This is a genomic window from Microbacterium arborescens, from assembly GCF_049707515.1.
Classification (GTDB): Bacteria; Actinomycetota; Actinomycetes; order Actinomycetales; family Microbacteriaceae; genus Microbacterium; species Microbacterium arborescens_B.
Genome location: NZ_JBNAFI010000003.1, coordinates 369,290 through 426,960, shown reverse-complemented (window position 1 = coordinate 426,960; position 57,671 = coordinate 369,290). Strand labels below are relative to the sequence as shown.

The 57,671-nt window shown below is 71.3% G+C and carries 49 protein-coding genes (2 of these 49 running past the window's edge); 19 read left to right on the top strand and 30 right to left on the bottom strand.

Annotation, left to right across the window (positions count from 1 at the left end):
• From fusA to ACPYN5_RS08970, 7 genes are all read right to left on the bottom strand, one after another.
• Positions 1-1,628, bottom strand: partial view of an elongation factor G gene (gene fusA, locus ACPYN5_RS09000; RefSeq protein ID WP_424448641.1) — the 5' portion only. It extends 487 nt beyond the left edge of the window; 1,628 of the gene's 2,115 nt are visible here — the first part of the coding sequence; its start codon is at positions 1,626-1,628; the stop codon falls past the left edge of the window.
• A gap of 69 nt (positions 1,629-1,697) precedes the next feature.
• A complete protein-coding gene (gene rpsG / locus ACPYN5_RS08995; protein WP_023954027.1) occupies positions 1,698-2,168 on the bottom strand; it encodes a 30S ribosomal protein S7 in 471 nt (156 codons plus the stop codon).
• Between the two features lie 5 nt (positions 2,169-2,173).
• Positions 2,174-2,542, bottom strand: a complete 369-nt coding sequence (gene rpsL / locus ACPYN5_RS08990) for a 30S ribosomal protein S12 (protein WP_013584051.1) — start codon at positions 2,540-2,542, stop codon at positions 2,174-2,176.
• Positions 2,543-2,799: 257 nt separating this feature from the next.
• Positions 2,800-4,506, bottom strand: a complete 1,707-nt coding sequence (locus tag ACPYN5_RS08985) for a DUF5684 domain-containing protein (protein WP_424448640.1) — start codon at positions 4,504-4,506, stop codon at positions 2,800-2,802.
• Positions 4,507-4,546: 40 nt separating this feature from the next.
• Complete coding sequence (locus ACPYN5_RS08980; protein ID WP_424448639.1) at positions 4,547-5,209, bottom strand: spermidine/putrescine ABC transporter substrate-binding protein; 663 nt, start codon at positions 5,207-5,209, stop codon at positions 4,547-4,549.
• Between the two features lie 45 nt (positions 5,210-5,254).
• The gene (locus tag ACPYN5_RS08975; protein WP_424448638.1) at positions 5,255-5,728 is read right to left on the bottom strand and encodes a hypothetical protein; all 474 of its coding nucleotides are present in this window, start codon (positions 5,726-5,728) and stop codon (positions 5,255-5,257) included.
• A complete protein-coding gene (locus tag ACPYN5_RS08970; protein WP_424448637.1) occupies positions 5,728-6,855 on the bottom strand; it encodes an ABC transporter in 1,128 nt (375 codons plus the stop codon). Before ACPYN5_RS08970 ends, ACPYN5_RS08975 begins: the two co-directional genes overlap by 1 nt.
• 129 nt (positions 6,856-6,984) lie before the next feature.
• Here ACPYN5_RS08970 and ACPYN5_RS08965 point away from each other — a divergent pair, with 129 nt between their 5' ends.
• Complete coding sequence (locus tag ACPYN5_RS08965) at positions 6,985-7,629, top strand: hypothetical protein (protein ID WP_424448636.1); 645 nt, start codon at positions 6,985-6,987, stop codon at positions 7,627-7,629.
• A gap of 21 nt (positions 7,630-7,650) precedes the next feature.
• Here the strand turns inward: ACPYN5_RS08965 and ACPYN5_RS08960 are convergent, their stop codons facing one another.
• The 7 genes from ACPYN5_RS08960 to pxpA form a co-directional block, all read right to left on the bottom strand.
• Positions 7,651-8,232, bottom strand: coding sequence for an SH3 domain-containing protein (locus ACPYN5_RS08960; RefSeq protein WP_424448635.1), 582 nt, complete (start codon positions 8,230-8,232; stop codon positions 7,651-7,653).
• Between the two features lie 95 nt (positions 8,233-8,327).
• The gene (gene rpoC, locus ACPYN5_RS08955; protein ID WP_424448634.1) at positions 8,328-12,200 is read right to left on the bottom strand and encodes a DNA-directed RNA polymerase subunit beta'; all 3,873 of its coding nucleotides are present in this window, start codon (positions 12,198-12,200) and stop codon (positions 8,328-8,330) included.
• 41 nt (positions 12,201-12,241) lie between these two features.
• On the bottom strand, positions 12,242-15,736 hold the full coding sequence (rpoB, locus tag ACPYN5_RS08950) for a DNA-directed RNA polymerase subunit beta (protein WP_424448633.1): 3,495 nt from the start codon (positions 15,734-15,736) through the stop codon (positions 12,242-12,244).
• A gap of 247 nt (positions 15,737-15,983) precedes the next feature.
• Positions 15,984-16,610 carry a hypothetical protein gene (locus tag ACPYN5_RS08945; protein ID WP_424448632.1) on the bottom strand — a complete coding sequence of 209 codons (627 nt, stop codon included), beginning with the start codon at positions 16,608-16,610 and terminating at the stop codon, positions 15,984-15,986.
• A 101-nt stretch (positions 16,611-16,711) separates the two neighbouring features.
• A complete protein-coding gene (locus tag ACPYN5_RS08940) occupies positions 16,712-17,350 on the bottom strand; it encodes a hypothetical protein (RefSeq protein WP_424448631.1) in 639 nt (212 codons plus the stop codon).
• A gap of 70 nt (positions 17,351-17,420) precedes the next feature.
• Entirely contained in the window at positions 17,421-19,007 is a 1,587-nt protein-coding gene (locus ACPYN5_RS08935) for a carboxyltransferase domain-containing protein (RefSeq protein ID WP_424448630.1), read from the bottom strand.
• A gap of 34 nt (positions 19,008-19,041) precedes the next feature.
• Complete coding sequence (gene pxpA, locus ACPYN5_RS08930; RefSeq protein ID WP_424448629.1) at positions 19,042-19,788, bottom strand: 5-oxoprolinase subunit PxpA; 747 nt, start codon at positions 19,786-19,788, stop codon at positions 19,042-19,044.
• Positions 19,789-19,931: 143 nt separating this feature from the next.
• On the opposite strand from pxpA, the gene ACPYN5_RS08925 reads away from it, so the two are divergent.
• Positions 19,932-21,644: an ABC transporter ATP-binding protein gene (locus tag ACPYN5_RS08925; RefSeq protein ID WP_424448628.1), complete on the top strand. Its 1,713-nt coding sequence runs from the start codon at positions 19,932-19,934 to the stop codon at positions 21,642-21,644.
• A 149-nt stretch (positions 21,645-21,793) separates the two neighbouring features.
• Here the strand turns inward: ACPYN5_RS08925 and ACPYN5_RS08920 are convergent, their stop codons facing one another.
• From ACPYN5_RS08920 to ACPYN5_RS08910, 3 genes are all read right to left on the bottom strand, one after another.
• Positions 21,794-22,747 (bottom strand): ABC transporter permease, encoded by a 954-nt coding sequence (locus ACPYN5_RS08920; RefSeq protein WP_424448627.1) that lies wholly within the window; start codon positions 22,745-22,747, stop codon positions 21,794-21,796.
• Positions 22,744-23,748, bottom strand: coding sequence for an ABC transporter permease (locus ACPYN5_RS08915; RefSeq protein WP_424448626.1), 1,005 nt, complete (start codon positions 23,746-23,748; stop codon positions 22,744-22,746). Before ACPYN5_RS08915 ends, ACPYN5_RS08920 begins: the two co-directional genes overlap by 4 nt.
• A gap of 82 nt (positions 23,749-23,830) precedes the next feature.
• Positions 23,831-25,504 carry an ABC transporter substrate-binding protein gene (locus ACPYN5_RS08910; RefSeq protein WP_424448625.1) on the bottom strand — a complete coding sequence of 558 codons (1,674 nt, stop codon included), beginning with the start codon at positions 25,502-25,504 and terminating at the stop codon, positions 23,831-23,833.
• A 162-nt stretch (positions 25,505-25,666) separates the two neighbouring features.
• Between ACPYN5_RS08910 and ACPYN5_RS08905 the strand changes: the two genes are divergently transcribed.
• From ACPYN5_RS08905 to ACPYN5_RS08895, 3 genes are all read left to right on the top strand, one after another.
• The gene (locus ACPYN5_RS08905) at positions 25,667-26,530 is read left to right on the top strand and encodes a spermidine synthase (protein WP_424448624.1); all 864 of its coding nucleotides are present in this window, start codon (positions 25,667-25,669) and stop codon (positions 26,528-26,530) included.
• A gap of 79 nt (positions 26,531-26,609) precedes the next feature.
• Positions 26,610-27,137: a hypothetical protein gene (locus ACPYN5_RS08900; protein ID WP_424448696.1), complete on the top strand. Its 528-nt coding sequence runs from the start codon at positions 26,610-26,612 to the stop codon at positions 27,135-27,137.
• A gap of 43 nt (positions 27,138-27,180) precedes the next feature.
• Complete coding sequence (locus tag ACPYN5_RS08895; protein WP_424448623.1) at positions 27,181-27,669, top strand: SprT-like domain-containing protein; 489 nt, start codon at positions 27,181-27,183, stop codon at positions 27,667-27,669.
• A 111-nt stretch (positions 27,670-27,780) separates the two neighbouring features.
• On the opposite strand, the gene ACPYN5_RS08890 is transcribed toward ACPYN5_RS08895, so the two are convergent.
• Positions 27,781-28,470, bottom strand: coding sequence for a 2-phosphosulfolactate phosphatase (locus tag ACPYN5_RS08890; protein ID WP_424448622.1), 690 nt, complete (start codon positions 28,468-28,470; stop codon positions 27,781-27,783).
• 32 nt (positions 28,471-28,502) lie between these two features.
• Here ACPYN5_RS08890 and ACPYN5_RS08885 point away from each other — a divergent pair, with 32 nt between their 5' ends.
• Together ACPYN5_RS08885 and ACPYN5_RS08880 are read left to right on the top strand one after the other, a co-directional pair.
• Positions 28,503-29,027, top strand: coding sequence for a hypothetical protein (locus tag ACPYN5_RS08885; RefSeq protein ID WP_424448621.1), 525 nt, complete (start codon positions 28,503-28,505; stop codon positions 29,025-29,027).
• The gene (locus tag ACPYN5_RS08880; RefSeq protein ID WP_424448620.1) at positions 29,024-29,584 is read left to right on the top strand and encodes a GNAT family N-acetyltransferase; all 561 of its coding nucleotides are present in this window, start codon (positions 29,024-29,026) and stop codon (positions 29,582-29,584) included. The genes ACPYN5_RS08885 and ACPYN5_RS08880 overlap by 4 nt, the downstream gene beginning before the upstream one ends.
• A 35-nt stretch (positions 29,585-29,619) precedes the next feature.
• On the opposite strand, the gene ACPYN5_RS08875 is transcribed toward ACPYN5_RS08880, so the two are convergent.
• The 5 genes from ACPYN5_RS08875 to ACPYN5_RS08855 all read right to left on the bottom strand — a co-directional run bounded on the left by ACPYN5_RS08875 (position 29,620) and on the right by ACPYN5_RS08855 (position 34,963).
• On the bottom strand, positions 29,620-31,107 hold the full coding sequence (locus ACPYN5_RS08875; protein WP_424448619.1) for an ABC transporter permease: 1,488 nt from the start codon (positions 31,105-31,107) through the stop codon (positions 29,620-29,622).
• Positions 31,104-31,865 carry an ABC transporter ATP-binding protein gene (locus ACPYN5_RS08870; RefSeq protein WP_424448618.1) on the bottom strand — a complete coding sequence of 254 codons (762 nt, stop codon included), beginning with the start codon at positions 31,863-31,865 and terminating at the stop codon, positions 31,104-31,106. Before ACPYN5_RS08870 ends, ACPYN5_RS08875 begins: the two co-directional genes overlap by 4 nt.
• Positions 31,866-32,043: 178 nt before the next feature.
• Positions 32,044-32,700 carry a response regulator gene (locus ACPYN5_RS08865; protein WP_424448617.1) on the bottom strand — a complete coding sequence of 219 codons (657 nt, stop codon included), beginning with the start codon at positions 32,698-32,700 and terminating at the stop codon, positions 32,044-32,046.
• Entirely contained in the window at positions 32,697-33,896 is a 1,200-nt protein-coding gene (locus ACPYN5_RS08860) for a sensor histidine kinase (protein ID WP_424448616.1), read from the bottom strand. The genes ACPYN5_RS08865 and ACPYN5_RS08860 overlap by 4 nt, the downstream gene beginning before the upstream one ends.
• Positions 33,897-33,970: 74 nt before the next feature.
• Positions 33,971-34,963, bottom strand: coding sequence for a diacylglycerol/lipid kinase family protein (locus ACPYN5_RS08855; protein WP_424448615.1), 993 nt, complete (start codon positions 34,961-34,963; stop codon positions 33,971-33,973).
• A 261-nt stretch (positions 34,964-35,224) separates the two neighbouring features.
• Between ACPYN5_RS08855 and ACPYN5_RS08850 the strand changes: the two genes are divergently transcribed.
• Both ACPYN5_RS08850 and ACPYN5_RS08845 read left to right on the top strand, forming a co-directional pair.
• Positions 35,225-36,751: a DUF6421 family protein gene (locus ACPYN5_RS08850; protein WP_424448614.1), complete on the top strand. Its 1,527-nt coding sequence runs from the start codon at positions 35,225-35,227 to the stop codon at positions 36,749-36,751.
• A 71-nt stretch (positions 36,752-36,822) separates the two neighbouring features.
• Positions 36,823-37,890 (top strand): threonine aldolase family protein, encoded by a 1,068-nt coding sequence (locus tag ACPYN5_RS08845; RefSeq protein ID WP_424448613.1) that lies wholly within the window; start codon positions 36,823-36,825, stop codon positions 37,888-37,890.
• Positions 37,891-38,052: 162 nt separating this feature from the next.
• Here the strand turns inward: ACPYN5_RS08845 and ACPYN5_RS08840 are convergent, their stop codons facing one another.
• Positions 38,053-38,508: a VOC family protein gene (locus ACPYN5_RS08840; RefSeq protein WP_424448612.1), complete on the bottom strand. Its 456-nt coding sequence runs from the start codon at positions 38,506-38,508 to the stop codon at positions 38,053-38,055.
• A gap of 100 nt (positions 38,509-38,608) precedes the next feature.
• Between ACPYN5_RS08840 and ACPYN5_RS08835 the strand changes: the two genes are divergently transcribed.
• A complete protein-coding gene (locus tag ACPYN5_RS08835) occupies positions 38,609-39,661 on the top strand; it encodes a helix-turn-helix transcriptional regulator (protein ID WP_424448611.1) in 1,053 nt (350 codons plus the stop codon).
• A gap of 15 nt (positions 39,662-39,676) precedes the next feature.
• Here ACPYN5_RS08835 and ACPYN5_RS08830 read toward each other — a convergent pair whose 3' ends face one another.
• Both ACPYN5_RS08830 and ACPYN5_RS08825 read right to left on the bottom strand, forming a co-directional pair.
• Entirely contained in the window at positions 39,677-41,596 is a 1,920-nt protein-coding gene (locus ACPYN5_RS08830; protein WP_424448610.1) for a M3 family metallopeptidase, read from the bottom strand.
• 134 nt (positions 41,597-41,730) lie between these two features.
• Complete coding sequence (locus ACPYN5_RS08825; protein ID WP_424448609.1) at positions 41,731-42,342, bottom strand: NUDIX hydrolase family protein; 612 nt, start codon at positions 42,340-42,342, stop codon at positions 41,731-41,733.
• A 98-nt stretch (positions 42,343-42,440) separates the two neighbouring features.
• Here ACPYN5_RS08825 and ACPYN5_RS08820 point away from each other — a divergent pair, with 98 nt between their 5' ends.
• The 4 genes from ACPYN5_RS08820 to ACPYN5_RS08805 all read left to right on the top strand — a co-directional run bounded on the left by ACPYN5_RS08820 (position 42,441) and on the right by ACPYN5_RS08805 (position 50,874).
• A complete protein-coding gene (locus ACPYN5_RS08820) occupies positions 42,441-43,094 on the top strand; it encodes an alpha/beta hydrolase (protein ID WP_424448608.1) in 654 nt (217 codons plus the stop codon).
• 213 nt (positions 43,095-43,307) lie between these two features.
• Complete coding sequence (locus ACPYN5_RS08815; protein ID WP_424448607.1) at positions 43,308-44,975, top strand: ABC-F family ATP-binding cassette domain-containing protein; 1,668 nt, start codon at positions 43,308-43,310, stop codon at positions 44,973-44,975.
• A gap of 285 nt (positions 44,976-45,260) precedes the next feature.
• Positions 45,261-50,108 (top strand): Lhr family ATP-dependent helicase, encoded by a 4,848-nt coding sequence (locus tag ACPYN5_RS08810; RefSeq protein WP_424448606.1) that lies wholly within the window; start codon positions 45,261-45,263, stop codon positions 50,106-50,108.
• Positions 50,101-50,874, top strand: coding sequence for a DNA-formamidopyrimidine glycosylase family protein (locus tag ACPYN5_RS08805; RefSeq protein ID WP_424448605.1), 774 nt, complete (start codon positions 50,101-50,103; stop codon positions 50,872-50,874). Before ACPYN5_RS08810 ends, ACPYN5_RS08805 begins: the two co-directional genes overlap by 8 nt.
• Before the next feature lie 103 nt (positions 50,875-50,977).
• Here the strand turns inward: ACPYN5_RS08805 and ACPYN5_RS08800 are convergent, their stop codons facing one another.
• A complete protein-coding gene (locus ACPYN5_RS08800) occupies positions 50,978-51,625 on the bottom strand; it encodes a YitT family protein (RefSeq protein ID WP_424448604.1) in 648 nt (215 codons plus the stop codon).
• Between the two features lie 230 nt (positions 51,626-51,855).
• Between ACPYN5_RS08800 and ACPYN5_RS08795 the strand changes: the two genes are divergently transcribed.
• Complete coding sequence (locus ACPYN5_RS08795) at positions 51,856-52,263, top strand: transferase (RefSeq protein WP_091500819.1); 408 nt, start codon at positions 51,856-51,858, stop codon at positions 52,261-52,263.
• A 233-nt stretch (positions 52,264-52,496) separates the two neighbouring features.
• Positions 52,497-53,096: a LysR family substrate-binding domain-containing protein gene (locus tag ACPYN5_RS08790; protein ID WP_424448695.1), complete on the top strand. Its 600-nt coding sequence runs from the start codon at positions 52,497-52,499 to the stop codon at positions 53,094-53,096.
• A gap of 283 nt (positions 53,097-53,379) precedes the next feature.
• On the opposite strand, the gene ACPYN5_RS08785 is transcribed toward ACPYN5_RS08790, so the two are convergent.
• A complete protein-coding gene (locus tag ACPYN5_RS08785; RefSeq protein ID WP_424448603.1) occupies positions 53,380-53,790 on the bottom strand; it encodes a RidA family protein in 411 nt (136 codons plus the stop codon).
• Positions 53,791-53,864: 74 nt separating this feature from the next.
• Between ACPYN5_RS08785 and ACPYN5_RS08780 the strand changes: the two genes are divergently transcribed.
• A complete protein-coding gene (locus tag ACPYN5_RS08780; protein ID WP_424448602.1) occupies positions 53,865-54,233 on the top strand; it encodes a winged helix-turn-helix transcriptional regulator in 369 nt (122 codons plus the stop codon).
• A gap of 145 nt (positions 54,234-54,378) precedes the next feature.
• On the opposite strand, the gene ACPYN5_RS08775 is transcribed toward ACPYN5_RS08780, so the two are convergent.
• Complete coding sequence (locus ACPYN5_RS08775) at positions 54,379-54,678, bottom strand: hypothetical protein (RefSeq protein WP_424448601.1); 300 nt, start codon at positions 54,676-54,678, stop codon at positions 54,379-54,381.
• A 72-nt stretch (positions 54,679-54,750) separates the two neighbouring features.
• Between ACPYN5_RS08775 and ACPYN5_RS08770 the strand changes: the two genes are divergently transcribed.
• Entirely contained in the window at positions 54,751-55,476 is a 726-nt protein-coding gene (locus ACPYN5_RS08770; protein ID WP_424448600.1) for a glutamine amidotransferase-related protein, read from the top strand.
• Between the two features lie 63 nt (positions 55,477-55,539).
• On the opposite strand, the gene ACPYN5_RS08765 is transcribed toward ACPYN5_RS08770, so the two are convergent.
• Positions 55,540-56,541 (bottom strand): LacI family DNA-binding transcriptional regulator, encoded by a 1,002-nt coding sequence (locus tag ACPYN5_RS08765; protein ID WP_424448599.1) that lies wholly within the window; start codon positions 56,539-56,541, stop codon positions 55,540-55,542.
• 209 nt (positions 56,542-56,750) lie between these two features.
• Between ACPYN5_RS08765 and ACPYN5_RS08760 the strand changes: the two genes are divergently transcribed.
• Positions 56,751-57,671, top strand: partial view of a sugar ABC transporter substrate-binding protein gene (locus tag ACPYN5_RS08760; RefSeq protein WP_424448598.1) — the 5' portion only. The gene runs 336 nt beyond the window's last position; the window shows 921 of its 1,257 coding nt (coding positions 1-921); the start codon lies at positions 56,751-56,753; the stop codon falls past the right edge of the window.

The following is a 57,671-nucleotide window of genomic DNA, read 5'->3' as shown; positions in this document are numbered from 1 at the left end:
CGGCCACCGGTGACCTTGTTCTCGAACTCGTACGTCTTGTCGGCCGTGACCTCGAGCGGCTCGATCGCGAACTGGATCTTCGCGAACTGACCCGAACCACCGGTCTGCTTCTTGTGGGTGTAGTCGTGACGCTCGACGGCCTTCTTGATCGTCTCGCGGTACGCGACCTGCGGCTTGCCGACGTTCGCCTCGACGCGGAACTCGCGCTTCATGCGGTCGACGAGGATGTCGAGGTGCAGCTCGCCCATGCCCTTGATGACGGTCTGACCCGTCTCGGGGTTGAGCTCGGTGCGGAACGTCGGGTCCTCTTCGGCGAGCTTCTGGATGGCGACACCCAGCTTCTCCTGGTCGGCCTTGGTCTTCGGCTCGATCGCGACCTCGATGACGGGCTCGGGGAACGTCATCGACTCGAGGACGACGGGCTCGGCCGGGTCGGCGAGGGTGTCACCGGTGGTGGTGTCCTTCAGGCCGATGACGGCGTAGATGTTGCCCGCGGTGAGCGAGTCGACCGGGTTCTCCTTGTTGGCGTGCATCTGGAAGATCTTTCCGATGCGCTCCTTCTTGCCCTTGGTCGAGTTGACGACCTGCGCGCCCGAGTCGAGGTGACCCGAGTACACGCGGACATAGGTGAGGCGACCGAAGAACGGGTGCACGGCGACCTTGAACGCCAGAGCGGCGAACGGGTCGTTGGCGTCGGGGTGACGCTCGATGATCTTCTCTTCGTCCTTCGGGTCGTGCGCCTCGATGGCGGGCACGTCGAGGGGCGAGGGGAGGAAGTCGACGACCGCGTCGAGCATCGGCTGCACACCGCGGTTCTTGAAAGCCGAGCCGCAGAGCACGGGGTACAGCTCGCCGGCGACGGTGAGCTTGCGGATCGCGCCCTTGATCTCGGCGACGGTGAGGTCTTCGCCACCGAAGAACTTCTCGAGCAGCGCGTCGTCGGACTCGGCGACGGCCTCGAGCAGGCGCTGGCGGTACTCGGCAGCCTTGTCGGCGAGGTCGGCCGGGATCTCCTGGATCTCGTACTTCGCGCCCATGGTCACGTCACCCTTGGCGTCGCCGGGCCAGACCAGCGCGCGCATCTCGACGAGGTCGATGACGCCCACGAAGTCGTTCTCGGCGCCGATCGGAAGCTGCAGCACGAGCGGCTTGGCACCCAGGCGGCTGACGATGGTGTCGACGGTGAAGTAGAAGTCGGCGCCCAGCTTGTCCATCTTGTTGACGAAGCAGATGCGCGGGACGTCGTACTTGTCGGCCTGACGCCAGACGGTCTCGGACTGGGGCTCGACGCCCTCCTTGCCGTCGAAGACCGCAACGGCGCCGTCGAGGACGCGGAGCGAGCGCTCGACCTCGACCGTGAAGTCGACGTGACCCGGGGTGTCGATGATGTTGATCTGGTTCTTGTTCCAGAAGCAGGTCACGGCGGCAGACGTGATCGTGATGCCGCGCTCCTTCTCCTGCTCCATCCAGTCGGTGGTCGAGGCGCCGTCGTGCGTCTCGCCGAGCTTGTGGTTGACGCCCGTGTAGAACAGGATGCGCTCGGTCGTCGTCGTCTTGCCGGCATCGATGTGCGCCATGATGCCGATGTTGCGGACCTTGTTGAGGTCGGTGAGCACTTCTTGTGCCACGGGCTGTTCCTTACGTTCGGTGGGGAGCGCCGGCCGGGAGGGTTCCCCCGGCCGGCGCCGAGAAGCTGTTTACCAGCGGTAGTGCGCGAAGGCGCGGTTCGACTCGGCCATCTTGTGGGTGTCTTCGCGGCGCTTGACCGCGGCACCCAGGCCGTTCGAGGCGTCGAGGATCTCGTTCTGCAGACGCTCGGTCATCGTCTTCTCACGACGGCCCTTCGCGTAGGAGACGAGCCAGCGCAGCGCGAGGGTGTTCGCGCGGTGCGGCTTGACCTCGACGGGCACCTGGTAGGTCGAGCCACCGACGCGGCGGCTCTTGACCTCGAGGGTCGGGCGGACGTTGTCGAGCGCCTTCTTCAGCGTCGCGACGGCATCCTGGCCGTTCTTGGCCTCGACACCCTTGAGAGCGGTGTAGACGATCGACTCGGCGATCGACTTCTTGCCGTCGACGAGGATCTTGTTGACGAGCTGCGTGACGATCGGAGCACCGTAGACCGGGTCGTTGACGACGACGCGGCGGGGTGCGGGTCCCTTACGAGGCATCTAACTCAACCCTTCTTTGCGCCGTAGCGGCTGCGAGCCTGCTTACGGTTCTTGACGGCCTGGGTGTCGAGCGCACCGCGGACGATCTTGTAGCGGACACCGGGGAGGTCCTTCACACGACCGCCGCGGACGAGCACGAGCGAGTGCTCCTGCAGGTTGTGGCCCTCGCCGGGGATGTAGGCGGTGACCTCGGTGCCGTTGCGGAGCTTGACACGTGCGACCTTGCGCATGGCCGAGTTCGGCTTCTTGGGCGTCGTGGTGTACACGCGGGTGCAGACACCCGCCTGCTGGGGGTTCGACTTCAGGGCGGGGGCCTTGGTCTTGGAGACCTTCGGCGAGCGACCCTTGCGAACCAACTGCTGAATGGTTGGCACGTTCTCTCCTTGTTGTGCTGCACGGTGACAGCGTCGTGGTTTCACCACAGATCCACCGGCGCGTCACGAATGCCGCGTTTTCGAGGGGTGGATATGCCGTGGGGGCGTCCTGTTCGCAGAACGATCCCGATTCGCGTGCTCCGTCTCGACCTGATCGACCGAGGCACGACGCAGGGCGCGCACGAGCGCACACCCGACCAATGATACGCCCCCACGGCGAGGCGGGCAAACGCCGATCGATACCGGTGGTATCGGCGTCAGGCGCCGGGGCGTTCGATGCGCAGTTCGGCGTCGCCGAGCAGGAACCGCTCGCCCGCAGGCGCGTCCGATCCCGGCTCCAGCTCGATCTCGGTTCCGAGGAAGTTGGTCAGCACGACGCCGTTGGTGGAGTGGAGGTCGGTGATGTGCCACAGGCCCGACCTCAGCTCGAGCCGGGCGTGCGTCTTGGAGACGGTGCGGGTGCGGTCCTCGATCGCGACGAGCTGCGCGCGGGGATAAGCGGCATCCGGCGCGGGCTGGCGTCCAACGATCGCGACGTCGCTCGTGAGGGGTGCGATCTCGCCGTCGGGCAGGACCAGCTGCCAGTACACCCGGCGCCGAGCCACCACGACGGTGTGGTCGACCTCGGCGTCGTCGGCCGTCTCTGCGCGGCGGAGCTGGGCCGGCACCGCCGCCTCCGCGGTGCGCGGAGCTCCAGCCGCCGGCGCGCCGATCACCGCCGAGACCTCGTCGGAGAGCTCGGGGAACTCCTCGGGCGTGCGCGCGAACGCCCGGCGGGCGATCGGTGTGGCCGGCACGGCATCCCACGTGCGGCGTCCGGCCCCGAACTCCGCCGCCGCGTCGGGGTCGGCGAACGAGGGGACGACTCCGGGGCGGTCGGACGCGGCCCGAGACGGGAAGGGCGACGGCGAGATGGCCGACACGTCGTCGATCTCGGAGGGCCAACGGGCGTCGTCGGAACCGTCGTCGTCGGTGTCGTCACCGTCGGCGGCATCGGCCACGTCGGGCGCGGGGCTATCGCCCGGACGGCTCGCTGCCGCTGCCGGCTCGCGCAGGATGGGGGCCGCCGTATCGCGGGGCGCCGGTTGCGAGAAGGCGGGGCGAGCATCCGGCTGCGGAGCGACCGGTTCGACAGCGGCGGAGGATGCGGCGGCGGATGCGTCTGCGGACGGGGCGGCGGCGGATGCGTCTGAGGGCGAGGCGTCGGCGCGACCCGCGGCGTCCAGCGTGACGGATGCCGGGGCGGGGGCGGGAGCGGCGGCGGGTTCAGCCGGGACGACGCGCTCAGCCGGCACAGCCGGTTCAGCCGGAACGTCGACGGCGGGGGCGAACGGCGGCGGCGGCGCCCAGGGTGAGGGCTGCAGGTCGGCGGGCGTCTGCTCGCGCTCGGGCGCGGACTCGTCCGACTCTCCGCTGGCGGCCAGCGGCGCGGGCGAGAAATGGCGCACCGAGAGGGTCGGGCTCGCCAGCGTCGGCGGAGCGACCGGCTCCGCGCGACGTGCGGCGGACCCTCGGTCGTCCTCGGCCTCATCGGCCTCGGAAAGGGGCGGCGTGAAGACCCACGGGGGCGGCGCGACCTCGGCTCGCTCCCCCCGCCAGCGGGCGGGGCCGAGGCCGAGGATGCTGGCCCAGACGACGAACAGCAGGGCGGCGAGCACCGTCATCCCGGCCCCGGCGCCGAATCCGCGGCCGATGCGGTGCGCGGACACGACGATCAGCACGTACAGCGCGACCCACCCGATCACGGGCACCAACCCGACCAGCACGAGCCACGGACTCAGACCCGCGATGCGCAGCACGACGGCGATGTTCAGCAGCGGCACCCAGCCCTGCCATGCGTCCTCGCCGGTCTTGCGGAACAGGCCGGCCAGCGCCAGCGCCGTCCAGACGTAGAGGACCGCACCCAGCACCGTCGAGAGCACGACGAGGAGGATGAGGAGCGATTCGTTGCCGGTGGAGGTCATCGCATCCCACGATAGGGCCCGCGCTGCGCACCCACCGCTCTCACGACTCGCGCCCCCGGTCGGCGCCCGGTTCGAACGGCGCGTCCAACGACCGGGTGAGTTCGGCGAGCATCGCCTCGATCTGCGGTTCGACGTGTTGCGCGATCGCCGCCTGGACGCGGAGGCGATGGTGCAGCAGCACGGCGCACACCTCCCGCCCGATCATGTTGGCGTAGTCGTCGGCCAGTCCGACCTCCTGACGCAAGGCGGCTTTGGCTTCGCCGCTGAGCGGGGGAAGCTCGGGCACGGCCTCGTCGGATTCCTCCGCCAGGCCGGAGATCGTGAAGAGGAAAGGCGCCCCCGCCACCGGTTCCGGGTCGAGCGGAAGCCCCTCGAACTCGGGTTCGAGGCCCTCCGACGGCCGATAGCTGCGTGCCCGGTTGCGCGCGGCCTGCTGGTCGAGCTCGGCCTGCAGCATCGGGAGGTTCCGCGCGGTGTACTCGGCGACGGCGGCGTCGATGATCGTCTTCATCCGGGTGGACAGGCCGTGCTGCACACCGTGCGGCACGTCCGCCCCGAGACCGACCGCCGAGAGCACCGGCGAGCCGAAGCACCGCCGGCACGGAGCCACGCGGCCGCGATGCGTCGCAGGCTGCCAGCGCGGCAGCCAGCGCAGCCAGGCATCCACCGCCTGGCTGACCTGGGTCTCGAGCGACCGCTCCACGGGGCTATTGTCGCTGATCCGGGCCGGTGGCGACGGGATTTCGCGTCATTCTTCCTCGTCGCGTTCCCACGCCCACCGCGGCGGGTGCGCATGCGTGCGCACGAGCGCCACCGCGATCCACCCGGAAGCGGCGGCGGAGACGACGAGGATGACGGCGAACCACGACACCGCGAATCCCCCCGCCGCGGCCACCGCACGAGCCGGATCGACGCCGACGGCCAGAGCGGTCACGACGAGCCCGGCGAGGTAGGCGAGCAGGGCGACGACGCCCGTCAGCGCGGAGATGGCGTACGACGGATGCGGCCCGCGCAGTGCGGTCGCGAGGACCGCGGCCAACGCGACGACCGCAGCCCCGAACCCGAGGGCGCCGGGGAGCGCCCCGAGCCCGCGGACGGCGATGACGTCCTCACCCGTCACCAGGCTCAGCACACCGAGGCCGCAGATGGCGAGCGCCCCGAAGCCCACGACCGCGAAAGCGGTGGCGAGCCCGGGGCGCATTCCGCCGGATGCGGTCGACATCAGTAGCGGTGCAGCTGGGGCCCCGCCTCGAGGGTGCGCTCGTACTCGCGCTGCGCCTCGGCGTTGAGCTCGGTGACCCGGCGGCCGCGGGCGGCGACCCACGCACCGAACCAGATGGTCAGTTCGCGGCCCGCGACGAGGGCCACGAGAGCGAGCGGCGCGAACGCCTGCTCGCCGACGATCGTCAACGCCTGGCTGGGAGCGATGGACCAGAACGGGGCCTGGAACAACTGGCCGAGGATGTGGCCCGCGTAGGAGGCGAAGCCCACGAGGAGCCCGAGGAGCACCCACAGGCCCCAGCGGCCGCGGTTGATGAAGGCGCCGAGGATCCAGAACGCGACGAAGAAGACCGCGACCGGCACCCAGAGCCACCAGGAGGTCGCTGCAGCGAGGGCCTGCTCGCCGATGTTGGCCGTGGTGACCTCGCCCCGGAGCGCGTCGATGCCCAGAGCGGCACCGAGGTAGATCAGGGCGAAGGCGATGGCGGCCAGCAGCCCGATCGCACCGGCGGCGCCGCGGTTGCCGCGCGGGGTGGGGGCCTCGGGAGCCTGTACGAAGATCGGCTGGGGAGCCGGCGTGGATGCCGCGGTGGTGTCTCGGACCGGCTCGCTCGCGCTCACACCGCTCGTACGGTCGGCGTGGTCGTCGGCGCTGTAGGCGCGCGTGGCCGTGTCGCTCGCGGCGGCTCCGCTCGCGGTGGTGGCAGCAGCGGCGCCGCCGGCTGCCGTGGCGGTACCGGCGGTGCCGTTCGCCGCGCCGCGGTCGCCGGATGCCGCCGCTCCGTCCGCGTCCCGCGGGGTGTCCCACTCGCTCGGGGTGTTCCACGCGTCGGAGGTCGCGGTCTGGCCCACGGTCTCGGTGCGCTCGTCGCGGGACGACGCCGCATCGATCCGCGCCGCATCGGCGTCGGAGGTCGCGTCATCGGTGACGGGTCGGTCGGAGGAGGACTCGACGCTCGCGGAGCGCTCGGGCAGGGCGCCGGAGCCGGAGTACGCGGCATCCCAGTCGTCGGCCGAGACCGCATCGCGCGACGCCTCGGCGTCGGCGAGCCCGGCGCGCGCGCTGCCGACAACGTCGTCCACCGGCTTCGGCTCTTCGACCGGCTCGCCGTACTTGGGGTCGCTCATGCGATGTGCTCCTCACGCGGTGGCCGATGCCGCCGCAGAGGCGAGGATATCCCGGCGATGCGAGCGGGCCGCGCAGGCGTGCCGACGTGTCTGCGCACCGGACTCCGCGGGCGCACGTATCGTCGTGCCATGACCTCGCGCGCCCTCCCCCGCCTCGCGCCCGCGGCCCTGCTCCTCGCGGCCGTGCTGCTCGCGGGCTGCGCCCCCGAGCCCGGCACCGCCGCGCCCGCGCCCGCCGCGACCACGGCGACCGGAACCGCCGCCCCGAGCCCCGCCGCGACGACCTCGGCCGAAGCGGGCGGCCCGCCCCCGGCGGCATCCGGGTCCGTCGTCTCGACGACCGTGCTCCCCCGCGACTGCGCCGGCATCCTCGGCGCTCCCGCGCGCGCAGCCCTGACCTCGGTGCCCCTGAACGACCCCGCATTCGGTGAGAGCGGAGTCCTTCCGGACGGGTCGCTGCGCTGCGTCTGGGCGGATCCCGGTGCCGACACGGCCAAGATCGTGACGACGATCTCCTACGGGTCGCAGAATCCCGTCGTCGACTTCCTCAACGAGCTCACCGGCATCGGGTTCACCTGCTACGAGCCCGCCGGCGGCGTGCGCTGCGAGAAGACCTGGCAGAACGCTCGCTATCCCGTCACCGACGGTCGCACGCTGTTCTTCCGCGACGGCGTGCTGATCGACACGCAGTTCTCGCACCTCGCGCCCGAGGGATACACGACGGGGATCATCGCGTCGCTCTGGCCCGTCGCCCCCGCCACGCCCACCCCCTGACGAGCGCTCGGACCCGTCCGCTCAGCGGGGCGCGAAGACCGCGTTCCCGACGCGGCTGGCGTACTGCTCGGGGAACCACCCGGTCTGCGACGTCGACACCCAGAGCCCGTTCGCGGCCTCGATGGTCTCGATGAGATCGCCCTCCGATCGCGAGCACAGCGTTCGCGCCTCCCGTTCGGAGCACGAGAAGCCTTGAGCGGGCAGAGCGGATGCCGCGATCGAGCCGGCATCCGTTCCCACCGCGGCCACGGTCGTCGAGATCGACCCGGCGTCGGCGGTCCAGACGCACGTGAATCGCACCTCGGGCGCGAGGGCCTCCACGAGCGCGGACGCCGTGGAGACGGGCGCGTCGTCGGTCTGGGCGAGCTCCGCACCCGGCGTGTACTGCATCGACACCCAGAGGGCCTCCGGGTACAGGTCGCGGCACTGCTGCGGGCCATCGTCGGCGGCGGCCTGACCACCTGCGGCGGCGCCACCCCCGATGAGGCCCATGCCGGTCGTGACGAGCGGCACCGTCAGGACCAGGAGCGCGCCGATGACGCCGGCGCAGATCACGCCGACGATCCAGGCGAAGACGACGTTCCGACCCCCGATGCGTGCCACGCCTCCACGGTAATCGGGCCGCTCCGCCTGCCGCCGACCGACACGACGAAGGGCCCCGGGACATGCCCGGGGCCCTTCGCAGGATCAGCGATCGATCAGTTGTAGCTGGTGAAGTCGCCGTCGGTGGAGAAGCTGTCGAAGTCGACGTAGCTCAGGTCGGCGTCGCTGTACGCGCCGTCCGACGCGAAGATGCGGTTGGGGTACCGCTCGCTCTTCGCCTCCTCCGTCGCCTCGACGGCCACATTGCGGTACTTCGCAAGGCCCGTTCCGGCGGGGATGAGCTTTCCGATGATGACGTTCTCCTTGAGGCCGACGAGCGGGTCGCTCTTGCCCTCCATGGCCGCCTGCGTCAGGACGCGGGTGGTCTCCTGGAACGATGCCGCCGACAGCCACGACTCGGTCGCGAGCGACGCCTTCGTGATACCCATCAGCTCGGGACGACCCGACGCGGGGCGCTTGCCCTCGGCCACGGCCTCGCGGTTGATCTGCTGGTACTTCTTGAAGTCCACCAGCTCACCCGGAAGCAGCGTCGTGTCGGCGTGGTCGACCACGGTGACCTTCCGCAGCATCTGCCGGACGATGACCTCGATGTGCTTGTCGTGGATCGGCACACCCTGCGAACGGTAGACGCCCTGCACGCCGCCGACGAGGTACTTCTGCACCTCGCGGGCACCCTGCACGCGCATGATGTCCTTCGGGTCCAGCGTGCCGACCTGCAGCGGGTCGCCGACCTCGACGTGCTGCCCGTCCTCGACGAGGAGGGTCGCACGCTTGAGCACGGGGTAGACCACGGGCTCGTCGCCGTTGTCGGGCGTGATGATGATCTTCTTCGACTTCTCGGTCTCGTCGATCGTCACGCGGCCGGTGACCTCGGAGATCGGGGACGCACCCTTGGGGGTGCGGGCCTCGAAGAGCTCCTGCACGCGGGGCAGACCCTGCGTGATGTCGTCGGCCGATGCCGAACCACCGGTGTGGAAGGTACGCATCGTCAGCTGGGTACCGGGCTCACCGATCGACTGGGCGGCGATGATGCCGACCGCCTCGCCGATGTCGACGATCTTGCCGGTGGCGAGCGAACGGCCGTAGCACTTCGCGCAGACACCGACGGCCGAGTCGCAGGTCAGGACCGAGCGGACCTTGATGGAGGTCACCCCGCCCTCGACGAGCTTGTTGATGAGCACGTCGCCCACGTCGTCGCCGGCCTCGGCCAGCACCTCGCCCGAGGGCGAGACGGCGTCGGCGGCGAGCGTACGGGCGAACACCGAGTTCTCGACGTTGGCGTCCTTGATGAGGACACCATCGGCGCCGGCTGCGGCGATCGGGAGCTCGAGGCCCTTCGACGTGCCGCAGTCCTCTTCGCGGATGATGACGTCCTGCGAGACGTCCACCAGACGACGGGTCAGGTAACCCGAGTCGGCGGTACGCAGCGCGGTGTCGGCCAGACCCTTACGGGCACCGTGCGTCGCGGTGAAGTACTCCGCCACCGACAGCCCCTCGCGGTACGAGGAGATGATCGGACGCGGCATGATCTCACCCTTGGTGTTGTTAACCAGGCCTCGGATACCGGCGATGTTACGGATCTGCAGCCAGTTACCACGGGCGCCCGACGAGACCATGCGGTTGATGGTGTTCTCGGCGGGGAAGTTCGCCTTCATGGCGGCCTGCACCTCGTCGGTGGCCTCGGTCCAGATCTTGATCTGCTCCTGACGACGCTCGGCGTCGGTCACGAGACCCTTCTCGAACTGGCCCTGGACCTTCGACGCGAGCTTCTCGTACTTCGAGATGATCTCGGCCTTGTTCGGCGGCGTCAGGACGTCGCTGAGCGCCACGGTGACGCCCGAACGGGTCGCCCAGTGGAAGCCGGCGTCCTTGATCCGGTCGAGGGATGCCGCGACCTCGGTCTTGGGGTACTCCTCGGCCAGCTTGTTGACGATCTGCGACAGCTTGCCCTTGTCGGCCTGCTCGCGGACGAACGGGTACCCCTTGGGCAGGGTGTCGTTGAAGATCGCCTGTCCGAGCGAGGCGTCGACCAGACCGTGGCGCTCGTAGCCCTCGGGGGCGTCGCCCTCGAGGAACGCGAGACCCGGGATGCGGATGCGGACCTTGGCCTGCAGGTCGAGGGTGCCCTCGTCCTTGGCCAGGATCGCCTCGCCGACCGAGCCGAACACGCGCCCCTCGCCCGCGGCACCCTCGATGACCGTGGTCAGGTGGTGCAGACCGATGATCATGTCCTGCGAGGGCAGGGTGACCGGACGGCCGTCCGAGGGCTTGAGGATGTTGTTCGACGCGAGCATCAGGATGCGGGCCTCGGCCTGCGCCTCGACCGAGAGCGGCAGGTGGACGGCCATCTGGTCACCGTCGAAGTCGGCGTTGAACGCCGCGCAGACGAGCGGGTGCAGCTGGATCGCCTTGCCCTCGACGAGCTGGGGCTCGAAGGCCTGGATGCCCAGGCGGTGCAGGGTGGGTGCACGGTTGAGCAGCACGGGCCGCTCGCGGATGATCTCCTCGAGCACGTCCCAGACCTCGGGACGCGTGCGCTCGACGGCGCGCTTGGCCGCCTTGATGTTCTGCGAGTGACCGAGGTCGATCAGGCGCTTGATGACGAACGGCTTGAACAGCTCGAGCGCCATCTGCTTGGGCAGACCGCACTGGTGCAGCTTCAGCTGGGGTCCGACGATGATGACCGAACGACCCGAGTAGTCGACGCGCTTTCCGAGCAGGTTCTGACGGAAACGTCCCTGCTTGCCCTTGAGCATGTCGGACAGCGACTTCAGCGCACGGTTGCCGGTGCCGGTGACCGGACGACCGCGACGACCGTTGTCGAACAGCGCGTCGACGGCCTCCTGCAGCATCCGCTTCTCGTTGTTGACGATGATCTCGGGAGCCCCGAGGTCGATCAGACGACGCAGACGGTTGTTGCGGTTGATCACACGACGGTAGAGGTCGTTGAGGTCGGAGGTCGCGAAGCGGCCACCGTCGAGCTGGACCATCGGACGCAGCTCCGGCGGGATCACCGGGACGACGTCGAGCACCATCGCGGCCGGCGACATGCCGGTCTGCAGGAACGAGTTGACGACCTTCAGGCGCTTGATCGCACGGATCTTGCGCTGGCCCTTGCCCTCGGAGATCTGCAGGTGCAGCGAGTCGGCCTCGGCTGCCAGGTCGAACGCGGCCAGGCGGCGCTGGATGCCTTCGGCGCCCATGTAGGCCTCGAAGTACTGACCGAACCGGTCCTGCAGCTCGTGGAAGACGTCGTCCTCCTGCTTGAGCTGGCCGACCTCGAGGGAGCGGAACTCCTCCCACACCCGCTCGAGGCGCGAGATCTGCTCGTCGAAGTTCTTGCGAACCGTCGACATGTCCTTCTCGGCGGAGTCCTTGGCCTTCTTCTTCTGGTCGGCCTTGGCACCGTCGGCCTCGAGGGTCGCGAGCTCCTCCTCCAGCTTGGCCAGACGCGTCGCCACGCGGGCGTCGCGGCGGTCGCCGAGGTTCTTGATCTCGAGGCGCAGGTTGTTCTCGTGCGTGGGGAGGTCGCGGTGACGCGCATCCTCATCGACCGAGATCACCATGTACGCGGCGAAGTAGATGACCTTCTCGAGGTCCTTCGGCGCCATGTCGAGCAGGTACCCGAGGCGCGAGGGCACGCCCTTGAAGTACCAGATGTGGGTCACGGGAGCGGCGAGCTCGATGTGGCCCATGCGCTCGCGACGGACCGAGGACTTGGTGACCTCGACGCCGCAGCGCTCGCAGACGATGCCCTTGAAGCGGACGCGCTTGTACTTTCCGCAGGCGCACTCCCAGTCGCGGGAGGGGCCGAAGATCTGCTCGCCGAAGAGGCCGTCCTTCTCGGGCTTGAGCGTGCGGTAGTTGATGGTTTCGGGCTTCTTGACCTCGCCGAAGGACCAACGACGGATGTCGTCAGCAGTGGCCAGGCCGATGCGAAGCTGATCGAAGGTGTGTGACTCGAGCACTGATTCTCCTGTGTCGGAATTCTGTTCGTTGCCTGGCCGGATCAGATCTCGTCGATCGACGAGGACTCGAAGCGGCTGGAGATGTTGATGCCGAGCTCTTCCGCCGCGCGGAAGGCCTCATCGTCGGTGTCGCGGAGGTTGACCTCGGTGCCGTCGGCCGAGAGGACCTCGACGTTCAGGCAGAGCGACTGCATCTCCTTCATGAGCACCTTGAACGACTCGGGGATGCCGGGCTCCTGGATGTTCTCGCCCTTGACGATGGCCTCGTAGACCTTCACGCGGCCGACGATGTCGTCGGACTTGATCGTCAGGAGCTCCTGGAGCGCGTACGCGGCGCCGTAGGCCTCGAGGGCCCACACCTCCATCTCACCGAAGCGCTGGCCACCGAACTGCGCCTTACCACCGAGCGGCTGCTGGGTGATCATCGAGTACGGGCCCGTCGAGCGCGCGTGGATCTTGTCGTCGACGAGGTGGTGCAGCTTCAGGATGTACATGTAGCCGACCGAGATCGGAGCCGGGAACGGCTCGCCGGAGCGGCCGTCGAACAGCTTCGTCTTGCCCGAGGAGTCGATGAGACGCTCGCCGTCGCGGGTGAGGTTCGTCGAGTCGAGGAGCCCGGCGATCTCGGACTCGAACGCGCCGTCGAACACGGGCGTCGCGACCTTGGTGCCGGGAGCGGCCTCGCGCGCGACCTCGGGCAGGCGGTCAGCCCACTCGGGGGTTCCCTCGACCTTCCAGCCCTGCGCCGCGATCCATCCGAGGTGCAGCTCGAGCACCTGGCCGAAGTTCATTCGACCGGGGATGCCGAGCGGGTTCAGCACGACGTCGACGGGCGTGCCGTCGGCGAGGAAGGGCATGTCCTCGACGGGGAGGATCTTCGCGATGACACCCTTGTTGCCGTGGCGGCCGGCGAGCTTGTCGCCCTCGGTGATCTTGCGCTTCTGGGCGATGTAGACCACGACGCGGCGGTTGACGCCCGAGCCGAGCTCGTCGTCGCCGTCCTCGGCGTTGAACTCCTTGACCGCGATGATGGTTCCCTGCTCACCGTGGGGCACCTTCAGCGACGTGTCGCGCACCTCGCGGCTCTTCTCGTTGAAGATCGCGCGGAGCAGACGCTCCTCGGCCGACAGCTCGGTCTCACCCTTGGGCGTGACCTTGCCGACGAGGATGTCGCCGGGGCGGACCTCGGCGCCGATGCGGATGATGCCACGCTCGTCGAGGTCCTTCAGCAGGTCGGGCGCGACGTTGGGGAGGTCACGGGTGATCTCCTCCTTGCCGAGCTTGGTGTCGCGGGCGTCGACCTCGTACTCCTCGATGTGGATCGAGGAGAGCGTGTCGTTCTTCACGAGCTCCTGGCTGAGGATGATCGCGTCCTCGAAGTTGTGACCCTCCCACGTCATGAAGGCGACGAGGAGGTTCTTGCCGAGCGCGAGCTCGCCGTTCTCGGTCGCGGGACCGTCGGCGATGACCTCGCCGACCTCGACGCGCTCACCGGCCGAGACCACGACGCGCTGGTTGTACGACGTGCCCTGGTTCGAGCGGTCGAACTTGCGGAGGAAGTAGTCCTGCGTGCCGCCCTCGTCGAGCTGCACGGTGACGACGTCGGCCGAGACCTCGGAGACGACACCGGCCTTCTGAGCGGTGATGACGTCGCCGGCGTCGATCGCGGCGTAGCCCTCCATACCGGTTCCGACCAGCGGCGAGTCGCTGCGCAGCAGCGGCACGGCCTGACGCTGCATGTTCGCACCCATGAGGGCGCGGTTCGCGTCGTCGTGCTCGAGGAACGGGATGAGCGAGGTGGCCACCGACACCATCTGGCGCGGCGAGACGTCCATGTAGCCGATCTCATCGTTGGGGAAGAGGTCGACCTCGCCGCCCTTGCCGCGACGGGCGAGAACGCGGTCGGCCACGAACGAGCCGTCCTTGTTCAGCTCCACACCGGCCTGCGCGACGACGTAGTCGTTCTCCTCGCTGGCGGTGAGGTAGTCGATCTCATCGGTGACCTTGCCGTCGACGACGCGGCGGTACGGGGTCTCGATGAAGCCGAAGGCGTTGATGCGGGCGAACGACGCGAGCGAGCCGATCAGACCGATGTTCGGGCCTTCGGGGGTCTCGATCGGGCACATGCGGCCGTAGTGCGAGGGGTGGACGTCGCGGACCTCGACGCCGGCGCGCTCACGCGACAGACCGCCGGGGCCGAGCGCCGACAGGCGGCGCTTGTGGGTCAGACCCGCGAGCGGGTTGTTCTGGTCCATGAACTGCGACAGCTGCGAGGTTCCGAAGAACTCCTTGATCGCGGCGACGACGGGGCGCACGTTGATCAGGGTCTGCGGCGTGATCGCCTCGATGTCCTGCGTGGTCATGCGCTCGCGGACGACGCGCTCCATGCGCGACAGACCGGTGCGGACCTGGTTCTGGATGAGCTCGCCGACGGCGCGGATACGACGGTTGCCGAAGTTGTCGATGTCGTCGGTGTCGAGGCGGATCTCGGCGGGCTTGCCGTCGCGGATGCCGTCGAACGTCGCGTCGCCGCGGTGCAGACGAACCAGGTACTTGATGGTCGCGACGATGTCGGCGACGGTGAGCACCGACTCCTCGATCGGGGTGTCGAGACCCAGCTTCTGGTTGATCTTGTAGCGGCCGACCTTGGCGAGGTCGTAGCGCTTGGCGTTGAAGTAGAAGTTGTCCAGCAGCGCACGGGCGGCCTCGGCGGCGACCTGCTCGCCCGGACGCAGCTTGCGGTAGATGTCGCGGAGCGCGTCCTCCTTGGTGAGGATCGTGTCCTTCGCGAGGGTCTCCTCGATCGAGTCGTACCCGGCGAACTCGGCCATGATGTCTTCGCTGGTCAGGCCGAGGGCCTTGAGGAAGACGGTGACCGACTGCTTGCGCTTGCGGTCGATGCGGACGCCGACCTGGTCGCGCTTGTCGATCTCGAACTCGAGCCACGCACCGCGCGAGGGGATGACGCGGGCCGAGACGATGTCCTTGTCGGAGGTCTTGTCGGGCGTCTTGTCGAAGTAGACACCGGGCGAGCGCACGAGCTGCGACACGACGACGCGCTCGGTGCCGTTGATGATGAAGGTGCCCTTGCCGGTCTGGAGCGGGAAGTCGCCCATGAAGACCGTCTGGGTCTTGATCTCACCGGTGAGGTGGTTCATGAACTCGGCCTCGACGTAGAGCGGGGCCGCGTAGGTCTTGCCGCGCTCCTTGCACTCCTCGATGGAGTACTTCTCGGGCTCGAGGTAGGGGTTGGTGAACGACAGCTGCATCGTCTCGCCGAGGTCCTCGATGGGCGAGATCTCCTCGAAGATCTCCTCGAGGCCGCTCTGCAGGGCGATGTCGGTGCGGCCGGCGGCCTGCGCCTCGGCGAGGCGCGTCTTCCACGCCTCGTTGCCGACGAGCCAGTCGAAGGACTCCGTCTGCAGCGCGAGCAGGTCGGGGACCGTGAGCTTGTCGGAGATCTTCGCGAACGAGAGACGGGAAGCGCCTCGGCCGTTCTTGGGGGTGGTGGTGGATGCGTTGCTCGCAGCAGCCAAGGGGATTACCTCCGTGGCCCGGGTGGGGCCGGTTCCTTGTCGTCAGGTGGAGTGCTCCCGATCCGAGCTCTCGCGTCTCACGCCGTCGAACAGGCGGAATCGCGCAGAGCACAAGCCGACCACCATATGAGGGCAAGGGGAAGGGAGCGCAAATAACAACTATAGGCGGCGCGACGCGCCATGTCCAGCGGGATCCTTGACGACCCCCGGATGCTGCGGTATAAAAGCGCGCTCGCGGCTCGGAAGGTCAGCTCCAGGTCCAGCTCGAGAGCACGGTGTCGGCCAGCATACGGCGATCCGTTTCCGCCGTCTCGGCCGGCGAGGCGAAGGTGATGACGAAGGTCCGCTCGTCGCGCGTCGCGTAGTACTGGTCGATCAGCGTCTCCACGCCGTCCTGCGCGATGGTCGCCACGAGGTGGGCCGATTCGCTGCCGGCGATGTCGACGCGATCCTCCAGCGCGACGTCGGTGGCTCCGACGGCCTCGAGGCTCGCGGCGCCGTCGGCCTCGACGTCCTCGGGGGTGATGACGCCGGGTGAGACGACGACGCTGATGTACCGGCTCTGCGCATCCGAGGACTCGGTGACGAACAGGTCGACCTGGCCGCCGGTGGGATCCTGCTCGGGAACGGTCCATCCGGCGGGGACGGTGAAGCTGTAGCCGGTCCCCGTCACCGTCTCGGTTCCCGCGATCGTCTCACCGGGCTCCGCTTCGGCCGAGGGGCTGCCGGTGGGCGCGGTGGGGCTCGCGGACGGCGCGGTGCTGCCGGCCGGCTCGTCCGACGCGCCGCCACCCGGCCGGGCATCGCACGCGGCGAGCAGCAGCGCCGCCGAGACGAGGACGGCGGCGATCGGAGTGGCTCGGGAGCGCGTCATGGGTCACACGCTAGGTGAATCCCACGCCCGGGCACTCCCCTTGACAGCGACGAACGCGCCGCCCGCTGCGAGAGCGGGCGGCGCGTCGGCGGAAGAGAAGGTCAGGCCCAGGCCCACGAGGCCAGGACGGCGTCGTAGACCGCGGCACGGTCGGCATCCGTCACCTCGGGGCTGAACGAGAAGGTCACCACGTAGGTCTGGTCGTCGTTCGAGGGGTAGAACTGGTCGACGTTGTACGTCACTCCCTGCTGCGTGACGGCGGCGGTGATGTGGGCGGACTCGGCGCCGGCGATGGAGGTGCGCTCCTGCACGGCGACGTCCGTCGCACCGCCCTGCTCCTCGAGTTCGGCAACACCGAACTCCTCGATGTCGTCGGCCGAGATGGCCTGCGGCGCGGGCGAGAGCACCACGTTGACGTTGTCGGCGAACCCGTCGGCCGAGGCGTCGGTCAGGTTGGCGACGAAGACGTCGACCTGGTCCATCCCGGGCAGCTCCTGGTCGGGGATCGCCCACCCCTCGGGCACCGAGAAGGTGTAGCCGGTTCCGGTGATCGACTCACCCGACGCGGGTTCGACATCGGGTGCGTCCGCGGCGGGCGCGGATGCGGAGGGCGAGGACGAGGACGACGAGCCGGCGTCCCCCGACGCGGCGGTATCGTCCGACTGCCCGCCGCAGCCGGCGAGAAGGAGAGCCGCGGAGACGAGCAGCGCGGCGGACGTGGTGGTCTTGGTGCGAGTCATGGTGTCGACGCTAGGGGAACCGGGCCGGACGAACGCGGTCTTGACAGGGGGAGTTCTCCCCCTTGACGGATCATCGATCGTCGGCGGTGCGGGCTCCACCCGGGATGGGCCGAAGCCGCACCCGTGCACCCGGGAGGGCCTGGGCCAGCCGACTCCGACCGGTCGCCGACACCACCCCCACGACGGGGTACCCGCCCGTGACGGGCGCGTCCACCCCGAAGACGACGGGCTGTCCGGAAGGCGGCACCTGGATCGCACCCGGCACCATGCCCTCGCTCGCGAGCTCATCGAGGCGCGCGCGCTCGAGGTGCGGGCCGTCGAGACGGATGCCGACGCGGTCCGCCGCCGCCGAGACGGCCCAGGTCTCCTCGGCGAGGAGGCGGCGAGACGACGCCGACAGCCAGTCGTCCCGCGGCCCCGGCACGAAGGGGATCTCGAGGGGCGCGGCTTCCGTTCCCAGCTGCGGCGGCCCCCAGGGGTGCAGCGGCAGCGCGGGGACCGGAGCCTCGACGTCGTCACCGACCGGCACGACGTCTCCCGCCTGCAACGGAGCGGGACCGAGCCCGGAGAGCGTGTCGGTGGAACGCGAGCCGAGGACCGGGGCGAGGTCCCAGCCGCCGCGGACGGCGAGGTAGGCACGCGCGCCGCCGAGGAATCCGTCGAGCCGCAGCTCCGTGCCCGCGGGCCATGCATGGACCACATAGGGGTCGCTCGCCCGCCCGCCGATCACGACCGGGGCCCACGCCCCCGTCACCACGACCGACAGGTCGCGCTCGGCCACGGCCCGGAAGCCGCCGACGGCGACCTCGATCGCCGCGGCGCCGCGGCCGTTGCCGAGCAGCCGATTCCCCAGGGCCCACGCCGCGGGGTCGGCGGCACCCGCGACACCGATGCCCGCGGCGGCGCGCCCCGGGCGGCCGCCGTCCTGGAGCGTCGCCTGCACCCCCGGGGAGGCGATGCGGATGCCTCGGAGCGCGGGCACCCGCGCCGGTGCTGGCGCCGGCGCGGGCCGTGCAGCGTCGCGCCGAGCCGCGACGGAGCGGGGACGCAGGGGCTCGAAGCGGACGGGCGCGCCGGGGACGAGGAGCGCCGGCTGCGCGGCATCCGGGTCGAACAGCGCCGCATCCGTCGTCCCGACGAGCTGCCACCCGCCGGGCGTCTCTCGGGGATACGCCCCCGAGAAGACGCCCGCCAGGGCGACCGAGCCCGGCGGCACGCGGGTCCGTGGCGACCGGCGACGCGGGACGTCGAGATCCCACCCCGCCCCGATGAGATAGCCGAACCCCGGGGCGAAGCCCGTGAAGGCGACCGTCCAGTCGGTGGCGGCATGCCGGGCCGCGAGCGCCTCGCGGCTCGAGCCGAACATGGCGGCGAGATCGTCGAGGTCGGCGCCGTCGTAGCGGATCGGCAGCGACACGCGGACCGGCGGCGCCGGTGGGGCACCCGTGCCCGTGACGGACGCGGCGACCCACGCACGCACCGCGTCGAGCGTCACGACCGCACGGTCGACCCGGACGAGCACCGTCGCCGCGGCGGGGACGACGTCGATGACCCCGGGCGGCGACGACGCGGCCAGCCGTGCGTGCAGGGCCATCGCCTCGGCGAGGCCGCCGACCTCCACCAGCACGGCGTCCAGCCCCATCGACAGCATCCTCATGCCGCACCGCCCGGCCCGAGCCGCGCACCGGCCGTCACCACGGCGCGCGCACCTCGATGCCGGCTGCGTCGAGGGCCGACCGCACCGCACGTGCCATCGCCACCGCTCCCGGCGAATCGCCGTGCACGCACAGCGAGACGGCGTCGCTTCGCACCGGCTCGCCCGAGACGGCGAGCACCGTGCCCTCGGTCGCGAGCCTGATCGCCCGCTCGGCGACGACGTCGGGGTCATCGAGCAGTGCGCCGGGGATGCCGCGCGGCACGAGCGAGCCGTCGGCCTCGTACCCGCGGTCGAGGAAGGCCTCGAGACGGAAAGGCAGCCCCGCCTCCGCCGCCGCCTGCGCGATCGCACCGCCGAGTCCCAGTACCGGCAGCGCGCGCCCGAGCTCCGACGAGAGGTCGGCGACGGCGGCTGCGACGGCGCGGGCGGTCGGCTCGTCCTCGCTCGCCGCATGATAGAGCGCGCCGTGCGGCTTGACGTAGCGCACGTCGGCCCCGGCCTCGGCGAGCGCGCGCAGCTGATCGCGCACCTGGCGCCGCAGATCGACCGGGTCGACGGCGATCCGCACCCGGCCGAAGCCGACGCGGTCGAGGTACGAGGGATGCGCCCCGACCGCGACGCCGGCGGCAGCGGCACCCGCGACGGCCGCGCGCATCGAGCCCGGGTCGCCGGCATGGCCGCCGCAGGCGATCGACGCGCTCGTCACGAGCGCGAACATCGCGGCATCATCGGCGGTCGGCGCACCGTCGACGGTCTCACCCAGGTCGGCATTGAGATCCATGCGGCAACGCTAGTCCGCAGCGGGTGGGACCGTGCCGGGTCTGCCGCGCCGGGTCCGCCGCGACAGGGCGGCGAGCGTTACGTCGATGTAACGGGTGGCGTCGACACCGTGCGCTCGGGGCTCGCGCCGGGCAGGATGGGCCAATGGCAGACTTTTCCCCTCCCCTCCTGCGCGTGAGCGACATGGCCGTCGACTTCCGCACTCTCGAGGGCCCGGTGCACGCCGTCGAGGGCGTCGACCTCGAGATCTCCGCCGGCGAGACGGTCGCGATCGTCGGCGAGTCGGGCTCGGGCAAGTCGACCACGGCGATGGCCGTAATCGGACTCCTCCCCGGCAACGGCCGCGTCGTGCGCGGCAGCATCCGCCTCGACGGCGAGGAGCTCGTCGGCGCGCCCGAGAGCGCGCTGCGCCGGATCCGCGGCGGAGCGATCGGGCTCGTGCCGCAGGACCCGATGTCGAACCTCAACCCCGTGTCGAAGATCGGCACGCAGGTCGCCGAGACACTGCTCGCGCACGGCCTCGCCACCCCCAAGGACGTCGACGCCAAGGTCGTGGAGACCCTCGCCGCCGCGGGCCTGCCCGACGCCGCCGAGCGCGCCAAGCAGTACCCGCACGAGTTCTCGGGCGGCATGCGCCAGCGGGCGCTCATCGCGATCGGGCTCGCCTGCAACCCGCGGCTGCTCATCGCCGACGAACCCACGAGCGCGCTCGATGTCACGGTGCAGAAGACGATCCTCGATCAGCTCGGCCGCATGACCGGCGAGCTGGGGACCTCGGTGCTGCTCATCACCCACGACCTCGGCCTCGCTGCGGAACGAGCGGCACGAGTCGTCGTCATGCACCGCGGACGCATCGTCGAGCAGGGCCCCGCCCGCCAGATCCTCGAGGATCCGCAGCAGCCCTACACGCAGGCCCTCGTTCGGGCTGCGCCGTCGGTGGCGGCGGTCCGCCTGCGGCCGGAGGCGTACCGCTCGAGCCCGGCCGCCGCCCCCGCGGCATCCGTCGCCCCCGCGGCATCCGTCACACCCGTCGCCGACTCGCCGGCACAGCGGGAGAACCGGGCACAGCGGGAGAACATCGTCGAGATCGAGAACCTCACGAAGCTCTACAAGATCCGCGGCCGGAAGGACGACTTCGCCGCTGTCCGCGACGTCTCCCTCGCCATCCCGCGGGGCGAGACGGTCGCGATCGTCGGCGAGTCGGGCTCGGGCAAGACGACGACGGCGCGGATGCTGCTGAAGGTGATCGAGCCGACGTCGGGCACGATCCGGTTCGAGGGGCAGGATGTGTCCGGCCTGAAGGGCTCGCCGCTGCGGGAGTTCCGCCAGCGGGTGCAGCCGATCTTCCAGGACCCCTATTCGTCGCTGAACCCCATGTTCACGATCGAGCGCATCATCACCGAGCCCCTCGAGTTCTACCGGCGCGGCACCTCGAAGGACCGCGCCGCGCGGGTGCGAAAGCTGCTCGACGACGTCGCCCTGCCGCAGACGATGCTGCGCCGCTACCCTTCGGAGCTCTCCGGCGGCCAGCGCCAGCGCGTCGCGATCGCCCGGGCGCTCGCCCTCAACCCCGACCTGATCGTCTGCGACGAGCCGGTGTCGGCCCTCGACGTGCTCGTGCAGGACCAGATCCTCACGCTGCTGCGCGACCTGCAGGGCGAGTACGGGCTGAGCTACCTCTTCATCTCGCACGACCTCGCGGTGGTGCGCCTGATCTCGGACTACGTCTGCGTCATGAAGGACGGCGCCCTCGTCGAGGCGGCATCCAGCGAGGAGATCTTCACCAACCCCCGCGATCCGTACACGCGGCGGCTGCTCTCGTCGATCCCCGGCAACGAGCTCGACATCGCCTCCTGAGGCGGCCACCGGCGATACGGTCGTCGGACCGGTGGTGCTGGTGCGGCCTGCGGAGACCGGCGGGGCGACACCAGCCCCACCGGTCCTGCAGGTGTATCGCGCGACACCTCGGCCGGCCGGCCACCCCGGCCACGAGCCTGCGGCTCGGGTCAGCGGGCGCGGGTGCGCGGGTCCATGGCCTCGCGCAGCGACTCCCCGAGCAGCGTGAACCCGAGCGCGGTGATCATGATGCACAGGCCGGGGAGGAACGCCAGCCACGGCGCGATCGCGAGCTCGTTCTGCGCGTAGGTGAGCATGCGGCCCCACTCGGCGGTGGCCGCTCCCCCGCCGCCGAGGCCGAGGAACGACAGCGCGGCGGCGTCGATCACTGCGGTGGCGAGGGTCAGCGTCCCCTGCACGATCACGGGCCCGAGGCTGTTGGGCAGCACGTGGCTCATCGTGATCCTGCCGCGACCGAGGCCGAGGGTCTGCGCCGAGAGGATGTAGTCGGCGCTGCGCTGCTGCAGCATCGAGGCCCGCAGCAGGCGCGCGAAGATCGGCACCTGCGAGGCTCCGATCGCGATCATGATCGCCAGCTGCGACTGCCCCAGGATCGCCGCGATCGAGACGGCGAGCAGCAGGTTGGGGACCGAGAGCAGGATGTCGACGAAGCGCATGACGACCGTGTCGACCCACCCGCCGAACATGCCGGCGATGAGTCCCAGCAGCATGCCGCCGGCGAGGCCGAACGCCGTCGAGATGATGCCGATGAGCAGCGAGGCGCGCGCGCCCCAGATGAGCTTCGACAGCACGTCGCCGCCAAAGCGGTCGAGCCCCAGCGGAAACCCGGGGATCTCGCCGGGGCCGGGGATGTTGGTGGGAGTGACCTCGCGCGCACCCGGGAGGGCCGTCTCGGGGTACGGCGCGAGCCACGGCGCGAGGATCGCCACCAGGACGAAGACCAGGACGATCCCGGCGCCGATCCATGCCACCGGGTTGCGTCGCAGGCGGGCGAAGACGTCGCCCCAGAAGCCGCCTCCGGTGCGGGCCTCGAGCACCTCGTGCTCGGCGGCAGCGGTGGCGGGTCCGCCGCCCGGGGCGGGCGGGAGCGCGTTGGTGCTCATGAGACCCTCACTCTCGGATCGATCAGGCTGTACGAGACATCGACGAGGAGGTTGATGAGCGCGTAGATGACGGCGATGAAGAGGATGAACCCCTGGAGCACCGGGAAGTCGCGGGCGCTGATGGCCCGCGCCAGGAACGAGCCGATGCCCGGGAAGGCGAAGACGGTCTCGGTGAGGATCGCTCCCGCCAGCAGCAGTCCCACTTGCAGGCCGACCGTGGTCGCGACCGGGAGCATGGCGTTGCGCAGGATGAAGCGGCCGCGCAGGGTCCGCCGGGCGATGCCCTTGGCCCGACCGGTGCGCACGTAGTCGGAGTTCTGCACCTCGAGCACCGAGGCGCGCGTGATGCGGACGATGATCGCGAGCGGGATCGTCCCGAGCGCGAGGGCGGGCAGGACGAGGTGCAGCACGGCATCCCAGGCGGCGTCGAACTCGCCCGTGAGCAGACCGTCGAGGACGTAGAAGTTCGTGTAGTGCGTCGCGTCGATGCGCGGGTCCTGGCGGCCGTCCGAGGGCAGCCAGCCCAGCTGCACGGCGAAGACGTACTTCAGCATGAACGCCAGGAAGAACACCGGCACCGTGATGCCCACGAGGCTCAGCACGACGGCGAGGTGATCGCTGATCCTGCCGTGGTGGCGTGCGGCGAGGTATCCGAGCGGAATGCCGATGCCCACCGCGAAGATGAGCGCGGCGACCGAGAGCTCGATGGTGGCGGGGAAGCGCCGGAGGAACTCCTCGACGACGGGGCGACCGGTCTCGATCGACGACCCGAAGTCTCCGGTGAGCAGACGCCCCATGTACGTCGCGTACTGCTCGAGGATGGGCCGGTTGAAGCCGTAGAGCTCGTTGATCCGGGCGATGGCCTCGGGGGTCGCCTTCTCACCGAGAAGGGCGACGGCGGGTCCGCCGGGAAGGGCGCGGACCCAGAGGAAGAGAAGGATGCTGAGCCCGAGGAGCGTGGGGATCAGCAGAAGCAGCCGTTGGCCGATGGTTCGCAGCAATGCGGAATCTTTCGGTCGAGGAGTGCGGGGCGGGCTCGCGCCCGGGGCGGTGGCCCGCCCCGCGGTGATCAGCGGGTCGTCGTCACTCGGTCAGGACGATGTCCGTGAACACCTCGTCGTTGACGGGGCTGGCCGGGTAGCTCTCGACGCGCGGGTCGAAAGCGAGCGTCGGAGCCGGGTGGGCCAGGGGGACGCCCGGGATGAACTCGGCGACCTGCTCGTTGATCTGCTCGTAGAGCGAGGTCTGCTCCTCCAGGTTCGGCACGCCGCGGGCCTCGTTCAGCGCCGCGAACAGCTCGGGGTTGTCGAAGCCCCACTCCGCCGAGGGCGCCCCGAAGAACACGCCGACGAAGTTGTCGGTGTCGTTGTAGTCGCCCGTCCAGCCCAGCAGGTGGATGCCGTGGTCGGGGGTGCCCGTGATCTTGTCGAGGTAGTCGGGGCTCCAGGCATCCGTCTGCGGGGTCAGCTGCACGCCGGCCTCGGTCAGCTGAGTCGAGATGACCGTCGCGATCTGCTCGGGGTCCGGCATGTACGGACGCGAGACGTTGACCGGGTAGTTGAAGGTCAGCGTCAGCGGGTTCGCCTCGGTGTAGCCGGCTTCGGCCAGCAGCGCCTTCGCCCGCTCGGGGTCGTAGTCGTAGGTCGTCACGTCGGGGTTGTAGCCGTTGACGGTGTCGGGCATGAACTGCGTCGCGACCTCGGTGCCCTCGGGCAGGACCTGCGAGATGAGGGCCTCCTTGTCGATGGCGTGCGAGAGGGCCTCACGGACGCGGACGTCCTGCAGCTCGGGCTGCGCCTGGTTGAAGGCGAGGTAGAGGATCGTGAACGGCGGACGCGAGACCATCGTGAAGCCCGCCTCCTCGAGCGCGGCGGTGTCAGCGGGGCCGACGAGGTCGTAGCCGTCGATCGAGCCGGCCTCGAGAGCCTGACGGCGAGCCGTCGGGTCGTCGATGACGCGGAAGATGATCTTGTTGACCTGGCCCGCCTCGCCCCAGTACTCGTCGTAGGCCGAGAGGGTGAGCTCTTCGCCCGGCGCCCACTCGTCGAACTTGTAGGGACCGGTTCCCGTCGGGTGCCCGGCGCCGTACTCCGACAGCGACGGCGCCTCCTCGGTGCCGCCGATCTCGTCGGCGCCGTACTCCTCGAGCGCCGTCGGGCTCTGCATCGCGAAGGCGGGCAGCGACAGCGCCGGGATGAAGCCGGCGAAGGGCTGCTTCAGCTGCACGGTGGCCTCGAGGTCGGAGTCGGCCGTGCAGGAGTCGAACACCGCGGTGTCGGGCGTCTCGACGTACCCGCGGAAGAGCTTGCCGTAGTAGTACGACAGCGCCTCGCTCGCGGCGAGGCCGGTCCAGTTGTACCAGCGGTCGAAGTTGGCGCACACCGCTTCGGCGTTGAACGGCGTGCCGTCGTGGAAGGTCACACCCTCCTTCAGCTGGAAGGTGTGGGTCAGGCCGTCCTCGGACGACTCCCAGCTCTCGGCGAGCAGCGGCGCGGGATCCGCGGTGCCCGGCTCGGTGCCGACGAGACCCTCGAAGATCTGACGCGAGACCCGGAAGGTCTCGCCGTCCTGCGCGAAAGCCGGGTCGAGGCTGGCGGGGTCGGCGGAGGCGGCGAAGACGAACGTGCCGTCGACATCGGTCGCGGCATCCGTCTCGCCGCCACCTCCGCGCTGGCTGGTGCACGCCGAGAGGGCGAGGGCGCCAATGGCGACCGCCGCCAGTCCCGCGAGCGCGCGCTTGCGAGGAGTGGAAAGCATGGGGGTGTCCCTTTCTGAGGTCCGGAGCGGGCCCACCGCGGCGCACTCCGAGGTAATTGCGTTTGAACCTATACGGGCGGGAGCCTCGAAGTCATTACATCGATGTCTCGATCGTGTTTCGACTGCGCGGACCGGCCCTCGCGCTGCCGATAGCGTGGAGCAATGGCACGAGCGCGCGTGGAGGAGTCCGGTCCGCAGGCACGCCTGTCCGACGGCACGATCGCCCGGATCGTGTCGTCCTCGTTCACCTCGGGCTTCGAGCTCGACGTCGACGGCACACCGCAGTCGCACGTCGACCTCGACGATCCGACGCACCTGCACTTCGAGTACATCGCCCGGATGGCGGCCGTGATCGACCGCCTGCGGATGCCGGGCCAGCCGCTCACCGCCGTGCACCTGGGCGCCGGAGCGCTCACGCTGCCGCGCTACATCGCGCACACCAGACCTGGCTCGCGCCAACAGGTGATCGAGCTCGAGCAGCCGCTCGTCGACCTCGTGCGCGAGAGCCTGCCGCTCCCCCGCGGGGCGCAGGTGCGGGTGCGCATCGGCGATGCGCGCGCCGTCGCCGAGAAGCTCCCCCCGGGCCTCACCGGAGCGGCCGATCTCGTCGTCTCCGACGTGTTCGCGGGCGCGCAGACACCCGCGCACCTGACCACGGTGGAGTACTACCGCTCGCTCGCCCGGTTGCTCGCGCCGACCGGCGTGCTCCTCGTCAACGTCGCCGACGGGGCGGGCCTGGCGTTCGCCCGTCGCCAGGTCGCCACCGTGCGGGAGGTGCTCCCCGAGGTGCTGCTGCTCGCCGAGGTGCAGCTGCTGAAGGGCCGCCGGTTCGGCAACATCGTCATCGCGGCATCCGCCGCGCCGCTGCCCTCCGAATGGCTGCCGCGACTCATGGCCGCGGGCCCCTTCCCCGCGAAGGTCGCGCAGGGGGCGGAGATCGACGAGTTCGCACGCGGAGCCCGCGTCGCGACCGACGCCGACGCGACCCCGTCGCCGAAGCCGTCGGCATCCGTGTTCGAGCGCTGACCGGCGCGGCGGGCCGCCCTATCGGCCACGATCCATGAGACTGGGATCCACCGTTCTCGAATCGCGGAGGTGGATGACGGTGGGCTACATCCTCGGGTACGACCCGGACTCACTGCGGGAGATCGTCGACCCGGAACAGTGCGCTGAGCGCCTGGCCGAGATCGGCGAGCAGCGCAGCCTGCCCGCTCTGCTCGAGCGGGTCTGGTTGCTGAAGGTGCTCGACCGCCTCGACGAGGCGCTCGTCCTCGCCGAGCAGGCGGTCCGCGTCGCCCGCATGGGCGGCACCCGTAAGGACCTGCTGCGCGCCCGGGTGCTGCACGCGACGATCCTGCAGCATCGCGGCGCCTTCGCGGCCGCGATCCAGGAGCTGACGACGTGCGCCGAGGAGGCCGAGGGCCAGAACTGGCCGCTCCTCGCCGCCTTCGCGTATCAGCACCGCGGGAAGGTGTCGTACGACGCCCAGGAGTACTCCGACGCCCGCACCGACTTCAAGCGCGCCCTCTTCCTCCGCCAGGAGGGCGGCGCACCCGAGGACCAGCTCGAGTCGACCCTGCTCGCCGTCGACGCCGCCGAACGGCGGCGGTCGCGGCCGAGTGTGGCGAGCTGAGCACCGCGGCCTCCTGTCGCATCCCGCACGTAGCGTCGACGGTATGAGCGATCTCGATCGGGTCCGGGTCTGGGCCGACGCGCTGATCGGAGCGCACCTCGACGACTCGTGGACGTTCCGGTTCGACAACGCCAAGCGCCGCGCCGGGCAGTGCGATTACACGCGCCGGCGCATCAGCGTCTCGCGCTACCTCGCGGCGCGGTTCGATGACGACGAGAACCACCAGACCCTGCTGCACGAGGTCGCCCATGCCATCGCCGGGCCTGCCGCCGGCCACGGTCGCGAGTGGCTCCGCATCGCGCGCGAGCTCGGCTACGTCGGCGGCACGACCCACCGCGGCGAGACGGCGGTCGAGCTGGCACCGTGGGTCGGTCACTGCCCCGCAGGACACGTCGCGTACCGGCACCGGCGCCCGACACGTGCGGCGTCGTGCCGCACGTGCGCCTCGTCGTACGACGAGCGCTACCTCTTCCGCTGGGTGCGCCGCGAGATCTCCCCCGCCGACCGGCGTGCCGCGGCGACTCCACGCTGACCGGTCGCGCTGACTCCTCAGTTCCGGGGGCGGGGCCGGCTGGAGCGCCCGGTTCCGGCTCGTTCCGGGGTGTTTCTGAGAAGTCGCAGCCGGGCCGCGGTGACGACTCCGTCAGGCCGCGGTGAAGACTCCGTCGCGGAGCACCGGGGCGACCGGATCGGCCTCGAGCTGGGCGGCCGCGAGCGTATCGCCGCGGAGTCCGCGCTCGAGCAGCTCCTGGCCCGAACCGCTTGCCGTCAGCAGGTGCCGGACCGCACCGCCGAGGCCCCGGAACGACTCGCACGCCGCAGCAGCCTCGGGCGAGGTGTGGTCGATGCCGAGCTTCGAGAGCGCGTCGACGACGGCGCCCGAGCCCAGCAGGTCCTCGACGGCGAAGCGCAGCTCGGAGCCCTCGTCGGGGCCGCCGAGCTCGCCCGCCGCGATCACCGCGATGCTCGTGCGCGCACCGCGCCGCCGCTGCTCGGCCAGCACGGCGTCGGCCACGGCACCGGCGTTGCGCAGGCAGCCGAGGAAGACGAGCGAACCGGATGCCGCAGCCGCGATCGCCGCGCCGTTGCGCGAGGCCGCGCGCGCCCCCTCGTCCGCGACGTCGTCCAGCGCGACGTCGTCGAGCGCGATGTCGCGCAGCGCGACGTCCTCGCCCGCGGCGACGAGCGCCGACACCGACGAGGAGAACCGCAGCACGTCGACCACGACCACCACGTCGGCGGGCGTCAGGCGGCGCAAACCCGCGACGCCCCAATCGAATCGCACCTGGTAGCGGGACTGGTCGAACGGCGAGGATGCGGCGGGCGACGGCATCCGATCAGCCTACGACGGGGCAGACTGGGCTCATGCGCATCCTCCAGAAGCTCGTGCTCGACTGCGACGCCGACGCCGCCTGGCGTGCACTCCACTCGCCCCGCGCGCTCGCCGAGCTGTACGCGCCGATCATGGGACTCGAGCCCCTCGCCGCCGAGGGGATGCCGACCTCGCTCGAGCCCGGTGCCGACGTTCCCGTGCAGATGTCGGCGTTCGGCATCCGGGTGGGACGGCAGCTGATCCACGTGTCGGACCGCACGGTCGAGGAGCGCGTGCCCGGCGCGACGGATGCGTCGTCCGTGCGGATCCTGCGCGACAGCGGCATCCCGCTCACGGGGCCTCTGTCGGTGCTCGATGTCTGGGACCACCAGATGGCGGTGTCGCCGGCGCCCGGAGACCCGACCCGAACCCTGTGGCGGGAGCGCCTGGTGATCGGGGGGCTGGCCGCCCCGGCGCTGTGGCCGATGCTGTGGGCGACGTGGCAGTGGCGTTCGGCGCGGCTGCGTCAGGTCGCGCCGACCTGGGCCTACGACCCCGCGGACGACGCGTCGGCGTGACCGGGATCGCGGTGCGGCGGGCGGTGCCCGCGGATGCCGCCGCCGTCGCCCGTGTGCACGTGCAGGGATGGCACGAGACCTACACCGGACGCATGCCGCAGAGCATCCTCGACCGGCTCGACCTCGAGCGCCTCACGCGGGTGCGACGGGAACTGCTCGATCGCGAGCGCCTGCTCACCGACCGACGCGCGCCGGCCGACCGGTCCTGGCCGGGCGCCGGTGATGGACGAGGCCACGACCCGGGCCGGACGTGGGTGGCGGTGACGGCCGGCGAGGTCATCGGGTTCGCCGTCAGCGGCGCCTCGCGAGACCACCCTCCCGCGACCGCCCTCGAGCTCTACGCGATCTACGTGCTCGCGGCGCACCACGGCAGCGGGGCGGGGCAGGCGCTGCTGGATGCCGCCGTCGGCGATGCACCCGCGTCGCTCTGGGTGCTCGATGACAACCCGCGCGCCCGGGCGTTCTACGCCCGCAACGGGTTCCGCCCCGATGGCGCCCTCAAGGACGACGCCGGGTGGGGCGAGACCATCAGCGAGGTCCGGCTCGTCCGCCCGTGACGGAGGAGCCGGACCTGCCGGTCGAGCGCTCGCTGTCACTCGGCGAGCGCTGCGACCGGTGAGACCCGGGTCGCCAGACGCGTCGGGACGACGGCGGCGACGAGGGTGAGCACGGCGGTCGCGACGACGACTCCGATGACGGTGATCCAGGGGATGCCCGGGAGCACGAACGTGGGTGCGAGCCACAGCGGCGGGACCCGGACCGATCCGAGGAGCGACTGCGCTGCGGCCCAGCCGTAGGCGACGCCCAGCAGCAGACCGAAGACGACCGAGGTGATCGTGATGTGCGCGGCCTCGAGCAGCACCATCGAGCGCACCTGACGGCCTGTCAGGCCGAGGGCGCGGAGCAGCCCGAGCTCGCGCGTGCGCTGCACGACGCCGATCGTGAGGAGGTTCACCAGCCCGACGGCGGCGATGACGGCGGAGACGCCGACGAGGGCCATCATGACCGAGGTGAAGGTGTCGAGCAGCCGCGCCATGTCGCCCTCGACCTCGCCGCCTCCCGACGCGGCCATCACGCCCTTGACCGACTCCGTGGCCACGGCGAACATCGTGACGAGGGTCACGCCCATCACCACGCCGATCGCCATCCGGCTCGAGCGCTCGGGGTAGCGCAGCGCGTTCTCGGCCGCCAGTCGCGCCGCGGCGGAACGCCCGAAGAGGCGACCGGTCAGCCGCAGCAACGGGGGCATGACGACGGCCGCGCCCAGGCTCAACCCGGTGAACGAGGCGAGGCCGCCGAAGAAGGCGATCACGACCCCGAGGGGTGTGACGAAGCCGACGAGGATGCCGAGGGCCAGGAGCGCCGCCCCGACCGCGAACAGCGACACCGCGGCGACCCGGCGGCGGACGGTCCCCGCGGCCTCGTCGGCCGTCCGCGGCGCCGAGCCCGCGAGGGCCGCGAGCGGGGTGACCTCGAGCACCCGGCGCGATCCGGCCCACGCGGCGACCCAGGTCGTCAGCGCGACGGCGAGGGCCGGTGCGAGCAGAGCAGGCTGCACGACGTCGTAGTCGACATCCAGGCCCCAGGCCCGGGCGGCGAGCTCCTGCAGGCCGACCGCTCCGGCGGTTCCTCCGACGAGTCCGACGACGGCGCCGATCGCGCCGACGGCGAGACCCTGGCGAGCGATCTGCGCGCGCTGCGAGCGCGCGGATGCCCCGATCAGACGCATGAGCGCGATCTGGCGGGTGCGCCCCGCGACGATCGTGGCGAAGGTGTTGGCGGTCACGATCGCCGCCACGTACATCGCGACGGCTACCAGCAGCACGCTGAGGATGCCGACGACGATGACGACGGCCTCGCCCCCGGCGAGGAAGGGGTCGGCCATGAGCCACGCGCCGATGAGTCCGGTCACGGCCACGAGCAGGACGCCGAACCCTCCGGAGATCGCGGCGACGAGCACCGAGGCGCCCATCCCCCGCTCGCGAAGCCAGGCGAGGCGGCCCGAGGCTGCGCTCGCGACGCGTGGTCGCGACGGCGACGGGCCCATCGATGCGGCGCGGGATGCCGTGACGGCGGTCATGCCGACACCTCGGCGGCGAGCATGTGGGCCGAGATCGCCTCGGCGCTCTGCCGGGGCTTGTCGGCGACGATGCGGCCGTCGCCGAGGAAGATCACCCGGTCGGCGTGCGAGGCGGCCACGGGGTCGTGGGTCACCATCGCGATGGACTGTCCGTGGCCGCGGCTCGCGGCGGCCAGCAGGGCGAGGACCTCGCGACCCGAGCGCGAGTCGAGGTTGCCGGTCGGCTCGTCGGCGAAGACGAGGTCGGGCGCCGTGGCGAGTGCACGGGCGATCGCGACGCGCTGCTGCTGCCCGCCCGAGAGCTCGTGAGGGCGGTGCCGCAGGCGCGCGCCGAGCCCGAGGGTGTCGATCAGCCCGTCGATGCGCGAACGCTCGAGCGCCGACGGCGACCGCCCGTCGAGCTCGAACGGGAGGGTGATGTTTCCGAGGACGTCGAGCGTGGGGACCAGGTTGAACGACTGGAACACGAACCCGACCCGTCGACGTCGGAGGATCGTGAGGTCGAGGTCGGACAGGCCCGAGATCTCGGTGTCGCCGATCCATGCGCGCCCGGAGGTCGGGGCGTCCAGCCCGGCCATGATGTGCATGAGGGTCGACTTCCCGGAGCCGGAGGGGCCCATGATGGCCGTGAACTCGGCGCGACGGATGCCGACCGAGACGCCGTCGAGAGCGCGAACGCCCGACTCGCCGGCGCCGTAGGTCTTGGAGAGGTTCTGGACCCGGGCGGCGAGGCCGAGGTCGGTGGTCGAGATCTGCATGTCTTCGACGCTACGAACGCGCCCCGAGCCCCCGCATCCGCCCCGCGTCGCGCCCGCCTACATCTCGCGGATGACTCCCACGACCCGCGAGACCCCACTCTCGCCCCGAGAGCCCGGCGCCAACCCACCGTCTCGGCGCGGAACTGAGGTCTCGCGGGTCAGGGGCGGGGGCGGGGCGTCAGGCGAGGCCGTGCTCGAAGGCGAACACGACCAGCTGCACACGGTCGCGCAGGGCGAGCTTGGCGAGGATGCGGCTGATGTGGGTCTTGACGGTCGCCTCGGAGAGGAACTCGCGCTGGGCGATCTCGGCGTTCGACAACCCGCGCGCGGCGAGGCCGAAGATCTCGCGCTCGCGCTCGGTGAGCTCGCCGAAGGCGGGGGGCACGGGCTTCTGCTCGGGCGCCGAGAACGTCGCGAAGAGCTCTCGCGTGGCCGAGGCGGCGATGACCGACGAGCCCAGGTGCACCGTCCGGATCGCCGCGAGCAGGAACTCGGGGTCGGCGTCCTTCAGCAGGAACCCGCTCGCTCCCTGCCGGATCGCCCGCGCGGCGGCCTCATCCAGGTCGAACGTCGTCAGCATGACAATGCGCGGCGGCGCACCGTCGAAGACCGGATCCTCCAGCAGCTGCGCCGTGGCGGTGAGGCCGTCCATGACCGGCATCCGGATGTCCATGAGCACGACGTCGGGACGCGTCGCGCGAACGACCCCGATCGCCTCGGCGCCGTCGGACGCCTCGCCGACGACCTCGAGATCGGGCTGCGAGGCGATGACCATGCGGATGCCGGCGCGGAAGAGCGACTGGTCGTCGACGAGGACGACCCGGATCGCGCTCACGCCGCGCCGCCGATGGGCAGGGTCGCCGCGACGACGAAGGCGCCGCCAGCCGGCCCCACCTCGATGGTGCCGCCGATGAGCTGAGCGCGCTCGCGCATGCCGATGAGCCCGTGTCCGCCCGAGCGCAACGCGCCGGAGGCCTCGGCCGTCGACGGCGGGAGGGGGTTTCGCACACGCACCTCCACGCGGTCGGGCAACCAGGACAGGAACACGTCAACGCTACCGCCGGCGCCATGGCGCATCGCGTTCGTCAGCGCCTCCTGCAGGATGCGGTACACCGCGATCTGCACGGCGGCGGGGGGTTCGCCCGGGGGCGTGGGGTCGACGTCGACGCGGAGGTCGAGACCGGCTGCGCGCACCTGCGCGTACAGCACCTCGAGCTCGGCGACGGTCGGCTGGGGCCCCTCGCCCTCGCTGTGACGCAGCTGCGTGAGCAGCATCCGTACGTCCGAGAGCGCCGAGCGAGCCGTCGAGGAGATCGTCTGCAGCGACTCCGCGGCGGCAGCGGGGTCGACCGCAGCCGCGTAGCGCGCCCCATCGGCCTGGGCGATGACGACCGCGAGCGAGTGCGCCACGACGTCGTGCATGTCTCGCGCGATGCGGTTGCGTTCGAACTCCGCCGTCGCGCGGGCTTCGGCCCGGCGCTGAGCCTCGGCGTTGCCGCGCGCGCGCAGACCGACCCGGACGAGCGCGCCGACCGTCCACGCCAGGAGCAGACCGAACACCGAGGCGAGGAAGAGCATCGTCCCCGTGACCAGGAAGTACATCAGCTCGTCGCCCGCCGCGGCGACCGAGTACACCGCCGTCGGGATGAGCAGATAGACGGTGATGGCCAGGGCCCCGGCGATCGACGACGCGAACCCGAGCCAGAAGACCCGGTTCGTCCCGTAGGCGGCGCACGTGTAGAGCACCGCGAGGATCGCGATGTCGACCGGCAGCGGCGGCAGCTGCGCCAGCATCTGCAGAATCGCGCCCACCCACGCCAGCGCCAGCGCCACCGGTGGCGAGAGCCGGCGAAGCGCGACCGCCGCGCCGAACGGGAGGATCAGGAGCATCGCGACGATCGCGGACAGGCGGTCGCCCGGGATGCCGGTGCCGACGACGCCGACCCAGGTGAACAGCAGCATGATCGCCGCGAACGCGACCGCCACCGAGATGTCGGTGATGAGCTGATAGCGGCGCAGCGGACGGAACACGCTACGACGGTACGCGAGCGCCGCGGCGGCGGCATCCGTCTCGCGATGTATCCGCTCGCGAGAGGCCCGCGACCTCAGCGCGCGTAGATCCGCAGGCCGTCGGGGATCGCGCGCAGCCGCAGCCGGTAGCCGCCGTCCGGCGTTTCGTCCAGCTCGCCGTCGTGCGCGAACACCGGCGGCGCCTCGCCGGGACGCACCGTCAGCTCGATCTCCGAGACGACGGTGCGTTCGAGGTCGGATGCCGGCGGCATGAGGCGCAGTGCGCGCATGACGGCGAGCGTGCGACGACCGAACGCGAGCGAGGTGACCGCGCGAAGACGCGTTCCCCGGGCGTGATGGATCCGGATGTCGAGGACGGGCTCGTCGAGACTCGCGCGACGCATCATGGCGATGCGGCGGGGATCACCCCGGCCGATGCCGGCGAAGACCGACCACACGACGGCGCGACGGCCGCCGCGGACGATCGTGATGCGGTGGGCGCCGTGGATCCCGCGCCACGCCGCGACGGCGCCGCCCCACCATTTGCCGAGGCTCGTGCGCTTCTCGCGCTCCGCGAGCAGCTCGGGGTAAGCACCCAGCGACACGGCGTTGAGCACGGTCGTCGGCTCGCCGTCGTCGACGGCGACCTCGGCCACCACGACGCTGCGCACAGCGCCCGCCGCGTACGCATCGAGGGCCGCCTCGACGGTCTCGAGGCCCGCGGCGCGGGCGAAGTGGTTGAACGTCCCGCCGGGCAGCACGAGCAGCGTCAGGTCGTGGCGACGGGCCAGGTGCGCGGCGCGGGAGACCGACCCGTCGCCGCCGAGGACGGCGAGCGCGGTTGGCGGCTCGTCGCCTGACATCGCGCGGTCGACGATGTCGTCCATCGTCGCCTCGCCCAGGCTCTCGACGCGCGCCTCGGGCAGGCGCCGCCGGATCTCGGGCATCGGGTCGGGGCGGACGACCGAGGTTCCCGCGCGGGAGTTCGTGACCAGGAGCACGCCGCGCCCGTCTGAAGCGTCTGCGGCGGGTCCGGACGCGGCGGGTCCGGACGCGGCGGATGACGGTGCGGCGAGGTCGGGGGGCATGGTGCGACGCTAACGCCGCAGGCGCACGCTCGCGACAGCTTGACAGCCCAGTACGACCCGGTGGTGACGCCAGACGCCGATACAACCGTCGGACGCCCGGTGCTGATGTGGCGCGGACGGCGGCCCGAGACGGCACCAGCCCCACTGGTCCGACCGATGTATCGGCCGACCATCGCCGAAGGCCCGCCGGCCCCGATAGGCTGACGCGACCTGACCACCGCTCCCACGCGGGAGCCGTACCTCGTAGATCGGAGGTTCCCCATGTCCATCGTTCAGACGCACCCCACCCCCGGTGCCGCAAAGACGATCATCGGCGAGCCCGAGGTCGTCGAGGACGGTCGCGCGGTCGACGCCGCGGGCATCGCGCTCGCCGCCGATGTGGAGCACGACCCCGCCTGGTTCGCGCTGCGCGACGCCGCGACGGCCCTGCACGAGCTGCAGGCCGCCGACGGGTCCGTGCCCGATCCCGGCGACCACGAGACGGCGCGACACCACGTCGCGGCGATCACCGCCGCGATCGGGCGGCTCGCGCCGCGCTTCCCGCATGACGACGCGTACCTCGCGGCGTCGATCCGGGACTTCGAGCGATGGGCCGGCACGGGCTCCGGGAATCCGGACGGCGAGGCTTCGACGGAGGGGGCGTTCGGCGTGCCCGATTTCCTCGACTCGCTCGCGGCGTTCCAGCCGCAGCAGCACCGCGTCGACGGCATCCGGCACCTCGTGGTGTTCCCCATGTACACGCAGAACGGCTCGCGCGACCGGCACGTCGAGGCGCTGCTGGTCGAGGCGATCTGGCCCGACGAGATCGCCCGGCTCGAGACGATGTACCCGAACCGGCTGTTCGTGTCGCTACGGCTGCTCGATTTCACCGGCGGGTACGACACCGACTCGGCCGTGCTGTTCCCCGAGACGGTCGCGATGCGCGAGATCCCGACGTTCACGTGGGGCGCGATCTTCCAGGACCGCGAGGCGGCCCGCTACCGGCGCGTCGTGGCCGCGGCATCCGGGATCACGAAGCTCGATCTGCCCGCCGAGGCCGCCGAGATGCTCGACGACCAGGCGCTCACCGAGCGCGCGTTCGTCATGTGGGACCTCATCCACGATCGCACCCACATGCGCGGCGACCTGCCGTTCGACCCGTTCATGATCAAGCAGCGGATGCCGTTCTTCCTGTACTCCCTCGAGGAGCTGCGCTGCGATCTGACGGCGTTCCGCGAGTGCGTCGAGCTCGACCGGCGCCTGAGCGGTCAGGCGGACCTCGACCCGGTGGATGCCGAGCTGCTGCGCCTGTCGCGACTGGTGCAGTACGCGGTGATCTTCGACCGGATCTTCCGGTTCGCGATCACCGGAACGCGGGTGCGCAACTACGACGGGCTCGGCGGCCAGCTGCTGTTCGCGTGGCTGCACCGCCGCGGGGTCCTGCACTGGACCGACACCGCCCTGGCCTTCGACTGGGACGCGGTGCCGGATGCCGTCGTCGCCCTGGGAGATGCGATCGACCGGCTCTACTGGGAGTCGATCGACCGGCCGAAGACCGCGCACTGGCTGGCGGCATACGACCTGGTGCGGTCGGTGCTCGAACCGCATCCCGCATCGGCGTGGGCCCGCGGCCTGCCGGGAGACGTGCTCGCCGGCCCGCCGAAGGGCTTCACCGACGCCGTGCTCGACGACGAGTTCCCGCTGTCGATGTTCTACGAGGCGCTCGAGAAGAAGATGCGCGACGTCATCGCATCGACCCGCGGCATCCGCGGGACGACGACGGCACCGCCCCGCGGCATCCGCGGTTGATCGGTCCCGCCCGCGGATCCGCCTCGCGCGGTGGATTCGCGGGCGGCGGACCGGTGAGAAAGGATGATCACATGACCTCCCTGCACGACACGTCGGTGCGCGGCTTCGCGTCCGACAACTACTCCGGCATCCACCCGGAGGTTCTCGCCGCCATCACCGCCGCGAACGACGGACACCAGACGGCCTACGGGTCGGACGTGTACACCGCGCGCCTGCAGGAGCTCGTCGCCGAGCACTTCGGCGACGGCGCGGAGGCCTTCCCGGTGTTCAACGGCACGGGCGCCAATGTCACGGCGCTGCAGTCGATGCTGCCGCGCTGGGGCGCCGTGATCGCGGCGTCGACGGCGCACATCAACGTCGACGAGGGCGGGGCGCCCGAGCGGGTCGGGGGCATCAAGATCCTGAACGTCCCCACCGGTGACGGCAAGCTCACCCCCGACCTGATCGATCGCGAGGCGTGGGGCTGGGGTGACGAGCACCGCGCTCAGCCGCTCGTCGTGTCGATCACGCAGTCGACCGAGCTCGGCACGCTCTACACGCCGGGCGAACTGCGGACGATCGCCGATCACGTCCATGCCCGCGGGATGCGGCTGCACATGGACGGCGCGCGCATCGCCAACGCCGCCGCGGCGCTGGGTGTGCCGCTCGCCGCGATCACGCGCGATGTGGGGGTCGACGTGCTGAGCTTCGGCGGCACGAAGAACGGCGCGATGATCGGCGAGGCGATCGTCGTGCTCGACCCGGCGGCATCCGAGGGCCTGACGTACCTGCGCAAGCTGAACATGCAGCTGTCGTCGAAGATGCGCTTCGTCTCGGCTCAGCTGGTGGCGCTGCTCGAGAACGACCTGTGGCGGCGCAACGCCGAGCACGCGAACGGTATGGCGCAGCGCCTGCGCTCGGCCGTCGAGGCGGGGATCGCCGCCGGCTCGATCCGCGGGGTGGAGTTCACGCAGCCGACGCAGGCCAACGGGGTGTTCGCGGTGCTGCCCGAGGGCGTCGCCGACCGGCTGCGCTCGTCGTTCCGTTTCTACGACTGGGATGAGTCCCGCCGGGAGGTGCGCTGGATGTGCTCGTTCGACACGTCGGCATCCGACGTCGACGCCTTCGTCGCCGAGCTCGCCCGCCTGACGACCGCCTGATCCCCCTCACCCCGCGCCCGCGCTCACCGTACCGCGAGACGGCACTCTCGCCCCGAGACCCTGGGGTCAACCCATGGTCTCGGGGCGGGACTGAGGTCTCGCGGGTCGCTCAGGCTCCCGCGAGCCGCGGCACGGATCGAACCGGCCGCGGCTCGTCTACGTTCAAGCGGCGGTGACGCTGAAGCTCCACGTGACGCCGAATCGGTCGGTCAGCATGCCGAATCCGGCGCTCCACGCCGACGCTGCGAGCGGCTCGACGACGACGGCATCCGCCGCCAGCGCATCCCACGGCCCCCGCAGCTCGTCGAGGTTGTTCGCGCCGACCGAGACGAACAGCGCCTGGTCGGTCAGGGTCATGTTGTTCTCGCGGTGGGTCGCACCGCCGCCCGCGATCGAGCCGTCGGTACGGCCCGGGATGTCGTAGCCCATGACGCGGAAGCCGTTCGGGGCGATGACGAGACCGAACACGACGGCGTCGGCGCCGGGCGCGTCCGCGGGCATGCCGACTTCTGCGTACGTCGTGATGACGGTCTGCCCGCCGAAGGCGGAGGCGTAGAGATCGAGCGCTGCGTGTGCGCCGCCGCGGAAGTTGAGGTGAGGGGTGGTCTGGATGGTCATCGCTGCTCCTGAGGAAAAGGCCGGCCCGATCGGCTCGGCCAGCTCACCCTCGCAGCGGTTGCGGTCAGGTTCTGTCCGCAATGACGGATACGTTGGGGCGATGACGACGACATCCCGGCTGCTGACGCTTCTGTCGCTGCTCCAGGCCCGCCGGGACTGGCCCGGGACGATTCTGGCGTCACGACTGGGCGTCAGTGACCGGACGGTACGCCGCGACGTCGAGCGACTGCGCGAGATGGGATATCGCATCCAGGCGTCGACCGGACCGGATGGCGGCTACCGTCTCGACTCCGGCAGTGAGCTGCCGCCCCTGCTGTTCGACGAGGACCAGACCGTCGCGGTGGCTCTCGCCCTGCGCTCAGCGCCGAGCCTCGGCGGCGGCATCGGCGAGGCGGCCGCGCGCGCCCTCGCGACGATCCGGCAGGTGATGCCCGCGCACCTGCGACACCGGCTCGACGCGCTCGCCGTGACGCCGGTCGCGCGTCCGGGGGATTCCGCACCGACGGATGTCTCCCTCGAGGTGCTCATCACCCTGGCGAACACCATCCGCGATCGGCAGACGCTCCGCTTCGACTACACCCGGGCCGACGCCGGCATCGGGGAGGCGGCCGACTCCGAGAGCACGCCGCCTCGCCGAGCCGAGCCGCACCATCTGGTCGCCGCGTCCGGCCGCTGGTATCTCGTCGCGTGGGACCTCGACCGCGACGACTGGCGCCTGTACCGGGTCGACCGCATCCGCCCCCGCGTCCCGCATGGCGCCCGCTTCGAGCGGCGCACGGTTCCCGGGGGCGACGTCGACGCCTTCGTCTCCGGACGCTTCCGCGGGTCGGACACCTCCGTTTGGCCCTGCCGCGGCGCCGTGATTCTTCGCCTGCCGGCATCCGCGGTCGCCCCGTTCGCCGGCGACGGCTCCGTCACGGCACTCGATGACGGCAGCTGCCGGCTCGAGGCGGGGTCGTGGTCGTGGGCCGCCCTCGCCGCCTCGTTCGGACGCTTCGACGCCGACCTCGAGGTCGTCGGTCCGCCCGAGCTCGCCGACGCATTCGCCCTTCTCGCCGACCGCTACGCGCGCGCGGCGGCGCCCGCCGAACCGCGAGACGGCACTCTCGCCCCGAAACCCTGGGGTCAACCCATGGTCTCGGGGCGGGGCTGAGGTCTCGCGGGTCGCTCAGGCTCCCGCGAGCCAGGCCCGGTAGGCGTCGAAGGAGTACGGGCGCCCGAGGAAGTCGGCGACGAGGTCGGCCGCGTCACGACTGCCGCCCGGTTCGAGGATGCGCTCGCGGTAGCGCGTCGCTACCGCCGGGTCCATGAGGTCGTCACCGAAGGCCGAGAGCAGGTCTCGCGCGATCACGAGGCTCCACTGGTACGTGTAGTAGCAGGCGCCGTACCCGGTGAGGTGGCCGAAGCCGGCGTACGTGTGACCGTCCGGCAGCGGCTCGACCGGCGACGACGCGCGGTACCAGCTCTCCACCGCGGCCTGCAGGTCGCTCGGCCGCTCCACGTGCAGGCCGTACGAGACGTTCGCGTGCCCGAGCTGGCGGGTCACCTCCAGAGCCCGACCGAAGGCGTCGGCCACCCGCATGCGCTCGACGAGGTCGGCCGGGATCGGCTCGCCCTCGGCGTTGCGCGCGAAGGTCGCCAGCACTCCGGCATCCCAGGCCCACTCCTCGAGGAGCTGGCTCGGCGCCTCGACGAAGTCCCACTCCGTCTCGATGCCGCTGAAGTCCGCCCACACGGCGTCGGCACCGCCGAGGATGCCGTGCACCAGGTGACCGAACTCGTGGAAGAACGTCACGACCTGGTCGTGCTCGAGCAGGCCCCGCGAGAAGTTGCACAGCAGCACGCCCTCGGGAAGCGAACGGCCCGCGATGCCGGGGGCCAGACCGAAGCACGCGGCGTGGTTGTACTTGCCATCGCGCGGGTGCAGGTCGAGATGGATGCGGCCGAGTCGGCGCTCGCCGCGGACGACGTCGTAGCTGCGGACATCGGCGTGCCACGCACCGGCGTCGACCGGCACATAGGCCACGTCGAGCAGTCGCGCGGTGACATCGAGCACGCCGGCGAGGACGTTCTCGAACGCGAAGTACGCGCGGACGGCCTGCGCGTCGACGGCGTAGTCCTCGCGCTTGAGGGCGCTGAGGAGGTACCAGAGGTCGGCGGAGGTGACGGCATCCGCATCCGGCTCGTCGCGGCGCAGCCGCTCGAGCAGCCGGTCATACTCGCCCGCGGCGGCCTCGCGGGTCGCGACGTCGATGTCGTCGAGGAACGCCCGCACCGCGGCGCTCGAGCCGATCATGCGGGTCTCGGTCTCGTAGTCCGCCCAGTCGCCGTAGCCGAGCAGCTCGGCCCGCTCCGCGCGCACCGCGAGCAGCTCGGCGAGGACGGGGTCGTTGTCGGGCCAGGCCAGGTCGTTGTACACCGCGAGCAGCGCCGTGCGCGTTGAGCGGCGCACCGCGAACTCGCGCACGGGCATGAGGTCGGTGTACTCGGTGGTCAGCGTGACCTGGCCCTCGTCGTCGACCGGGTGGGCGTCGATGAAGTCCTGCGGAAGCCCCTCGAGGGCATCGGCGGGGAGCTTCAGCTCACGCCGGCCGTCGCGGATGTTGCGGGAGAACAGCAGCGAGAGCTCGGTGTCGCGCTCGGCGAGCGCACGCAGTCGCTCGCGGGTCGCCTCGTCGCGGTCGACGCCGCCGCGGCGGAAGTCGCGCTGGATCCGGGCGAGCAGCCGGCGCGCAGTGGCGTCGAGCCCGTCGGTCGCGAGCCCGTCGAAGACGGCGAACAGGTCGGGGTCGAGCGAGCGCTGCGAGAGCAGGGCGTCGATCGCCTGCACGCGCGCCTCAGCGGCGTCGCGGATGTCGGCGTCGGGGTGCGACTCGCTCAGCAGGGATGCCTCGGATGCCGCCTCGGCGACCGCGATGGAGGCCTCGTTCCACAGTTGCAGGCGAGCCAGGGGCGACAGCTCGCTCCCGGCGATCAGCTGGGCGTCGATCTCGCGCACGCGGGCGATGCGGGCGTCCGGGCGCTCGGAGGCGAACGCGAGCCATCCGGCGGCGTCGGCGGGGAAGGCGAGGGGCTGCGGATCGGTCATGCCCCGAGCCTACGCACGACCGCAGCGCCCCCGCTCGCCCGCCTCGAACCGCGAGACCTCAAGCCCGCCCCGAGACGGTGGGTTCCACCGGCGGTCTCGGGGCGCGAGTGAGGTCTCGCGGTTCGAGGGTGGGGTCAGCGCAGGGCGCCGACGGAGGCGAGTGCGAGCCGGATGAGCGTGCCGCGGCCGCCCTCCATCTCCGCGGCCAGCGCGTCGGATGCGGCCTCGGCGGGATCGAGCCAGGTGACCTCGAGCGCATCCTGACGCGGCTCGCACGTTCCCGTGACCGGCACGACGAAGGCGAGCGAGACGGCGTGCTGCCGGTCGTCGTGGAACGGGCTCACCCCGGGGATCGGGAAGTACTCGGCGACCGTGAAAGGCGCGGGCGAAGCGGGCAGCAGCGGGAACGCCATGGGCCCGAGGTCGTTCTCGACGTGACGGAACAGGGCGTCGCGGATCGTCTCGCCGTAGCGGACGCGGCCCGACACGATCGTGCGGGTCATCTCGCCGACGGGCGTCGCACGCAACAGGATGCCGACCTGCGTGACCGCGCCGAGACCGTCGGTGCGCACGGGCACGGCTTCGACGTAGAGCATCGGCAGGCGGCGGCGCGCCTCGGCGAGCTCGATGTCGCTGAGCCAGGCGGGGTTCGTCGCGCCGCCCCCGGGGGCTCCGCGCAGCGGGTCGGCCGGCAGCGACGACTCGCCGCGCTCGTCGGGATCGGGATCGGGGGTGCGCACGGCCATGCCTCATGTATACCAACGACACCCGGCGGTGCCGGGATGACCGGATGCCGGATCGGATGGCTCGACGCGGTGTCGGAGACGGCTGGCAGGATGGTCGCATGTCGTCGACCCCGGCTCTCGATCCCGCCGCCGTGCGCTGGTCGGCCGCTCCGGCCGAGCGCATCGGGCGTCCGCTCCTGGTCGTGATGCACGGCTACGGCTCCGACGAGAACGACCTCTTCGCGCTCGTTCCCCACCTCCCCCGCGATTACGTCGTCGCGGCGGTGCGCGCCCCGCTCACGCCGCCCTTCCCGACGCCGGGCTGGTCGTGGTACCCCATCGAGGGGCTGAACGGCCGCGACCCGCAGGCGGCGACGGCGGCCGCCCGTGCGCTGAGCTCGTGGATCGACGCGGAGCGCGGCGACGCGGCATCCGTCGGGCTGCTCGGTTTCTCGCAGGGCGGCGCGATGGCCCTCGAGACGCTGCGGCTGCACCCGCACGACTACGCGTTCGCGGTGAACCTCTCGGGGTACGCCAACCCGAGCGACCTCGAGACCGATGCCGAGCTCGCCGAGCGTCGGCCTCCGGTGTTCTGGGGGCGCGGTGCCCGTGACGACGTCATCCCGCCGGCCCTCGTGACCCACACCGCCCAGTGGCTGCCGAGCCGGGTCGAGCTGAGCGGGCGGGTGTACCCCGAGCTCGGTCATGCGGTCTCGGCGGAGGAGCTGAAGGATGTCGCGACGTTCCTGCACAAGCAGCTCGATGCGGCGTAGACTGCCGTCGCCCCTGTCCCGAGTGTGAGGAACGACCGTTGATCGGTTTCGACGCGACCGCGCTGTGATCCCGCGCTGATCCGTCGACCCCTCGGGCGTCCGACCTGGCCAGCGCTTTCCGATACCGCGCTGGCCCGCCGGACCGATCCCCTCTCTCCCGGGGCCTCTCAGTGTCCGTCGTGCCCGCGCACGACGACATCCGAGGAGGGCACCATGCCTCATCCCACTCCCGCGGTCGTGCTCGACCGCATCACGCACACCTGGCCCGACGGGGCGACCGCGTTGTGCGGCGTGTCGGGCGCGTTCGGCGCCGGGCGCACCGGCCTGGTCGGACGCAACGGTTCGGGGAAGACGACGCTGCTGCGCGTCATCGCCGGAGCGCTTCGCCCCGTCTCCGGCAGCGTCACCACGTCCGGACGCGTCGAGCTGCTGCCCCAGCGACTCACCCTCGACGTCGACCGACGCGTCGCCGACCTCGTCGGTGTCGCGGACGTCGTCGACGCCGTGCGCGCCGTCGAGTCGGGCGACGTCGACCCGCGCCACTTCGACACGATCGGCGACGACTGGGACGCCGAGGCCCGCGCCACCGCGGCGCTGGCGGCGGCCGGACTGCCCACGGGGGCGCTCGATCGGCGCGTGGGCGAGCTGTCGGGCGGCGAGGCGGTTCTTGCAGCCCTCGTCGGGGTGCAGCTGCGTCGCGCGGAGGTGGCTTTGCTCGACGAGCCCACGAACAACCTCGACCGGGATGCCCGGGAACGGGTGGGCGAGCTCGTCCGGTCCTGGCGCGGCGCGCTCATCGTCGTGAGTCACGACACCCGGCTGCTCGAGCTCATGGACGACACCGCCGAGCTCTACGGGTCGGAGCTCAGCGTGTTCGGCGGGCCCTACTCCGCCTGGCGCGCGTGGCGCGATGCCGAGCAGGCGGCCGCACGCGCCGCGGAGAGCACCGCTGCGGCGGCGCTGCGGCGCGAGAAGCGCGACCGGATCGAGGCGGAGACCACGCTCTCGCGACGCGCGGCGATGGGCGCCAAGGCGCAGCGTGAGAAGCGCGTGCCCGGGATCGTCGCCGGCAATCGCGCCTCGGCGGCCCAGGTGTCGGCGGGCAGGCTGCGCGGGGCCGCATCCGATCGGGAGGCGACGGCCCGTGCCGCTCTCGACACGGCGGGGCGGCGGGTCCGCGACGACGATGCCGTGCGCATAGATCTGCCCGACCCCGGGGTCGCCGCCGGACGCCGGATCGCGACGATCGGCGACGGCGAGCGCTCGTGGGTGCTGCAGGGACCCGAGCGGGTGGCCCTGGTCGGGCCGAACGGCGCGGGGAAGACGACGCTGCTCGAGCAGGTCGTGGGTTCGGCGCGCGCCGACTCCTCAGATGCCGGAGCCGCGACCCCCGAATCCGCCGCTGAGCGTGCGAACCGACCGGAACGGAGGAGTTGCGGCACGGCGGTCGCCCACACCGACCGGGTGGGGTACCTCTCGCAGCGCATCGACGGGCTGCTCGACGGCGACACGGTGCTCGAGTGCGTGCGCGCGGCCGCACCGACCGCCACCGACGCGGAGCTGCGCAACCGCCTCGCCCGCTTCCTCATCCGCGGCGACACCGTGCTGCGGCCGGTCGCGGCTCTGTCGGGCGGTGAGCGGTTCCGGCTCGCGCTCGCTCGAGAGCTGCTGGCCGACCCGCCGCCGCAGCTGCTCGTCCTCGACGAGCCGACGAACAACCTCGACCTCGACACGGTCGATCAGCTCGTCGAGGCGCTGTCGGCGTTCCGCGGGGCCGTGCTCGTCGTCAGCCACGACGACGACTTCCTCTCGCGGCTCGCCCCTGCCCTGACCCTCGAGCTGCGCGACAGCCGGCTGAGCGAGGTACCGGCCGTGTCCTGAGCCGCGGTCTCACCTGGGCCGGCGCAGCGTCGAAGTCCCACTTGGGCTGGGACAGCGTCGAGGTCCCACTTGGGCCGGTGCAGCGTCGAAGTCCCACTTGGGCCGGTGCAGCGTCGAGGTCCCACTTGGGCCGGGAATGTCCGCTCGATTCCCGGCCCAACTGGGACCTCGCAGGGCAATGCGCAGGGCAATGGGCAGGGCAACGCGGGGTGGGCGGGGGTGCCATGACGGATGCCGCGGGCGCAAGGCCGCGCCGATGTCGGTGGTCCGCGCGAAGATGAAGGCATGGCCGATGTGCTCGCCCGATTCTCCGCGCCCACCGCGGACTGGTTCCGTGGCGCGTTCTCGAAGCCGACCTCGGCGCAGGCCGGCGCGTGGGACGCCATCTCCGCGGGCAAGCACGCTCTCGTGGTCGCGCCGACGGGCTCGGGCAAGACGCTCTCGGCGTTCCTGTGGGCGATCGACCGCATCTTCCGCGACAAGGTGGCGGCAGGGCCGGTCGACGACAAGCCGGCCAAGCGCCGGAGATCGGATGCCCCACCGGCCGACACCCGGGTGCTCTACGTCTCGCCGCTCAAGGCGCTCGGTGTCGACGTCGAGCGCAACCTCCGCTCGCCCCTCGTCGGCATCGGGCAGTCCGCGCGCCGACTCGGGCAGCCCGTGCCGGACGTGTCCGTCGGGGTCCGGTCGGGTGACACCTCGTCCGCCGACCGCCGCGCCCTGGTCGCCCGCCCGCCCGACATCCTCATCACGACGCCCGAGTCGCTGTACCTGATGCTCACGTCGCAGGCGTCCGAGACGCTCCGCGGCGTTCACACGGTCATCATCGACGAGGTGCACGCCGTCGCGGCCACCAAGCGCGGTGCGCACCTGGCCGTGAGCCTCGAACGCCTCGACGCCCTGCTCGACACGCCCGCTCAGCGCATCGGCCTGTCGGCCACGGTCCGCCCGATCGACGAGGTCGCCCGGTTCCTCGGCGGCTCGGCGCCCGTCGAGATCGTGGCCCCGAAAGCGACGAAGGCGTTCGATCTCAACGTCGTCGTGCCGATCCCCGACATGCTGCATCCGCCGGCGCCCCCAGGAGCCGAACAAGCGGCGGCGTCCGCCCCGTCCGCCGGTCGAGACGACGGCGATGACGACGATGACGACGACGGTGATGGCGCGTGGTACCGCGCGCCGCAGGCGACCGAGGTCACCGGATCGGTCTGGCCCCACGTCGAGGAGGCGATCGTCGACCGCATCCTGCAGCACCGCTCGACGATCGTGTTCTCCAACTCGCGCCGCCTCGCCGAGCGGCTGACGGGTCGTCTCAACGAGATCTACACCGAACGCCTCGGCGGCGACCTGCCCGATGCCGCTGCCCCTCCCGCCGCGATGATGGCGCAGGCCGGCGCCTCCGCCGGTGCCGACCCGGTGCTCGCGAAGGCGCACCACGGCTCGGTGTCGAAGGAGCAGCGCGCCCAGGTCGAAGACGAGCTGAAGTCCGGCGTCCTCCGCTGCGTCGTGGCGACCTCGAGCCTCGAGCTCGGTATCGACATGGGCGCCGTCGACCTCGTCATCCAGGTCGAGGCGCCGCCGTCGGCGGCATCCGGTCTGCAGCGTGTCGGGCGTGCGGGCCACCAGGTCGGCGAGGTCAGCCGTGCCGCCCTGTTCCCCAAACATCGCGGCGATGTCTTGCACACGGCGGTCGTCACCGAGCGGATGCTGGCCGGCAAGATCGAGGCGATCTCGGTGCCGCAGAACCCGCTCGACATCCTCGCCCAGCAGACGATCGCGGCGTGCGCGACCGGCTCGATCGCGGTCGAGGACTGGTTCGAGACGGTCCGGCGCAGCGCGCCGTTCCGCACGCTCCCCCGGTCGGCGTACGAGGCGACGCTCGATCTGCTCGCGGGACGTTTCCCCTCCGACGAGTTCGCCGAGCTGCGACCCCGGCTCGTGTGGGACCGCGATCAGGGCACGCTAACCGGGCGACCCGGCGCGCAGCGCATCGCGGTGACGAGCGGCGGCACGATCCCCGATCGCGGCCTGTTCGGCGTTTTCGTCGCGGGCGAGAGCCGCAACGCGCGCGTCGGCGAGCTCGACGAGGAGATGGTCTACGAGTCGCGCGTCAACGACGTGTTCACCCTCGGCACCACCAGCTGGCGCATCGTCGAGATCACGCACGACCGCGTCAACGTCGTGCCGGCGTTCGGTCAGCCCGGCAAGCTGCCGTTCTGGCACGGCGACGGCCTCGGCCGCCCGGCCGAACTCGGCGAAGCGCTGGGCAAGTTCAGCCGCGAGGTGTCGGCCGCCGGTCCGGAGAAGGCCGCCGACCGTCTGCGCGAGTCCGGCCTCGACGACTATGCGATCGAGAACCTGCTCGCACATCTCGCCGAGCAGCGCGAGGCCACCGGCAGCCTTCCCACCGATCGGACCCTGACGGTCGAGCGGTCGCGCGACGAGGTGGGCGACTGGCGCGTCATCCTGCATTCCCCGCACGGCATGCACGTGCACGCGCCGTGGGCGCTGGCGGTCAACGCCCGCATCCGCGAGCGTCTCGGCGTCGAGGGCGCCGCGGTCGCGAGCGACGACGGCATCATCGCGCGCGTGCCGGATGCCGCGGCCGAGCCGCCGGGAGCCGACCTGTTCGTCTTCGACGCCGACGAGCTCGAGCAGATCGTCACCGACGAGGTCGGCGGTTCCGCGCTGTTCGCCTCGCGGTTCCGCGAGTGCGCCGCCCGGGCGCTGCTCCTGCCACGGCTCAATCCCAACAAGCGCGCACCGCTGTGGCAGCAGCGGCAGCGCTCGGCGCAGTTGCTCGAGGTCGCGCGGCGCCATCCGTCGTTCCCGATCATCCTCGAGACGCTCCGCGAGGTCCTGCAAGACGTCTACGACCTCCCGGCACTGCTGCGGATCACGCGCAGTATCGCCGACCGCCGCATCCGCCTCGTCGAGACGACGACCTCGCAGCCCTCTCCTTACGCGCGCGACCTGCTGTTCGGCTACGTCGGCGCGTTCATGTACGAGGGCGATTCCCCCCTCGCCGAGCGGCGGGCCGCGGCACTGTCGGTCGACCCGGCCCTGCTGTCCGAGCTGCTCGGCAAGGTCGAGATGCGCGAGCTGCTCGACCCCGAGATCATGGCGCAGTTCGAGCGTGAGGCGCAGCGCCTCGATCCCGAGCGTCGCGTGCGCGGCGTCGAGGGAGTCGCCGACCTGCTGCGCCTGCTCGGACCGCTCGACGCCACGGAGGTCGCGGCGCGACTCGAGGATTCCGCCACCCCGGGGACCGACCCTGCGGAGGAGATCGGCACAGCGGAGGAGATCGGCACAGCGGAGGGCAAACGGGCCGCGTCCGCTCCTCCGAACAGCGGATCTCCTCCCGCGGAGCGCGTCGCCCAGGCCACCGAACTCCTGCAGCAGCTGATCACGGCGCGCCGCGCGATCCCCGTCGTGATCGCGGGAGTGCAGCGGACGGCCGCGATCGAGGATGCGGGGCGCCTGCGCGATGCCCTGGGAGCGGCGCTTCCCGTGGGAATTCCCACCGCCTTCCTCGAGCCGGTCGTCGACCCGCTGGCCGACCTCGTCGCGAGGCACGCCCGCACCCACGGGCCATTCCGCACCGCCGACGTCGCGACGCGGCTCGGCATCGGCACCGCCGTGGCACGTCAGACCCTGCAGCGCCTCGAATCGCAGGGTCGCATCGCGAGCGGTTACTTCCTGCCCGAGACCTCCGCGGCCGAAGCAGATGACCTGGAATGGTGCGACTCCGAAGTCCTCCGCAGGCTTCGGATGCGGTCGCTCGCCGCGATCCGCGGCAGCGTCGAGCCGGTCTCGCCCGACGCGTTCGCGCGCTTCCTGCCCGTATGGCAGCACGTCACCCGGCCCCTCGAAGGCGTCGACGGCGTCGCGGCGGTCATCGAGCAGCTCGCCGGCGTGCCCATTCCCGCCAGCGCGTGGGAGTCGCTCATCCTGCCCTCGCGCGTGCGGGACTACGCGCCCGGGATGCTCGACGAGCTGACCGCGACCGGCGAGGTCGTCTGGTCCGGGCACGGCACGCTGCCGGGCCGCGACGGCTGGATCGCGCTCCACCCCGCCGACATGGCGCCGCTGACCCTCGCCCTGGCCGACGCCGACACCGAGACCGACGAGTCGGCGACGTCGGGCGACCTCGACATCCGCATCCTCGAAGCCCTCGCGGTGGGCGGCGGCTGGTTCGCGGGGCAGCTCGTCGCAGCCGTCGGCGCCCCGAACGAGCAGAGCGTTCTCGATGCGCTGTGGCGCCTGGCATGGGCCGGCCGGTTGACGAACGATACGTTCACGCCCGTCCGTTCGCTGCTCTCCGGCGGATCGCAGGCGCACCGCAGCGCGCGGCGCACGCCCCGTTCGCGGCTGTACCGGGGCGCACCGCTCGCTCGCCCCTCGGCACCGGCGGCGCCACGCCCCTCCACCCTCGGCGGCCGGTGGTCGCTGCTCCCCGCCGTCGAGCCCGACCCGTCTCTGCGCGTCACCGCCTCGGCCGGGCTGCTGCTCGACCGCTACGGCGTCGTGACCCGCGGGAGCGTGCAATCCGAGGGCGTCCCGGGCGGCTTCGCGCAGGTCTACCGTGTGCTCGCGGGCTTCGAAGAGGCCGGCCATTGCCGCCGCGGATACGTCATCGAGACCCTCGGTGCCGCGCAGTTCGCGGCATCCGTCACCGTCGATCGGCTGCGGGAGTTCGCGGCGCTCGCCGACCCGCCGCCGCGCCGAGCCGTGACGCTCGCCGCGACCGATCCCGCGAACCCCTACGGAGCGGCGCTCGGCTGGCCGGCGCTCGAGGGCGTGTCGCACCGGCCGGGACGCAAGGCCGGCGGCGTGGTCGTGCTCGTCGACGGCGCGCTGGTGCTGTACCTCGAGCGGGGTGGGCGCTCGGCTCTCGCCTTCAGCGACGACGAGGAGGTGCTGACGGCGGCGGCCGCCGACCTCGTGAAGACCGCTCAGGCCCGCCGGCTCGACACCCTCACCGTCGAGCAGGTCAACGGCGAGTTCGTCTACAACACGGCGACGGGGCGTGCGCTGCGGGCCGGCGGCTTCGTGGAGTCGTCTCGCGGCCTCACCCTGCGCCGTCTGACGGCGGGAGCCCGGCCCGCGCTGTCGGGAAGCGGCGAGCGTGCCTGAGGGCGACACCGTCTTCCGGGCGGCTCGGAAGCTCGGTGAGGCGCTCGTGGGCGAAGAGGTGACGCGCTTCGACATCCGCGTGCCCGGCAGTGCGACGGCGGATCTGCGCGGCGAGACCGTCTCGTCGTCGATCGCGCGCGGCAAACATCTGCTGCTGCGCGTGGGGTCGTTCAGCCTGCACTCCCACCTGAAGATGGAAGGCCGCTGGCACGTGTACCGGCACGGCGAGCGGTGGCGCGCGCCGGCGTTCCAGGCGCGCGCGATCGTGGGCACGAGCGAGCGGGATGCCGTCGGCTTCGAGCTCGCGATGGTCGAGGTCCTCCCGACCGCCGATGAAGACCGCCTCGTCGGCCATCTCGGCCCCGATCTTCTCGGCCCCGACTGGGATCTCGACGAAGCGGTGCGACGCGTGAGCTCGGACACCCGCGCCGCCCACGTCGCCCTGCTCGACCAGCGCAACGTCGCGGGTTTCGGCAACGTGTACGCGAACGAGCTGCTGTTCGTGCGCGGCATCCTGCCCACGACCCCGGCGACCGAGATCGATGCCGCCGCCGTGCTCGAGACGGGGTACCGGATGATCCACGCGAACCGCGACCGATCGGCGCGCACCTTCACGGGCAACGATCGCCCCGGTCAGCGGATGTGGGTCTATCGCCGCGAAGGGAAACCCTGCCGCCGATGCGGAACGCTCATCGAAGCAGACGAGATCGGGGCTCTGCCCACGAGCGAGCGGAACATCTTCTGGTGCCCGCGCTGCCAGAGCTGAACCGACGCCGCAGCACAGCCCCGCCCCAGCCCGCTGTGCGGGAGCACTGCCGGAGCGACGCCGCCCGATCGGCGACCCGCGACCCCCGTTCCGCGCTCCGACCTCAGCGACCGATGTAGCGGCCGGGCCGGTGGTTGAGCACCAGCACGACGCTCAGGACGACCGCGCCCGCGGCGCTGAGCAGCACGGCGGGCCAAGGCAGCACGAGCAAGGCTGCGGCGATGATCACGACGTCGAAGATCATCTGCGTCCATCCCGCACTGAAGCCGGTTCGTTCCTGCAGCACGAGGGCGATGATGTTCACGCCCCCGAGGCTCGAGCGGTGGCGGAAGAGGATCAGCAGACCGACGCCGGCGAGCAGATTGCCGCCGAGCGTGCCGTAGATCGGTTCGATCGTCGCGAACTGCAACAGGTGCTGGTGCACGAACGAGAAACCCGACACCAGACCGATCGACGCGAACGTGCGGAGCGTGAACGAGAGGCCCTTCTTCCACAGCGCCAGCACCGCGAACGGCGCGTTCACCACGGCGAACAGGACGGGGAACGACCATCCCGTCGCATAGCCCACCAGCAGCGCGAGCCCCGCCGTCCCACCCGTGACCGAGCCCGACGACTGCAGCAGGTACAGACCGAGGGATGCCACGAAAGTGCCGGTCACGATACCGAGCAGGTCCTCCGCTCGCGTGTGCCGCGTCAGCGCTGCCTCGAAGACGAGCGAGGGTCCGGTCGACGGTGCACGAGAAGGCTCCACCCGCTCATCCTCGCAAACGCACGCGCTCCCGCCGACCAGCCCCGCGGGACGCGGCATGTTATCGCGCCGAGGTCAGCTCGCCCACCCCTTCGACCTGGGAATCGCCGCATCGCACGCTTGTACCAGCAAACCGGTCGAGCCGCCGCTCCGAATGATTCTTGGGAATGAAAACGCGGATCGCGCGGTTGTTTCCAGTACTCAGTACCGGACCGGAACTGTCGGAGGGGATCGTGGGCAAGAACTACATCGACATCGAGAACGACCGCGGAGAGACGCTGCGTTACCGCAAGCACGCCAACGGTCGGGGCTTGATCGCGAACGGGGCCAAGGTGCACCCGACGGCGCTGATCGAGGCGGGCGCCTACGTCGAACCCGGAGTCCAGGTCGCGGCAGGCGTTCACATCGGACGCGGCGTCTGGATCGAGCGTGAGGCCGTCATCGGCCCGAACGTCGAGATCGCGCCCCACGCACACGTCGGATCCGGCGCGGCGATCGGCCCGCGGGCGAAGATCGGCATCCGCGCTTTCATCGGCGCACACGCGCACGTCGCCGGAGGTTCCCTCATCGGCGACGACGAGAACATCGCCGACGGCGAGCACGTGGCCACCGACCAGCGCGGACTCCGCCTGGCAGCCTGACGAACGCGCGGCGTCCCGCCGCTTCTCCTCCGGCTCGTACGCGCCCGGGATACGCTTCAGGAATGACACCCGGGCGTTCTTCCGGTCGTCCCGCGCGCAGCGGGGGTCGACCCAGCGGCGGTCGACCCAGCGGCGGCGGGCGCGGCGGGGCGCGCGGGCAGGGTTCGAGTCCGAAGTCGAAAGCGCAACGCGCGGCGAGCTCTCCGCGCGAGGTCGTTCCCCCCACCCCCGACCTGTCGGGGCTCGGACCGTTCCGGCTCGGCGTGGTTCCGGGCGCGACCCCGGGCAAGTGGATCGACGTCTGGAAACAGCGGATGCCGCGCACCGACCTCGACCTCGTCACCCTGGACGCTGCCCGCCAGAGCGAGGCGTTCGCCGAGGAGGCGGTCGACGCAGCGCTCGTCCGTCTGCCGGTCGACCGCGACGGGCTGAGCGTCATCACGCTGTACGACGAGACGACGGTCGCCGTCTGCTCGATCGACTCCGCCCTCACGGCTGCCGACGAGCTCACCCTCGCCGACCTCGCCGGCGAAGTGGTGATGGTACCGGACGACGATGTCCTCCACCTGGAGGTTCCGGGCGCTCTCGCTCCCTCCTTCGCGCCGCTTCCGACCACCGCAGACGCGGTCGCGACGGTGGCGACGGGCGTGGGCGTCGCGCTGATGCCGATGTCGCTGGCACGCCTGCACCACCGCAAGGATGTGGACTATCGCCCGGTGACGGATGCGCCGACGTCGACCGTCGCCCTCGCCTGGCGCACCGAGGCCACCACCCCGCTCGTCGAGACGTTCATCGGCATCGTCCGCGGTCGCACGGCGAACTCGTCCCGCTGAGGCCCGGCGGCACGGACCTCACCGCCCACGTGGGGGCACCGGTTTCGGCGGTTCGATCCTCGGCGTACATCCCGCCGTCGATGTCGAAAAGCCTGCTGCCATCGATCGTTCGGGCAGTCGTAACAGTCCGCGAGGTGACAGTCCCGCCGTCCCGACCGATGACGGTGGCCCGCGCTCCGAGAGAGCATGGCGCCACCGCCATCGGCTGTCTACCGGTCCCCGGATCGGGCCGACGTCCAGCGTCGGCGTCGCTGCGGGGTGACGCGACGGGCCGGTGCGATGTTCAATCGGTGATGGCGTAGGCCTCGACCTCGACGAGAACGTCCGGTTCGAACAGGATGTCCACTCCGATGAGCGACGCGGGCGCCATGGGCATCTCGAGCCCGATCTCATCGGCGACGTTCTCCACACCCCGGAGGAAATCCGCCATGAGCTCCGGACGCCACTGCGTGACGAAGAAGCGCAACCGAACGACGTCGGCGAACGTCGCACCGGCTGCGGCCAAACCCTGAGCCGTGTTGCGCAGCGCCTGCTCGACCTGGCCCGCGAGGTCCCCGGTGGCGATGTGCCCGCCGTCGGCATCACGAGCGATCTGGCCAGCGACGTGCACATGCCGGGTGCCGGTCGCGACGGATACATGGTGATAGGGCACGGGCTGCAGGAGTTGTTCGGGGCTGAACATGGTGACCGTCATGAGATGCTTCCTTTGCTAGGTGGTATCTCGTTACTACCTGGTGCCCGAAAGCAACTTCAACGAGACCAGGTGTCATGCAGGTAACCGAGGACCGCCCGACCATCACCGGCGAACACCGGGAGTTGCTCGATCAGCTCCTCGACAAGTGGTCGCTGCACGTGCTCGATCAACTCTGCGAGCATGGCGCGCTGCGCTTCAACGGCCTGCGCCGCGCGATACCCGCCATCTCGCAGAAATCGCTCACTGCCACCCTGCGACGCCTCGAACGCAACGGCATGGTCGAGCGGCTCGTCGTGTCAGATCGCCCTGTCGCGGTCGAGTACCGCATCGCCCCGGCTGGTCAGGGCTTGCAGGACCTCATCGACGCGCTACTGCTCTGGACGACAGCGCATCTGCCCGAGGTCGAACGCGCCCGCCAACGTTTCGACGCGGAGAAGAACTGACTTCGAGGCGGTGCGCCGCTTGGCCGTTCCCGGGGACGGAGCACGCGTCGATCCAGGCAGCGCTACGCAGAGCACACGCGAGCTGACGCCTCCCCCACGGGATCCCCCCGCGGGCACCGGCCCCCAGCCGTGCGGGCGCCGGCGATCAGCCCCGGTGCAGGCGCCGCGAACCGTCCGCGACGACGCCCGGCACCGGCGAGCGCGACAGCAGTGCGACGGCGTCGATCGGAGCGGCCGCGCTCGCGGCATCCGGGTCGGGCTCGAACTCGACGACCAGGGGCGCCGGCAGTCGCAGCTGCACGCGCGCCTCGCGCGCCCGCGACTGCATGGCGGCCGCATCGGCGGGACGGCGGACCCGCCAGCCGAGGGGCGCCGCGACGGCGTCGAGCCGGTCGAGCACATCGATCAGGTCGGCGGCGTCGGTGATGATCACGCGGGCGGTCATCCCGCCATTGTCCTCCCCGTCACGATGCGTCATCCCGCGGGCCCCCGCCACCCCGAACCGTAGACTTGAGCAATGGCCCCGCTCGTGTACGTCTGCGTGCGCCCCCAGCAGACGGCCGCTGAGGCGGAGTACGCCTCGTTCCGCACCGCGATGGGCCTCGACGCGTCGCAGCTCGAGCGGATCGATCTGACGCGCGAGGCCCTGCCCGACGATGCGTTCACCCGGTGGCGGGGATTCGTCGTCGGCGGCAGCCCGTACAACGCCACGGACGACCCGGAGACGAAGCCCGAGGGCCAGCTGCGTCTCGAGGCCGACCTCGGGCGGATCGCCGAGGCGGCGGCATCCGGCACGACGGCCGCGTTGTTCACCTGCTTCGGCATCGGCGTCGCCACGCGGAGCCTCGGCGGCACGGTCTCGCGCGACTACCCCGAAGACACCGGCCCGACCGACGTGACCCTGACGGATGCCGGCCGATCGGACCCTCTCCTCGGCTCGCTCGCGCCCACCTTCGCGGCGTTCACCGCGCACAAGGAGGGGACGCAGACGCTGCCCGCGGGCGCCGTCCTGCTCGCGACGAACGGCGACTGCCCCGTGCAGGCCTACCGGGTCGGCGACCGGCTGTACGCGACGCAGTTCCATCCCGAGCCGACCCCGCAGGACTTCACCGAGCGCATGACGGTGTACCGCAATGACGGCTACTTCGACGCCGCCGACTACGACCGCATCGCGGCACGCGTGCTCGCGGCGCCGGTGACCGAGCCCAGCCGCCTGCTCGCCGCCTTCGCCGCCGCCTTCTGACGCGCTCACTCGGCCCGGCGAGACGAGCACGACGGGGCCGACCCGCCGATCGCCGACGAGCTCTCAGCGCACCACGAGCAGCGGCTCGACCAGCACGTGCGCTGCCCCGGCCGTCGGCCGCCGCGGCGCGACGGTCCCGCCGGTGGGTCCCACCAGAAGCTGCAGAACGCCGTCTGCGACTCGCTCCGGCAGCTGTTCGACGCTGCTGAGACCCAGCGCTTCAGCCGCCGGGGTGTTGTCGAACCCGACGATCGGGATGCCGTCGCGTTGGGCGGATGCCACGGCCAGGCGGGCCCCGATCGCCAGAGTGTCGCTCGCGCAGACGATCGCCTCGATGTCGGGGCGTGACGCCAGCGCGGCTGCGACCACCGCTCGGGCGGCCGCGACATCCTCCTCCGCTGTCAGCCGGATGCCTTCGGCTCCGACGATCTCGCGCCAGCCTCGCTCGCGGTCGTCGCCGGTTCCCGAGCCGGCCGGCCAGCCGAGGAAGGCGACCGCGCCGCCGACGCGCTCCGCGAGGTGCGCCGTCGCCGCGCGTGTGCCGGCGGCGCCGTCGACGTCGACCCACAGGTGGGCGGGGTCGTCGACGTCGTCGACGTCCCAGGGCCGTCCGAACGCCACGAAAGGGATGTCGCGGTCGATCAGCCATCCCGTGCGCGGATCACCGCGGAAGGTGCCGGTCACGACGAAGCCGTCGACCTCGCCCCCCTCGACGAGCTCGCGCATCCGCTCGATCTCCTCGTCGGCGGAGCGGGCCGCGTACAGCAGGACGCGCAGTCCGCGCTCGCCCGCCTTCTCGGTCAGGGCGTGGACGAAACGATCGAGCACGACCCCCGAGACCCCGCCGGCGTAGGGATCGAGGTGGATGCCGATGGCACTGCTGCGCCGGGTGCGCAGCGCGCGTGCGGCGATGTGCGGGCGATAGCCGAGGTCGGCGATCGCCCGCTCGACCCGCGCCCGGGTCGCGTCGCGCACGATCGACGGGCTGTTGAGCACGTTCGACACCGTCTGCCGCGAGACCCCGGCGGCGCGGGCGACGTCCTCGACGGTGGGAGCCTTGGCCATGGGCGACAAGCTTACGGGCCGCGAGCCGTCGCGTCCGGGCGCGGGCTGCCCTCGTCGCCGCACCCGTTGACATGTCGGCATCGGGTTCGTATGGTTCTTGCACGCGCAATTTGATCGTTCAAACTCGCCCGATGCGACAGCGCACCGTACGCGCCGGGCGGGGTGCCGGCGGTCGAGGGCGTCCTGCCTCATCAAGGGAGAAGAGACACATGACATCGCACCGCACGCGTTCGGCATGGGGAGCCACCGCACTCCTCGCCGCCGGCGCACTCACCCTCACCGCCTGCGGGGGCTCGGGCTTCGACGACACCGGCGACGGCGGCACCGCCGACGGCGGGTTCACGAGCTCCGACGACGCGCTCAGCGTCGTGATCGGCTCGTCCGGCGGCGCCGAGACGCAGGCCGTGACGGATGCCGTCGCCGCCTGGTCAGCAGAGTCCGGGATCGACGCGACCGTGCAAGCCGCGACCGATCTGCCGCAGCAGCTGTCGCAGGGCTTCGCCGCCGGATCACCACCCGACGTGTTCTACCTGTCGGCGGATGCCATGGCCGGATACGCCGGGAACGGGTCGCTCAAGGCCTACGGGTCCGAGCTCGCCAATCGCGACGACTTCTACCCGTCGCTCGTCGAGAACTTCACGATCGACGACGAGTTCTACTGCGCGCCGAAGGACTTCTCGACGCTCGGTCTCGTCATCAACACCCAGCTGTGGCAGCAGGCGGGCCTGACCGACGCCGACATCCCGACCGACTGGGATCAGCTGGCCGCGGTCGCCCAGCGGCTCACGGCCGACGGGCGAGTCGGCCTCGCCTTCGGCGCCGAGTACCAGCGCGTCGGCGCCTTCATGGCCCAGGCCGGCGGCGGACTGATCACCGACGGCGCGGCCACCGCCGACAGCAGCGAGAACGTCGAGGCGCTCGAATACGTCAAGACCCACCTCGCCGACGGCACCTTCGCCTACGCCGCGGACCTCGGCGCCGGATGGGGCGGCGAGGCGTTCGGCAAGCAGCTGTCGGCCATGACCATCGAGGGCAACTGGATCACCGGCGGTCTCGCGGCCGACTACCCGGAGGTCGCGTACACCGTCGCCCCGCTTCCCGCCGGGCCCGGCGGCGAAGGAACCCTGCAG

Coding starts and splice junctions, on each gene's coding strand:
- rpsG (WP_023954027.1), bottom strand. CDS start 2,168: ATGCCTCGTAAGGGACCCGCACCCCGCCGCGTCGTCGTCAACGACCCG.
- ACPYN5_RS08985 (WP_424448640.1), bottom strand. CDS start 4,506: ATGACCTCCACCGGCAACGAATCGCTCCTCATCCTCCTCGTCGTGCTC.
- ACPYN5_RS08975 (WP_424448638.1), bottom strand. CDS start 5,728: ATGTCGACCGCATCCGGCGGAATGCGCCCCGGGCTCGCCACCGCTTTC.
- ACPYN5_RS08970 (WP_424448637.1), bottom strand. CDS start 6,855: ATGAGCGACCCCAAGTACGGCGAGCCGGTCGAAGAGCCGAAGCCGGTG.
- ACPYN5_RS08965 (WP_424448636.1), top strand. CDS start 6,985: ATGACCTCGCGCGCCCTCCCCCGCCTCGCGCCCGCGGCCCTGCTCCTC.
- ACPYN5_RS08945 (WP_424448632.1), bottom strand. CDS start 16,610: ATGACGCGCTCCCGAGCCACTCCGATCGCCGCCGTCCTCGTCTCGGCG.
- ACPYN5_RS08940 (WP_424448631.1), bottom strand. CDS start 17,350: ATGACTCGCACCAAGACCACCACGTCCGCCGCGCTGCTCGTCTCCGCG.
- ACPYN5_RS08935 (WP_424448630.1), bottom strand. CDS start 19,007: ATGAGGATGCTGTCGATGGGGCTGGACGCCGTGCTGGTGGAGGTCGGC.
- pxpA (WP_424448629.1), bottom strand. CDS start 19,788: ATGGATCTCAATGCCGACCTGGGTGAGACCGTCGACGGTGCGCCGACC.
- ACPYN5_RS08925 (WP_424448628.1), top strand. CDS start 19,932: ATGGCAGACTTTTCCCCTCCCCTCCTGCGCGTGAGCGACATGGCCGTC.
- ACPYN5_RS08920 (WP_424448627.1), bottom strand. CDS start 22,747: ATGAGCACCAACGCGCTCCCGCCCGCCCCGGGCGGCGGACCCGCCACC.
- ACPYN5_RS08910 (WP_424448625.1), bottom strand. CDS start 25,504: ATGCTTTCCACTCCTCGCAAGCGCGCGCTCGCGGGACTGGCGGCGGTC.
- ACPYN5_RS08905 (WP_424448624.1), top strand. CDS start 25,667: ATGGCACGAGCGCGCGTGGAGGAGTCCGGTCCGCAGGCACGCCTGTCC.
- ACPYN5_RS08895 (WP_424448623.1), top strand. CDS start 27,181: ATGAGCGATCTCGATCGGGTCCGGGTCTGGGCCGACGCGCTGATCGGA.
- ACPYN5_RS08890 (WP_424448622.1), bottom strand. CDS start 28,470: ATGCCGTCGCCCGCCGCATCCTCGCCGTTCGACCAGTCCCGCTACCAG.
- ACPYN5_RS08885 (WP_424448621.1), top strand. CDS start 28,503: ATGCGCATCCTCCAGAAGCTCGTGCTCGACTGCGACGCCGACGCCGCC.
- ACPYN5_RS08875 (WP_424448619.1), bottom strand. CDS start 31,107: ATGACCGCCGTCACGGCATCCCGCGCCGCATCGATGGGCCCGTCGCCG.
- ACPYN5_RS08870 (WP_424448618.1), bottom strand. CDS start 31,865: ATGCAGATCTCGACCACCGACCTCGGCCTCGCCGCCCGGGTCCAGAAC.
- ACPYN5_RS08855 (WP_424448615.1), bottom strand. CDS start 34,963: ATGCCCCCCGACCTCGCCGCACCGTCATCCGCCGCGTCCGGACCCGCC.
- ACPYN5_RS08850 (WP_424448614.1), top strand. CDS start 35,225: ATGTCCATCGTTCAGACGCACCCCACCCCCGGTGCCGCAAAGACGATC.
- ACPYN5_RS08845 (WP_424448613.1), top strand. CDS start 36,823: ATGACCTCCCTGCACGACACGTCGGTGCGCGGCTTCGCGTCCGACAAC.
- ACPYN5_RS08840 (WP_424448612.1), bottom strand. CDS start 38,508: ATGACCATCCAGACCACCCCTCACCTCAACTTCCGCGGCGGCGCACAC.
- ACPYN5_RS08835 (WP_424448611.1), top strand. CDS start 38,609: ATGACGACGACATCCCGGCTGCTGACGCTTCTGTCGCTGCTCCAGGCC.
- ACPYN5_RS08830 (WP_424448610.1), bottom strand. CDS start 41,596: ATGACCGATCCGCAGCCCCTCGCCTTCCCCGCCGACGCCGCCGGATGG.
- ACPYN5_RS08825 (WP_424448609.1), bottom strand. CDS start 42,342: ATGGCCGTGCGCACCCCCGATCCCGATCCCGACGAGCGCGGCGAGTCG.
- ACPYN5_RS08820 (WP_424448608.1), top strand. CDS start 42,441: ATGTCGTCGACCCCGGCTCTCGATCCCGCCGCCGTGCGCTGGTCGGCC.
- ACPYN5_RS08815 (WP_424448607.1), top strand. CDS start 43,308: ATGCCTCATCCCACTCCCGCGGTCGTGCTCGACCGCATCACGCACACC.
- ACPYN5_RS08810 (WP_424448606.1), top strand. CDS start 45,261: ATGGCCGATGTGCTCGCCCGATTCTCCGCGCCCACCGCGGACTGGTTC.
- ACPYN5_RS08785 (WP_424448603.1), bottom strand. CDS start 53,790: ATGACGGTCACCATGTTCAGCCCCGAACAACTCCTGCAGCCCGTGCCC.
- ACPYN5_RS08780 (WP_424448602.1), top strand. CDS start 53,865: ATGCAGGTAACCGAGGACCGCCCGACCATCACCGGCGAACACCGGGAG.
- ACPYN5_RS08775 (WP_424448601.1), bottom strand. CDS start 54,678: ATGACCGCCCGCGTGATCATCACCGACGCCGCCGACCTGATCGATGTG.
- ACPYN5_RS08770 (WP_424448600.1), top strand. CDS start 54,751: ATGGCCCCGCTCGTGTACGTCTGCGTGCGCCCCCAGCAGACGGCCGCT.
- ACPYN5_RS08765 (WP_424448599.1), bottom strand. CDS start 56,541: ATGGCCAAGGCTCCCACCGTCGAGGACGTCGCCCGCGCCGCCGGGGTC.